General features: G+C 53.0%; 35 protein-coding genes and 5 tRNA genes (1 of these 40 only partly in view). 32 read left to right on the top strand and 8 right to left on the bottom strand.

Translation table 11 applies throughout. The annotated features are described in order from the left end of the window. The first annotated feature begins 226 nt into the window (after nucleotides 1–226). Nucleotides 227–299 (top strand) — tRNA-Lys (locus tag HMPREF2625_RS09760). A gap of 113 nt (nucleotides 300–412) precedes the next feature. Here the strand turns inward: HMPREF2625_RS09760 and HMPREF2625_RS09755 are convergent. Continuing rightward, nucleotides 413–931, bottom strand: coding sequence for a hypothetical protein (locus HMPREF2625_RS09755; protein WP_004004954.1), 519 nt, complete (start codon nucleotides 929–931; stop codon nucleotides 413–415). Between the two features lie 533 nt (nucleotides 932–1,464). Here HMPREF2625_RS09755 and HMPREF2625_RS09750 point away from each other — a divergent pair. From HMPREF2625_RS09750 to metG, 5 genes are all read left to right on the top strand, one after another. Beyond that, nucleotides 1,465–3,285 carry an acetolactate synthase large subunit gene (locus tag HMPREF2625_RS09750; protein ID WP_048755218.1) on the top strand — a complete coding sequence of 607 codons (1,821 nt, stop codon included), beginning with the start codon at nucleotides 1,465–1,467 and terminating at the stop codon, nucleotides 3,283–3,285. Continuing rightward, complete coding sequence (gene ilvN, locus HMPREF2625_RS09745) at nucleotides 3,285–3,785, top strand: acetolactate synthase small subunit (protein ID WP_004004952.1); 501 nt, start codon at nucleotides 3,285–3,287, stop codon at nucleotides 3,783–3,785. Before HMPREF2625_RS09750 ends, ilvN begins: the two co-directional genes overlap by 1 nt. Before the next feature lie 158 nt (nucleotides 3,786–3,943). Next, nucleotides 3,944–4,972, top strand: coding sequence for a ketol-acid reductoisomerase (gene ilvC, locus HMPREF2625_RS09740; RefSeq protein WP_048779010.1), 1,029 nt, complete (start codon nucleotides 3,944–3,946; stop codon nucleotides 4,970–4,972). 307 nt (nucleotides 4,973–5,279) lie between these two features. Next, nucleotides 5,280–6,089, top strand: coding sequence for a YwqG family protein (locus HMPREF2625_RS09735; protein WP_246826780.1), 810 nt, complete (start codon nucleotides 5,280–5,282; stop codon nucleotides 6,087–6,089). 199 nt (nucleotides 6,090–6,288) lie between these two features. Beyond that, nucleotides 6,289–7,836: a methionine--tRNA ligase gene (metG, locus tag HMPREF2625_RS09730; RefSeq protein WP_070524205.1), complete on the top strand. Its 1,548-nt coding sequence runs from the start codon at nucleotides 6,289–6,291 to the stop codon at nucleotides 7,834–7,836. Between the two features lie 173 nt (nucleotides 7,837–8,009). Here metG and HMPREF2625_RS09725 read toward each other — a convergent pair whose 3' ends face one another. From HMPREF2625_RS09725 to HMPREF2625_RS09695, 7 genes are all read right to left on the bottom strand, one after another. Beyond that, nucleotides 8,010–10,736, bottom strand: coding sequence for an ABC transporter permease (locus tag HMPREF2625_RS09725; protein ID WP_070524203.1), 2,727 nt, complete (start codon nucleotides 10,734–10,736; stop codon nucleotides 8,010–8,012). Nucleotides 10,737–10,738: 2 nt separating this feature from the next. Further along, nucleotides 10,739–11,500 (bottom strand): ABC transporter ATP-binding protein, encoded by a 762-nt coding sequence (locus tag HMPREF2625_RS09720; protein ID WP_048755222.1) that lies wholly within the window; start codon nucleotides 11,498–11,500, stop codon nucleotides 10,739–10,741. 396 nt (nucleotides 11,501–11,896) lie between these two features. After that, nucleotides 11,897–14,653: an ABC transporter permease gene (locus tag HMPREF2625_RS09715; RefSeq protein WP_070524201.1), complete on the bottom strand. Its 2,757-nt coding sequence runs from the start codon at nucleotides 14,651–14,653 to the stop codon at nucleotides 11,897–11,899. A 2-nt stretch (nucleotides 14,654–14,655) separates the two neighbouring features. After that, nucleotides 14,656–15,417 carry an ABC transporter ATP-binding protein gene (locus HMPREF2625_RS09710; RefSeq protein ID WP_070524199.1) on the bottom strand — a complete coding sequence of 254 codons (762 nt, stop codon included), beginning with the start codon at nucleotides 15,415–15,417 and terminating at the stop codon, nucleotides 14,656–14,658. Nucleotides 15,418–15,669: 252 nt separating this feature from the next. Next, nucleotides 15,670–18,486 (bottom strand): ABC transporter permease, encoded by a 2,817-nt coding sequence (locus HMPREF2625_RS09705; RefSeq protein WP_048755224.1) that lies wholly within the window; start codon nucleotides 18,484–18,486, stop codon nucleotides 15,670–15,672. 147 nt (nucleotides 18,487–18,633) lie between these two features. After that, on the bottom strand, nucleotides 18,634–19,359 hold the full coding sequence (locus tag HMPREF2625_RS09700; protein ID WP_048755225.1) for a response regulator: 726 nt from the start codon (nucleotides 19,357–19,359) through the stop codon (nucleotides 18,634–18,636). 48 nt (nucleotides 19,360–19,407) lie between these two features. Continuing rightward, nucleotides 19,408–20,604, bottom strand: coding sequence for a sensor histidine kinase (locus HMPREF2625_RS09695; protein WP_239664793.1), 1,197 nt, complete (start codon nucleotides 20,602–20,604; stop codon nucleotides 19,408–19,410). Nucleotides 20,605–20,882: 278 nt separating this feature from the next. Here HMPREF2625_RS09695 and HMPREF2625_RS09690 point away from each other — a divergent pair, with 278 nt between their 5' ends. From HMPREF2625_RS09690 to HMPREF2625_RS09560, 26 genes are all read left to right on the top strand, one after another. Beyond that, nucleotides 20,883–21,938, top strand: a complete 1,056-nt coding sequence (locus HMPREF2625_RS09690) for a 3-isopropylmalate dehydrogenase (protein WP_048755227.1) — start codon at nucleotides 20,883–20,885, stop codon at nucleotides 21,936–21,938. Between the two features lie 249 nt (nucleotides 21,939–22,187). Beyond that, on the top strand, nucleotides 22,188–23,285 hold the full coding sequence (locus HMPREF2625_RS09685) for a branched-chain amino acid aminotransferase (protein ID WP_048755228.1): 1,098 nt from the start codon (nucleotides 22,188–22,190) through the stop codon (nucleotides 23,283–23,285). A gap of 137 nt (nucleotides 23,286–23,422) precedes the next feature. Further along, the gene (locus HMPREF2625_RS09680; protein WP_048755319.1) at nucleotides 23,423–24,178 is read left to right on the top strand and encodes a fumarylacetoacetate hydrolase family protein; all 756 of its coding nucleotides are present in this window, start codon (nucleotides 23,423–23,425) and stop codon (nucleotides 24,176–24,178) included. 100 nt (nucleotides 24,179–24,278) lie between these two features. Further along, a complete protein-coding gene (gene gltX / locus HMPREF2625_RS09675) occupies nucleotides 24,279–25,793 on the top strand; it encodes a glutamate--tRNA ligase (protein WP_070524197.1) in 1,515 nt (504 codons plus the stop codon). Nucleotides 25,794–25,963: 170 nt separating this feature from the next. After that, nucleotides 25,964–26,275, top strand: a complete 312-nt coding sequence (locus HMPREF2625_RS09670) for a hypothetical protein (protein WP_238382419.1) — start codon at nucleotides 25,964–25,966, stop codon at nucleotides 26,273–26,275. Beyond that, entirely contained in the window at nucleotides 26,272–26,637 is a 366-nt protein-coding gene (locus HMPREF2625_RS09665) for a hypothetical protein (RefSeq protein ID WP_070524194.1), read from the top strand. Before HMPREF2625_RS09670 ends, HMPREF2625_RS09665 begins: the two co-directional genes overlap by 4 nt. Nucleotides 26,638–26,892: 255 nt before the next feature. After that, nucleotides 26,893–26,965, top strand: a tRNA-Gly gene (locus HMPREF2625_RS09660). A 282-nt stretch (nucleotides 26,966–27,247) separates the two neighbouring features. Continuing rightward, nucleotides 27,248–29,161, top strand: a complete 1,914-nt coding sequence (locus HMPREF2625_RS09655; RefSeq protein ID WP_070524192.1) for an S-layer homology domain-containing protein — start codon at nucleotides 27,248–27,250, stop codon at nucleotides 29,159–29,161. Nucleotides 29,162–29,422: 261 nt separating this feature from the next. Then, nucleotides 29,423–29,494: transfer RNA gene (locus HMPREF2625_RS09650), tRNA-Gln, on the top strand. A gap of 20 nt (nucleotides 29,495–29,514) precedes the next feature. Further along, nucleotides 29,515–29,587 (top strand) — tRNA-Glu (locus tag HMPREF2625_RS09645). A gap of 147 nt (nucleotides 29,588–29,734) precedes the next feature. Further along, nucleotides 29,735–29,806 (top strand) — tRNA-Val (locus HMPREF2625_RS09640). An 85-nt stretch (nucleotides 29,807–29,891) separates the two neighbouring features. Beyond that, on the top strand, nucleotides 29,892–30,776 hold the full coding sequence (locus tag HMPREF2625_RS09635) for a cytochrome (RefSeq protein ID WP_070524190.1): 885 nt from the start codon (nucleotides 29,892–29,894) through the stop codon (nucleotides 30,774–30,776). A 147-nt stretch (nucleotides 30,777–30,923) separates the two neighbouring features. Then, on the top strand, nucleotides 30,924–31,496 hold the full coding sequence (gene def / locus HMPREF2625_RS09630) for a peptide deformylase (RefSeq protein ID WP_070524188.1): 573 nt from the start codon (nucleotides 30,924–30,926) through the stop codon (nucleotides 31,494–31,496). A gap of 35 nt (nucleotides 31,497–31,531) precedes the next feature. Next, entirely contained in the window at nucleotides 31,532–32,473 is a 942-nt protein-coding gene (fmt, locus tag HMPREF2625_RS09625; protein ID WP_070524186.1) for a methionyl-tRNA formyltransferase, read from the top strand. Then, on the top strand, nucleotides 32,470–34,212 hold the full coding sequence (locus tag HMPREF2625_RS09620) for an RsmB/NOP family class I SAM-dependent RNA methyltransferase (protein ID WP_070524184.1): 1,743 nt from the start codon (nucleotides 32,470–32,472) through the stop codon (nucleotides 34,210–34,212). The genes fmt and HMPREF2625_RS09620 overlap by 4 nt, the downstream gene beginning before the upstream one ends. A gap of 81 nt (nucleotides 34,213–34,293) precedes the next feature. Further along, a complete protein-coding gene (gene rpe / locus HMPREF2625_RS09615; RefSeq protein WP_070524181.1) occupies nucleotides 34,294–35,013 on the top strand; it encodes a ribulose-phosphate 3-epimerase in 720 nt (239 codons plus the stop codon). Between the two features lie 229 nt (nucleotides 35,014–35,242). Continuing rightward, the gene (locus tag HMPREF2625_RS09610; RefSeq protein WP_013399279.1) at nucleotides 35,243–36,316 is read left to right on the top strand and encodes an ABC transporter substrate-binding protein; all 1,074 of its coding nucleotides are present in this window, start codon (nucleotides 35,243–35,245) and stop codon (nucleotides 36,314–36,316) included. 171 nt (nucleotides 36,317–36,487) lie between these two features. Next, on the top strand, nucleotides 36,488–38,911 hold the full coding sequence (locus HMPREF2625_RS09605; protein ID WP_070524179.1) for a hypothetical protein: 2,424 nt from the start codon (nucleotides 36,488–36,490) through the stop codon (nucleotides 38,909–38,911). A 119-nt stretch (nucleotides 38,912–39,030) separates the two neighbouring features. Beyond that, nucleotides 39,031–39,969 (top strand): hypothetical protein, encoded by a 939-nt coding sequence (locus HMPREF2625_RS09600; RefSeq protein ID WP_070524177.1) that lies wholly within the window; start codon nucleotides 39,031–39,033, stop codon nucleotides 39,967–39,969. Nucleotides 39,970–40,172: 203 nt separating this feature from the next. Next, entirely contained in the window at nucleotides 40,173–41,234 is a 1,062-nt protein-coding gene (locus HMPREF2625_RS09590; protein ID WP_246826779.1) for a FecCD family ABC transporter permease, read from the top strand. Further along, complete coding sequence (locus HMPREF2625_RS09585; protein ID WP_070524173.1) at nucleotides 41,234–42,349, top strand: FecCD family ABC transporter permease; 1,116 nt, start codon at nucleotides 41,234–41,236, stop codon at nucleotides 42,347–42,349. Before HMPREF2625_RS09590 ends, HMPREF2625_RS09585 begins: the two co-directional genes overlap by 1 nt. After that, nucleotides 42,349–43,200: an ABC transporter ATP-binding protein gene (locus HMPREF2625_RS09580; RefSeq protein WP_048755241.1), complete on the top strand. Its 852-nt coding sequence runs from the start codon at nucleotides 42,349–42,351 to the stop codon at nucleotides 43,198–43,200. Before HMPREF2625_RS09585 ends, HMPREF2625_RS09580 begins: the two co-directional genes overlap by 1 nt. Nucleotides 43,201–43,210: 10 nt before the next feature. Beyond that, nucleotides 43,211–44,515: an enterochelin esterase domain-containing protein gene (locus HMPREF2625_RS09575; protein ID WP_070524171.1), complete on the top strand. Its 1,305-nt coding sequence runs from the start codon at nucleotides 43,211–43,213 to the stop codon at nucleotides 44,513–44,515. A gap of 30 nt (nucleotides 44,516–44,545) precedes the next feature. Further along, complete coding sequence (locus HMPREF2625_RS09570; protein WP_070524169.1) at nucleotides 44,546–46,261, top strand: (2,3-dihydroxybenzoyl)adenylate synthase; 1,716 nt, start codon at nucleotides 44,546–44,548, stop codon at nucleotides 46,259–46,261. Between the two features lie 273 nt (nucleotides 46,262–46,534). Beyond that, nucleotides 46,535–46,765 carry an acyl carrier protein gene (locus HMPREF2625_RS09565; RefSeq protein WP_246826778.1) on the top strand — a complete coding sequence of 77 codons (231 nt, stop codon included), beginning with the start codon at nucleotides 46,535–46,537 and terminating at the stop codon, nucleotides 46,763–46,765. Between the two features lie 80 nt (nucleotides 46,766–46,845). Then, on the top strand, nucleotides 46,846–50,124 hold the 5' portion of the coding sequence (locus HMPREF2625_RS09560) for a non-ribosomal peptide synthetase (RefSeq protein WP_070524164.1). 954 nt of this gene lie beyond the right edge of the window; only the first 3,279 of its 4,233 coding nucleotides appear in the window; the start codon lies at nucleotides 46,846–46,848; the stop codon falls past the right edge of the window.

Below are 50,124 nucleotides of genomic sequence, written 5' to 3'. Positions count from 1 at the left end.
CTTAATCAATGGGTTCTGGGTTCGAGTCCCAGGGGGCGCACAAAATAAACCCCGTCGGTTATGGCGGGGTTTTGTTGTATACCATGGTGATTTGCAGTCGTGATGCTGGACGTCGATGTTCGCCAAAATCGCTGACTACAGCCGTATTCGTAAGTTGCAAAACGCGCTTGATGCTCGTATAGTATTTATCTGTTGCCGTTGCGAAGCTGCAATATCTGTTACCTAAGCGCCTTTAGCTCAATTGGCAGAGCAATTGACTCTTAATCAATGGGTTCTGGGTTCGAGTCCCAGAGGGCGCACAGAATAAACCCCGTCACTATCTGTGACGGGGTTTGCTTTTTATACAGTCCGGCTGGATTAGTGTATATGCATTATCCGAGACAGCCCTGTATGGTACAGGCCGCTTAAGAGCCTAGAGAACAGGCCAGCGTGAGGTTACAAACTCGCGGAAAGCAGAGACGTCGCGACTCTGGTTGAGAACACCGGTCCCGTGAATGGTGGTAATCTCAGGCGCATCCTCAAAAATAAGCAGGAAAGAGCTGCCGTTCACCGATTCAATAGCCACCGAATGTTCACCTACCCGGTATGCGTGCAGCGCATTTGTGTTATCAATGGTGGATGCGGTGCCAGCAGGCGTAACATCTGGCATGCGGATAGGGGCGATAATAACCTCGTCAGGAACCTCTTGGTAGCCCACCAAAAAATGCTCCTGCATAGGTTCTTGGTGTTGGTCGATATCGGGGTTGCGGTAGATGGCGCTTCCGGTAGCGTAGACCAAGTCGTAGGCCCCATAGTTAATAATCTGCTCATCGAATGCAGGGTGGAGTACCTTGATAAGCTGTCCTCCCGTAAGAGCCTCGGCGCTCTGTGGTTGGTTAGACTGCTCCGGTGTAGGGGAGGGTGAAGCAGCCAGGTTTTGCGAGTCGGTCATGTACTCATTTTACCGGCGAAGGCGTTCTACGTCACTGCATCACGTCACATATTTACCTGGGGGATTTCTGGAGCTCGCAGATTACCGCAAGAATCAATTATTGTCTGTGCCGGTGCTGACCTGAGTTAGGCTCTCTTGGAAGCTGGGAATACAACAGGATGTCCTACAGAGCCGGGTAAGCGCTCGAAAATATATCGAAAGTACACGCAATGCGAAGAAATTAGAGAAACTCTCATAAAAACGGCGTGGAAATTTGACTCACGACATCAAGAGCGAGACTATATAAAGGTGCAAACACGCAAGACACAGCAAATTCTTAGCCTTATCGTCGTCGCCTAGGGCGCTTCACAAGGTAGATTTTCTGTGAATAGAATGTGCGCCCTTCGCAACACCATAGCGAAGGGTATTTTTATAGCTAAAGGCGCCCGACCGGAGCCTACAGCGAGCGAAACAGTGCGTAAGATACCCGAACAGGCGGGTTTCATGCGCATCTGTCGAGAACTAGAAAACAATACAAACGAGGCATCATTATTATGACCACGGGATTTTCGATTAACTCCGCGGGTAGTGGGCAGGCTGAAGAAAAAGCCCCTGCTGCCGAACGCATGACCGGCTCGCAAGCGATTATTCGTACACTCGAACTTTTGGGTGTTACCGATGTCTTCGGTCTGCCAGGTGGCGCAATTCTGCCCACCTACGACCCTCTGATGGATTCTTCCAAAATTAACCACATCCTCGTTCGTCATGAGCAGGGGGCAGGGCATGCAGCTCAAGGGTATGCAACTTCCACCGGCAAAGTCGGCGTGTGTATTGCAACATCAGGGCCGGGCGCCACAAACCTGATCACCGCGATTGCGGACGCCAATATGGACTCCGTTCCGCTGGTAGCTATCACCGGTCAGGTTTCCACCAAACTTCTGGGCACCGACGCCTTCCAAGAAGCGGATGTGGTGGGCATGACCATGCCGATTACCAAGCACTCCTTCATGATTTCTGATCCACAGGATATTCCGCGTGCGCTCTCTGCCGCGTTCCATATCGCCTCCACCGGACGTCCCGGCCCCGTGCTCGTGGACATCACCAAGGATGCGCAGGTCGGTATGATGGAGTTCAACTGGCCTCCCAAGGTTGAGGTGCGTGGGTATACCCCCGTAACCCGTGGTCACTCCAAGCAGATTCGTGAAGCGGCCAAGCTCATCAGTGAATCCAAACGTCCCGTGCTGTACGTTGGCGGCGGTATTATCCGCTCCGGTGCATCCGAGGAGCTGGCAAAGCTCGCCGAAATTACCGGGGCTCCCGTGGTGACCACGTTGAACGCCCGTGGTGCTTTCCCAGACTCCAACCCGCAAAACCTGGGCATGCCTGGTATGCACGGCACCGTTCCCGCCGTGTTCGCTATGCAGAAATCCGATCTGCTGATTACTCTAGGGGCTCGTTTTGACGACCGTGTGACCGGTAAACTCGACTCTTTCGCCCCCGAAGCCAAGGTCATCCATATTGACGTAGACCCGGCAGAAATCTCCAAGATTCGCTTCGCAGACGTGCCGATCGTGGGTGATTTGCGCTATGTGCTCCCCGAACTCAATGAACTGCTCTCCACCGAGTTCGCCAACAAGTTGCCGGATTTGGGGCAGTGGTGGGTTGAACTTGATACCATCAAGAACGACTACCCCCTTGGGTACACCAAGACCGATGATGGTTTGGGATCCCCCCAGCACGTATTGGAGCGCCTGAGCGCCCTCACCGGCCCCGATGCTTTCTACGTGACCGGCGTAGGACAGCATCAAATGTGGGGCGCACATTTCATCGGCCAAGAGAAACCACGGCATTTCCTCAGCTCAGCAGGACTCGGCACTATGGGATACTGCGTTCCCGCCGCTATGGGCGTGAAAGTTGCCAACCCAGACTCCGTTGTGTGGGCTATTGATGGTGACGGTTGTTTTCAGATGACCAACCAGGAACTTGCCACCTGCGCACAGAACAACATTCCCATCAAGGTTGCCGTGGTCAATAACTCCTCGCTGGGTATGGTGCGTCAGTGGCAGGCACTCTTCTACGATGGTCGATACTCCAACACCCACCTGCGCACCGGGCACGGAACCGACCGCATCCCTGACTTTGTGAAGCTTGGCGACGCCTATGGATGCGCCACTTTCCGCTGCGAGAGGGACGAAGATGTGGACGAGGTTATCAAACAAGCGCTCGCTATCAACGACCGTCCCGTGGTGATTGACTTTACCGTGAGCCCCGATGCCATGGTGTGGCCGATGGTGCCCGCCGGTGTATCGAACGACCTCATCCAAATCGCTAAAAACACGTCACCCGATTTCGGTCGAGAAGAGGGAGAAAACTAATGAGCCTGCACACCCTATCCGTTTTAGTTGAAGACAAACCCGGTGTGCTCTCACGCGTGACCGGTTTGTTCTCTCGCCGCATGTTCAATATTCAGTCTTTGGCGGTGGGTCCCACTGAGGTTCCCGACGTTTCGCGCATCACAATTGTTGCTGATGGCGAGCCTGAGACTTTGGAACAGCTCACTAAGCAGCTCAACAAGCTGATCCATGTGCTTAAGGTGGTGGAGCTAGCCCCAGAGACTTCAACACAGCGTGATCACATCATGGTTAAGGTCAAGGCGGATGCCGCCGCTCGCCTGCAGGTTGTGCAGGCCGCTGACCTTTTCCGTGCTTCGGTTATTGATGTCTCTACCGAGTCCGTGGTGATTGAGGCAACCGGTTCTCCCGAAAAGCTCAACGCCTTGCTTGATGTTCTCGAACCCTACGGAGTGCGAGAGATCGTGCGTGCTGGAACCATCGCGCTCTCTCGTGGTCCGCGTTCCATGAGCGAACGTATCTAAGCACCAAAACCCTGTCAGGATGCGGGAAGCGTTGCCCGTGGTTTGATACTTCCCGCATCCTGAGATTTATCACAGAACGCCCATGAGCGGCGCCACGTCTAGTAAACTTAACGCCTGAGCCTGAGTTCGGGCTAAACCTATTATTTTGAGGAGACAAAATGGCAGCAACCATTTTCTACAACGACGATGCAGACCTCGCCCCAGTCCAGGGACGTACCGTTGCGATTATCGGTTATGGTTCTCAGGGACATGCACACGCTCTGAACCTGCGTGATTCTGGAGTCAAGGTTATTGTTGGTCTGGCTGAGGGCTCCAAATCCCGCGCTAAGGCTGAAGCAGAAGGTCTGCGTGTAGCTACCGTTGCTGAAGCTGCAGCTGAAGCGGACCTCATCATGATTCTGACCCCGGACCAGGTACAGGCTCAGGTCTACAAAGAGAGCATTGAACCTAACCTGAAGCCCGGCGATGCTCTGTTCTTCGCACATGGCTTCAACATTCACTTCGGGTACATCACCGTTCCCGAAGGCGTGGATGTAGCTATGGTTGCGCCGAAGGGTCCCGGCCATACCGTACGTCGTGAATATGAAGCAGGTCGTGGTGTGCCCGCTCTCGTTGCCGTTGAGAAGGATCCGTCCGGTAAAGCTCTGGATCTTGCTCTGTCCTACGCTAAGGCACTCGGTGCAACCCGTGCAGGTGTTATTAAGACCACTTTCACCGAAGAGACCGAGTCTGACCTCTTTGGTGAGCAGGCGGTGCTGTGCGGTTCGCTCTCACAGCTGGTTCAGTACGGTTTCGAGGTTCTTACCGAGGCAGGATACCAGCCTGAAATTGCATACTTCGAGGTTCTGCACGAACTCAAGCTCATTGTGGATCTGATGATTGAGGGCGGTATTGCTAAGCAGCGTTGGTCCATTTCCGACACCGCCGAGTACGGCGACTACGTCTCCGGTCCTCGCGTGATTTCTCCTCAGGTCAAGGAGAACATGAAGGAAGTTCTCGCCGATATCCAGAACGGCGCCTTCGCAAAGCGCTTCATGGACGATCAGGCCGCAGGCGCACCCGAGTTCAAGGAACTGCGTGCTAAGGGCGAGTCTCACCCGATTGAAGCTACCGGTCGCAAACTGCGCGAGCTGTTCTCGTGGAACACTGTTGACGATGACTATACCGAAGGTTCGGTGGCTCGCTAAGCACTAAGCTACTAGCGTTTCTGGGGGTGTCTATCATGATGGTAGGCACCCCTTCGTGTGTGCTTGGTCTTTGAGATATTTACGGCGACTAATAGCAATGCTCTGGAATTTCTTTCCTATTGTATATACCACCTACCTGAGTGGCTGGATCTATATGGTGCTGTTCCTGCTACTGGACAAAATAGGTAATGACGAAATCGGTTGTGTATTGGCTCGGGAAGGTGCTCTCATTAAACCAGGGCGCAGGCGGAAACACCTGCACAACCCAGCAATGACCATAGATAGAACCGTTAAAGGAGGGTTCCCCGTGAGCGATATTGTTGAGAAAGCTGCTGCCCTTGTTGAAGAGCTCTATGCCGAGAACCCATTACCCACTATTGGGATTAAGCCATCTGAGGCTGCTGAGCCGCTGCCGGTGACCGTCTCGAAGTTCGGGGGAGTGCCGTATCTTCCCGTCGGCGTGGAGGCACCCACCGATTCAGATGGGGTGCCGATGGGCATGGTTGCGCAGATTAACTGTACTGAGCTGCCTGATAATCCCATTTATCCGCCCACCGGCATGGTGCAGTTCTGGGTGAGCACAAACGCAGGGTGGGGGATAGATAAGGAAGAGAACCACCGTGTGATCTACTATCCTCAGCTGGGTGAAGCGAACCCGGATGCGGTAGCGACTTGTGAAGATCATGAGCGGGAATTCTGGTGGCCTATCAAACATGAGTGTGCACTCGAATTTACGACGCTTGGACGCGAAATATTTGCCCCGAACGATTCGATAAATCACCCGCTGGTTGAGAAATGGAACCAGGCATACCCGGAACAGGCCATTACGAGTCTTGATGACTTTGATGTGTATGATGTGGAAGATATTGAGGATTTTACTGGTTCAGGGGACTACTCAAGGCTTGGTGGGTTACCGCACTTCATGCAGGGCGATCCACGCCGTAAATACCCTGAAAACTCTGATATTCGCAGGCGTACCGTGAACTTGTTAACGATGGATTCGTATGGGAACACGGTGCTCTGGGGTGATGTTGGTACAGCGAACTGGCTGATTGCCCCGGACCGGTTGGCAGCCCGTGACTTCTCGCAGGTCTTCTATGAGTGGTCATGCGGCTAGCGGGCTCGGCGCGCTGCTGTAAACACAGGCGACCCCTTCTCACATGCTGCGTGCTGAGCACCGTCACGGGGTGTAGCGTGCAACATGTGCGAGGGGATCTGCTACTGCAGCTGGGATTGTGCGCGGGTACATGACGGCGGCTTGTCGTATTACTCTTTCGCCGCATCTATGCTGAAAAACTGCGGTAAGATTAATAATTATGAGTGCTACCCCCTTCTACATCACGACTGCGATTTCTTACCCCAATGGAAACCCCCACATCGGTCACGCCTATGAGACCATTGCTGCCGATGTGCTGGCACGTTTCAAGCGACTCGACGGTTTTGACGTGCGCTTTATGACGGGCACCGATGAACACGGGCAGAAGATGCAGACCACCGCTGAGAAACAGGGGAAAACCGCTAAAGAACTCGCCGATGAGAATTCCGCCCGTTTCAAGGCGATGAATGACGCTCTCGGCATTAGTTACGATCGCTTTATTCGCACTACGGATCCGGACCATTATGAGGCATCCCAGGCAATCTGGAAGCGTATGGAAGAGAACGGGGATATCTACCTCGATAAATATGCTGGATGGTACTCCGTGCGCGATGAAGCCTATTACGCCGAGGACGAGACCGAAGAACGCGACGGGCAGCGCTACGCCATTTCTACCGGAACGGAAGTCGAATGGACTGAGGAAGAATCTTATTTCTTCCGCCTCTCAAAGTATGCCGATAAACTTCTGGATCTCTATAAGAATGAAGGGTATGTTTTCCCTGAATCGCGTCGCAATGAGCTGATCTCATTCGTCAAGGGCGGTTTGAACGACCTTTCGATTTCACGCACCACCTTCGATTGGGGCGTTCCTGTGCCTGGCAACGATAAACATGTCATGTACGTGTGGGTGGATGCGCTGACTAACTACCTGACCGGGCTTGGCTACCCCAATACAGGCGGGGAATTATTCACGAAATACTGGCCCGCCGATCTGCACCTGATTGGTAAGGACATTACCCGTTTCCACTCTATCTACTGGCCTGCGTTCCTCTGGTCTGCCGGTCTTGAGCTGCCCAAACGCGTATTTGGGCACGGGTTCCTGCTGGTCAATGGCGAGAAAATGTCGAAATCGGTGGGTAACGTGGTGGACCCCGCAGATCTTGTGGCAGCGTTCGGGCTGGATCAGGTCCGATTCTTCCTATTACGCGAGGTTTCTTTTGGACAAGACGGCTCATACTCCGAAGAATCTATTATCAACCGTATTAATTCTGATTTGGCGAATAACCTGGGCAATCTGGCGCAGCGTTCGCTCTCAATGGTGGCGAAGAACTGCGATGGCAAGGTACCGACCCCCGGAGAGTTTACTGAGGCGGATCGCAAGATTTTGGCTGATGCTGCCGCCCTGTATGAGCCGGTTCGCGCGGACTATGATGAGCAGGCATTCCACCGTGCCTTAGAGCGCATCTGGACGGTTCTTGCCGATACGAATGCTTACTTTGCGGAACAGGAACCGTGGACTCTGCGCAAAAACGGCGAGTTTGAGCGCATGAATACCGTACTCTACGTGACCCTTGAGGTGGTGCGCCAGGTTGCTATCCTCATGCAGCCGGTGATGCCCGCCTCCATGGCGAAGCTGCTGGATCTGCTGGGTGTTGCTGAAGGTGATGCGCGCCAGTTTACCGCGCTGGGTGATGCCCTGGTCGCCGGTGCTGAGCTTCCGGCCCCGTCGCCGGTGTTTCCCCGGTATGAGGAGCCGAAAGAGGCGTAACCGGCACGTATCTTCATACGCTAAAAGTCCCGGAAGCAACGAATACCGTTGCCTCCGGGACTTTCTGTTGCTCGTAATGTTGGCGGGCTACTGCTGTGAGGGCAGGAAGAAGCCCCCGGCTCCAACCGACAAAAGCACCGGGGGCTTTTCCCCTTCCGGGGATCCTTATGAGGTTAGCGGGACCTTAGCCCCTCCACTGGGGATTGCCGTGCCGACCGGAAGGCCGGGATGGCCGATGCCGCGAATGCGGCGAGTAGGCCCACTACCAACACGAGTACCATGCCAGTAATTGGCAGGGCCGGTACCATTTCCATGGATTCACGTATGGACCGCACCAGTACTCGTGAAAGAACTAAACCAATGAGTACGCCTGAGACGATGCCCATCGCCAGCGCTCCGAGGGTGATCATGACGGCTTCGGTTGAGACCATGCGGCGCAGCTGCTTGCGGGACAGGCCCAGTGAGCGGAGCATCGCGTTCTCGCGGCGGCGCTCGTTCACCGACAGGGTCATAGTGTTTGCCACACCAATCACCGCAATAACGACTGCCAGTGTCAGCAGGATCAGGGACGCATTGAGCATAATACTCAGATTCTGATCGTTACTCTTACGAATACTCAGTCCGCCCTGGAACTCGGTTCCGTCATTTGCCTTAGCAAGCTCGCTCTGCAGCTGGCTGTTATCGGAGCTGGTGAGCGGGGTCTTTGCCCGCATGAGCACCATAGTTGCGGTACCGCGTGCCGCAAAGCTGCGTGCCAGGGCCGGGTTTTCCTTGGCAGCCTTCATGAGCGCTTCCTGTGCGGCGGGGTCTTCCGGCATAGCCTGCTCACTAGTGGCTGGCTGCGGGTTGGAGGCATCCTGCACCTTAGCACCGGTTGCCGGGTTCACCACGAAGAACGGCTCTTTGGTCTCTGCCTTAATGGGTTTGGCCTCGACCGTTCCCAGCGGCCCGGTGAGCTTCAGACGGGTGTTGTTATCGAACTTGCCCAAGTCCCAAATATCCTGGGGTACGAGCACCTCGTCGTCCTTCAGGTTAATGTTGGAATCGCCGGTGGATACCTTGTGCAGGTCGTCATTGCTCAGGGACATCACATTGTCTTTGAGGTTAATGGAGTCTGCATTATCGGGTTTTGCGGTGTATTCGATTACGCCCGCAGCCGAGCCAACACTAACGGCTTCAACGTTTTTAAGGCCCTTAATCTTATCGGCCACGTTCTTTGCCTTGGTCACGCTTGCACTGCTATTGGTCACGGTGGACTCACCGAACGGTGCGTACGCTGTTACCGGGTATAGCCTATCCAGCTCTTTGGCGATGGATGTGCTCAAAACCGAGTGGCCAGTTAGCACGATGCCAATCACCAGGGTTCCCACCAGCACGGCGCGCCCGGTTGAAACGGTGCGTTTGGGCGAGCGCAGGGAGTTCGCCAATGCGAGTTTACCGGTCTGCCCGCGCAGTACCGACCCAATAATCCGAACGAGCGGCAGCAGGATCCACGGGGTGAGCAGGAATACCGCCAACGCGTAGAAGAGGCACGCCCACATGATGGTGGTAATGGCAGTGCCGCCGTTATTATCCTTCAGCGCGACGGCGGTGAGAATACCGCCCGCAATGGCGAAGACGACGCCGATGATTCCCCCAATGATGCTGGGCTTCTTCACGGCCTGCTCGGTGTTTGCGCTCATGGCGCTAATGGGGGAGATGCGCAGGGCAGTACGGGCCGGGACGAGTGAGGCGAGCACGGTCACAACGGTGCACATGAGCACACCCACAATAAACGCTACGGGGGAGAAACTGACAATAAACGTGCTGAACATTGCGTTCAAAATCCCGCCGACTGCATACACCGCCGCCGAACCAATAATGGAGAAGAACAGGCCAATCACTAGCGACTCCATAAGCAGCATTCGCACCAGCGAACCACCGCGGGCACCAAGGGTGCGCAGTAAGGCGAGCTCACGAGTCCGTTGGCCCACCAGCACCGCGAAAGTGTTCGAAATGACGAATGAGGAAACCAGCAGAGCCAGAATTGCGAAGGCAATGAGGATAGTACCCAGTGCGTCGAAGAGTGATGAGAGCTGCTTCTTGAGGTGGTCCATCATCTGCGTGTTAGAGAGCACCTTGGGGGTGGTGTTCTTATCGCCGGTGTTCAGCTCTTTCTGCAGGGCATCGCGCGATTCCTGGGTATTATTCTTGAGCTTAATGAAGGCCTGAGGTGCCATGGGTTTGGAGGGGTCTGAGACGATCCCACCCTCTTCATCGGCAAGCTGACGCGCGATATCCGCAAGGCTGGTGCCACCAATGAAAATATTGTCGCTCATCTGCGAATCTGAGATACCGGTGTTGAAAGTAGCCGTGAGGGTATACTCGGTGTCTTTCGCATTGTCCTTATCGGTAGCTGAGGTGACAATATTAGGCATGGTCACCTTATCACCGATTTTCAGATTGTGTTTCTCAGCGAAACTCTTAGCAACCAGGAGTTCTGTATCTTTAGACGGGAGATTCCCCTCAATATTGAAGGGCGAAAGGTCCTTTGACGACGGTGTAGAAGCGTATGTTACCTTCTCTTTATCGGCCCCGTAGGTGCCGGAAAAAGCGTATAGAATCCAGGATGAGCTAACCTCTGGGGACTCCTGAAGCTTCTTAATCGTGTCATTGGACATCGGCAACTTAGCGGTGGAGTTCGCGCCTTGGCTCTCCATACCCGCAGAAATCACCACGTTTTGGGAGTTAGCGTAGATATCGCCAATGGTCGCATCCAGCGTCGCCTGAAGCGAGGAGGTAAGCATTAGCACCGCCGAAATGAAGAACGACGAAATGGCAATACCAATACCCGTGAGAATATATTTCTTCTTGGAGGCGCGCAGGTTCGCCCGCGCCACCGTATTAAGCGTTGCAGCCAATGTTATTCACCTTCCAACTGGCCCATAGCCTGAAGCACCGCGTCGTGGGTGGGATTAAGCATTTCGCCAGCAATCATGCCGTCTTTGAGGAAGACCACGCGGTCTGCGTAGGAGGCAGCGTGCGCATCGTGCGTGACCATGAGGATAGTTTGCTGGTGCTCGGTTGCCGCATCCCGAAGAAGCCGCAGGACCTCAGCTCCGGAGTTTGAATCGAGGTTGCCGGTGGGTTCGTCGGCGAAGACGACGTCCGGACGGGAGAGCAACGCACGCACAATAGCGACGCGTTGCTGTTGACCGCCGGAGAGTTGTTCGGGACGGTGATCCAGACGTTTTTGCAGCCCTAGGGTTTGAACAAGGTAGTCGCGCCACACCGAATCGGGCTTTTTACCGGCCAAGCCGAGCGGCAAATCGATGTTCTGCCCGGCGGTAAGGGTTGGAACTAGGTTGAATGCCTGGAAAATGAACCCGACATGCTCACGGCGGAATTCGGTAAGCTGATTGTCTTTTTGTCCGTAGAGGTCGGTATCGCCGATGCGAATAATCGTCTCTGGATTACGATCTGGAGTATCGAGCGTGGCGAGAGTTTGCATTAGGGTTGATTTACCAGAGCCGGAAGGCCCCATGATGGCGGTGAACTTGCCGTACTCGAAGTCGATGCTCACATTGTTAAGGGCATGAACGATGGCTTCGCCCGTGCCGTAGGTCTTGGACAGATTACGTGTTGCTACCGCAGGTTCGTATGCGGGAATTGTTGATGTGCTCATGATTTAATTGTTTCAAGATTGCAAAAATATATCCCCTGACATTTGTCATCCTTTGAGCTGAAATTCTTGAAGGCAAAATAAATGGCACTCATACTTTTGGATGAGAAATACTAGGGATTGAAAAAAGCAAGCCTCCTTAAGGATGAAAATACCCACGAAGAAGAAAAATAATTAAAATAAAAAATTTAGAGTCTATGCAATAATTATGGACAGTATTTTGATCCCTAGAAAGTAAGAATATATAGACTATTTAGATCTATAAAAGTGGGTTTTCTAAGTTTTATATCCGGGACTTCTACACGTAAAAATAACTCGGGAGCGCGAACCACATAAAAAGGGCAAACTCCCTAATGTGGGGAGTTCGCCCTTTTCGATGCAGGTTATTTCGCCAATCGACTAGCCTCGCATGCCCTCCACAGGGGAGAGACGGGCCGATCGGGCCGCTGGTAATATCGAGGCAACGAACGCCGATACCAGACCTACCAGCAGAACAAAGAACAATCCAAGGTAAGGAAGATCAATGACGACTTCAGTAGAAGAACTGGTACCTGCAATCACAACCTTAGCGGCGGCAATACCAATTCCAACACCCGCGAGGATGCCTAGGATCACGGCTCCTAAGGTAATCAGAATTGCCTCGGCTGAAATCATGCGACGCAGCTGTTTGCGGGAGAGACCCAGTGAGCGAAGCATCGCATTCTCGCGGCGACGCTCGTTCACCGACAAAGTCATCGTATTGGCTACACCGATAATCGAGATGACTACGGCCAGGGCAAGAAGAACTAATGTGAAGATCAGCATGATCATCATAATCTGATCAAATTGCTGGCGTCCCTGCAAACCACCGGTGAATTCGTTACCGTCATTAGCCTTGGTGAGCTGTTCCTGAAGAGTCGAGTTTGCACTTGAGGAAAGCGGTGACTTGGCGTGAACGAGCACCATAGTCTGGGCACCGGTAGCCCCACTTGTCGATGATGCAGCAGAGCTCTGCTCCCCAGCATCCGGGGCAGCTTCTGCAGGAACTTGAGCGTTTTCAGGAGCCTGTGATGAATCCAGCAGAGGCTTTGGATCTGAGGCGTTCTGCAGCTTGGCACCGGTCGTGGGATTCACAATATATAGCGACATATTGTTGCTGGTGGACTTGATGGGTTTTAACTCTACCGTCCCCAGAGGACCACGTGCTTTAAGGCGAGTGGAGTCATTGAAGTGGGCATTATCATAAAGGGCAGCCGAGACAAGCACGGTATCATCTTCGAGCTGATGTGACCCTTCAGTCGGAATGACCTTTGTGAGATCGTCGTGGCTGAGTGCTACCAGATTCTCGGTGCGATTCTGTGCTTCACCACCGTCTTTCGGAGGAACCGTGAAATCAACGGTACCCGCTGCAGAAGCCACAGCAACACTATCGACGTTTTCCAAACCGCGAACTTTATCAGCGACAGAGCGCGCCTTATTGACGCTCTCAGATCCTGCTGTAGGTCCGGTACCGTAGGTGGCTGCCGCAGAGATCGGGTATAGCTTATCCATCGCGTTCGCCACGGTGGATGTCATGATGGAATATCCGGTCAGTACTGTAGTGACGACAAGTGCGCCTACCAGGACCGCACGCCCGGTCGAAACGGTACGTTTCGGGGAACGCAGTGCATTTGCTACCGCCAATTTTCCGGTCTGGTTGCGGAAGACTGAGCCCAGGACACGAACAAGGGGCAGAAGAAGCCACGGGGTCAGCATAAAGACCGCAATGCCCAGCAGAAGCGCGGCAATCATAACGAGAAGAACAGAGGTTCCTGCATTTGAGCTATCGTTATTCTGCGTGATGGTGTTGAACGCAACGATCATGAGTGCACCGCCGCCAGCACCGATAACAAGACCCGCAATAAGGCCTGCGATGTTCGGCTTCTTGACCGCCTGAGCCGTAGTTTCGCCCATCGCGCTGATGGGAGAAATCTTCAAAGCGGTACGCGCCGGAGCAAGCGAGGCAATAACCGTGACCAAGGTGCACAGTACAACACCGACAACAAAAGCCATCGGATCGTAAGAAACCATGAAACTATTATTGGATAGCGCACTCAGCAACGCCGCGATCGGATACACGAGAACCGCGCCGATAGTGGAGAAAATGACGCCCACAACAAGCGATTCAACCACAAGCATACGTACCAAGGACGAGCCCTGTGCCCCTAGAGTACGTAACAACGCCAGTTCGCGGATGCGCTGTCCCACGAGAACCGCAAAGGTATTCGAGATAACGAACGAAGAAACCAACAGCGCTAATGCGGCAAAGGCGCCTAAGATGACACCGAGGAACGTGAATATCGTGGAGAGCTGTTTCTTTACAACCTCCATGTACTCAGGACCGGACATAACAGAAGGCTCAGTTTTTTTGTTACCCGTGTTGAGTTTCTTCTGCAGCTCTGCGCGAGCAGCGGCGTCGTCCGTTCCTTTGAACTTGACGTATGCCATGCTGGCACCGGGAACGGCGTAGTTTGCAGAAGAAGCACCCCCAGCATTTTTGAGCGCCTTGTTAGCTGCCTCCCCATAGGAAGTTCCGCCAATAAACATAGCATTATTCGTATCGGAGCCTGAGAATCCGACATCAAAAATACCGGTGATGGTGTACTCGCGCGTAGTTCCTGTATTTGGGTCAGAGATCGACGCGACTACATCGGGGGAACTGACCTTAGAATTAAGTTGAAGATTATGCTTTTGTGCAAAATCTTTCGAGACCATCAGCTCGGTGTCTGAGGTCGGCAATTTACCTTCAAAGTCGAAGGGAAAAAGATCTGCACTGTTAGGCGCTTGGGTATAAGAAACTTGAGTTTTATCTGGACCAAACTTACCCCGACCCTGGTAGACGATCCACGACTGATCGACTGAATCATCATTCTGAATATTTTTGATGCTCTCTTCATCCAGATAGATATTTGCTTCAGTGTTAGAGTTATCGCGCGCATAGGAAGAGACAACAACGTTATCTGCTTTGGAAAGAATGCCATTTACCGATGCATTTAGAGTTCCCTGCAGAGAGCTGACTAATACAATAACGGCAGCAATAAAAAATGAAGAAATTGCGATACCGATTCCAGTAAGAATATATTTTCCTTTAGACGCGCGTAAATTAGCGCGTCCCACCGTATTAAGCGTTGTAGCCAATGTTATTCACCTTCCAACTGTCCCATGGCGTTTAGAACAGCATCGTGGGTAGGTTTGAGCATTTCGCCAGCTATGGCACCGTCTTTGAGGAAGACTACACGGTCTGCGTAGGATGCTGCGTGTGCATCGTGGGTCACCATGAGGATGGTTTGCTGATGCTCGGTCGCTGCGGTTCGCAGGAGCTTGAGTACTTCGGTGCCAGAGTTTGAATCGAGGTTGCCGGTGGGCTCGTCGGCGAATACGACGTCCGGGCGGGAGAGTAGTGCGCGTACGATGGCGACGCGTTGTTGCTGACCACCGGAGAGCTGTTCGGGACGGTGGCTGAGCCGTTTTGTTAGACCCAAAGTCTCCACAAGATAATCGCGCCAAATAGGATCAGGCTTTTTGCCTGCCAGGCCGAGCGGCAAGTCGATATTCTGTCCGGCGGTGAGGGTTGGTACCAGGTTGAAAGCCTGGAAAATAAAGCCGATATGTTCGCGACGAAACTCGGTTAACTCTTTATCTCGCCGACCGTATAGCTCGGTATCGGCAATTTTGATGCTGGTGTTGGGGTTAACATCCGGGGTATCTAGGGTTGCCAAAGTCTGCATAAGGGTAGATTTACCGGAGCCGGAAGGCCCCATAATAGCGGTAAATTTACCCTGTTCGAAAGAAACTGTTACGTTATTGAGGGCATGTACCGTCGCTTCACCTGTGCCGTAAGTCTTGCTCAGGTTTTGGGCGGTAACAGCTGGTTTAACAGAAGTATCTAATGTAGTAGTCATAACACCAATTATCCCAAACTAGAATGAAAACCTGTGGGAGGTTTTATCATACTTTTGGGTGATTTCTGGAGTTCTGTCTCTAAAATAACCGTAACTATTTTCAAGGTAAAGTTAGTGAAAATACAGGCAATATTATAAGTAGAGTACTTTCTCAGGAATGTATGCGAGAATAATATATTAAGTAGGAATGTGTTCTATTAAATACTTGGTACAGGTAGTAATTTTTATATGCTGCATAGAATCTGCACAGACTCAGTCTTCTCGAAGCGCCTGAACTGGTGAGACTTTTGAGGCGCGTACGGAGGGAACCCACGAAGCTAAGACAGCAAGTCCTAAAGCGCCGAAGAATGCTATACAGTATTCCGTCAGGGGAATTCGGTAGATGATCTCAATGTTCTGTGGCGTGATAGCGCGTGTCAGGATAAACCCGGCAAGCGTGCCGCCGATGAGAGCAACCAGCAGCGCTGAGAGCGTGATAAGAATAGCTTCCATCATGATGGCGGAACGTAATTGCTGACGAGAAAGCCCTAGAGTGCGGAGGAGCGCATTTTCGCGGCTTCGTTCATGGGCTGAGAGCATCAAGGTATTACTTACCCCTAACACCGAAATCAGCACCATAAGAGCAATAATAGCCAGAATGGCGTACATGATAACGATAAGGGAAATTTCGACAGCAGCGCGCATCTCTAGAATGCCCGCGAGATATAACCCGTGTGTTGTACGGGAAATATCCGTTAGATCATTCCGTAATTCTGTACTTTCATCAGAACTCAATCCTTGTTTGGCGCGCACTACCACATAGGACTCTCCAGTGGAAGAAGAACCTTCAAGAAGCTGGGGATGATCAAGATCCTGTACCTTGGCGGCGGTCTCACGTGAGATATAGGGGGTATGGTCATCAGTTTGTGAGTACACCGCAGTAAGTCGTACGTCTCCACGCGGTCCATGAAGTGTAAAACTAGGTGGCTTATGCCCTTGCAAGGCATGTTGTTCTGAGCGAGGCAGAACCACCACATCACCCTGCAATATCGTTTCGGAGGTACCAGGCAATACTATGTCAATATCCTGGGGTGAAACCGCATAGGCAGCGGGAAGATCAGTATGGTCAGGAGTGCCAGCTGCAGCACTGGGATTACTGTTTGCTTCATTCACCGGCCCATCTGAAGTTGTGGGAGTATGAGAATCATCATCGCAGGTGAGGTTTCCCGCATATTGTATAAACGCTTCAGACTGCACGGACGGCAATTCTTGGACCCTGCGCTGCGCATCCTGTGCCTGGTGCATATACCGTTCTGCAGTGGATTCAGAATTCTGAGAATTGCGTGCAGTAGAGGAGTTACCCTCCGTATCCTTGGAGCCATTAAACGTTAGAACCGCTGCCGGATGGTCTGTCTGCTGTATAAAGCTTGTGACAGATGCCTTAAGGGTCACATAACCTGTAAGCACCATAGCTATAAGCATCATTCCTACGAGGAGGGCTCGCCCGGTCGATACCATACGTGCCGGAGAACGCAGTGCATTTTTACACGCGATAGACCCCGTTAGGGTACGCGCTATCAGAGAGGACCAGAACTTCACGAGCGGTGAAAGTATTTTATGGGCTGCCGTCAAAATAGCAAAGCATAAGAGAGCAGCAGCAATAATACCTACAACAAGCACTTGAACGCTATGGGTGCCCTCCATGCCATCAGGTACGTGCTCAGAGGATTTACTCATGAAGACTGCATACGCCGTAATACCCGCCACAAGCAATAACAGAGCGATAACCCCCTGACGCTTACCGTAGGTAGAAACCTGCTGTATTACGCCATCACGAAGCCCTTGCACAGGCGATACTTTTGATGCTGCATAGGCGGGTTTGAGAGCGGCGATCCAGGTGACGGCAACACACACTGGCAGAGTAACTCCCAAAGGGACCAGGGAAAAAGTGAAAACCAATGTATGAGCGGCCCACGACGTGATAACCGCCCAAAGAGCGTAGGCAAGTGTAATACCTAAAGAAGCTGCGAGAACTCCCAAAACCGTAGATTCTGCCAGCACTATAGTGAGAAGATTGGGGCGGCTGGCTCCTAAAGTACGCAGCAGAGCGAGCTCGCGGGTGCGCTGAGAAAGCAACACGCTAAATGTATTGGTGATAACAAAAGCAGAGACCATGAGGGCTAATGCTGCCAGACCTAAAAGGGCTGCGGTGAGCAGATCATTGGCAAAACCTATGTCCGGTTCTAATTTGTGGGCATATTCATGCGCTGGCACTACATACCCATGATCGCCGTGGTGCGCGGTAAATTCCCGCTTAAAATCTTCAACCGAAACACCCTCACGAAGCTTGACCGCAACTATATGTGCATCATGAACAATATTTGTTTTATGCTCGCGATGAGCAATTTTAGATGTCGTTGTCAGCATAGTGCCACCGGCAAAAACTGTTATTGAATCTTCAGATCCCAGGGGCGGAGAGTGGAAAGTACCAGTGATCGTATATTCCTTGGTGGGCAAGGAATCTTCTAAAGATAGTGTGCCGCCCTCAAAATTTGTAATGGATGTGGGAGTGGGCAGCTTTATTGTTGTGACCGGGTCAATGCCGTGAAATTTATCGCCTATATTGAGATGCAAAGACTCACGAAGCGACTCTGGGAGCAGAATTTCATGATCATTCTGTGGCATTCGCCCCTGTACCTGATAAGGAAACAAATCCGGGTCAGTGGGAGCTTGCGAAAGCGCATAGGGCACAGGGTCGCCCGGTGCGTCATGATACATAGATGAAACTACCGAGTCTTCCCGGATACCAGCCACCTGGGGGCTATTACGGATATCTTCAACTTCCTCAACCGAAAGAGCGCCTGACGAGTTCTCCTTGGCTTGCCCCGAGATGTTGGTAGCAACAACCGCATCGCTGTTACGTACCTGATTGCCGTAGTGCTCCACATATGTGGCGGAAATGATTGTATTGAGAAGAAGCACGGCACTCAGGAAAAAAGCTGCAACCGCAATGCCCAGCCCCGTCAAAATATATTTACGCCAAGATGCGCGCAGATTTGCATATATCAACGAGAGCAGAGAGGAGATCATGTAAAAAATCCTGTGGCGTACTACATCATAAATATCAGTCTACTGTATAACCGTAAATGTTGGCTTGACGGATATTCATCATTCTCAAGAATGATTTTTCAGCCTTTTTACAGGTTCTGTCCTCAACGGTAGATGTAGACAAGGAGCCTATGAAACAATCCCGGCCTCATACGCCATAATCACGGCCTGAACCCTATCGCGGGCATCAAGTTTTGCCAGAACATGGGAGACGTGGGTCTTAATCGTGGCCTCTGACAGCACGAGCGCACGGCTGATCTCTACATTGGAAAGACCCTGCGCAATCAGACGAAGTACCTCATGCTCACGCGGAGAAAGAGTCTGCATGAGTTCTTGGTGCAGAAGCTGCGGCTCCTCCTGAGGAGTGGGGGCAACACTGGCAGAATCCTGTTCCGAATGAACCTCCAACACCGGAATCATATGTTCCAGCAGGCGGCGTGTAGCGGAAGGGGCGATCACCGCATCACCGCGGTGTATTGTTCGAATCGCCCCCAGAAGTTCTTCGGGAGGTGCATCCTTCAGCAAAAAACCGCTTGCCCCGGCACGTACCGCCGCATAGACATATTCGTCGACGTCGAAGGTAGTCAGCATAATAACCCTGGAATCAGGAACGTTGAGCTCTAGAATACTTTTTGCAGCCTCCAGCCCATCCATAATAGGCATACGAACATCCATAAGAACCACCTGAGGGGCGGTACCTTCTTCAGCCATACGGGCATAGCTATCAACCGCCGCTGCGCCGTCATCAGCTTCAAGAACAACCTGCAGATCGGGCTGAGAATTGATAAGCATCTTCAAACCGCCGCGCACAAGTTGCTGGTCATCAACCAGCATCACGGTAATCTGTTCGTTCATAGGATTTCCTTCAATATGTTCTGTCACTTTTACAATACTGGCTTCCTGTTACGTTTCGCGGTACGGCAGCCAAGCCTTCACGCTAAAACCACCCTGCAGATCCGGGCCGTAATGCAGGGTTCCGCCATACATTGTGATGCGCTCGCGCATACCCAAGAGACCGTTACCGCTGCCCGGCACAAAGGAATATGGAGCATCCGAGCTGTTGTGATGAGCCGGAGCGCTGTTGTACACGTCCAAATACAGGCCATCTCGTTTCCACGCAGCCGAAAGGGTAACGATCTCAGCATCGCGGGCGTGTTTAACAATATTGGTGAGCGCTTCCTGGATTACACGATATGCCGCTAGATCAGCTCCCTGAGGGAGGGCGCCGTTTATGGTACCGGTAATGCCAGCGAAGTCGATATTAACTCCCGACCTGCGAGCCTGCGCAACCAGAGCGGGAATTTCGTGAATTGTAGGCGCTGGAGCGTACATGGTGTCTTCGTCGGTACGAAGAACCCCCAGAAGGGAACGCATCTGCGTGAGAGAATCGCGTGCGGTGATCGCAATAGTTTCGAGCGTCTGTTCCGCGATAGAGGCGTCATGCTCCTGAAGGTTAGTCGTTTCGGCGGGCTGAGCCGTCGTGGTCCGTATCGCGGCTGCGGCATACCTGGCGCCGTCAGCCTGCGTGATAATGCTGGAAAGTGAATGCGCCACAATATCGTGCATTTCTCGGGCGATGCGGGTGCGCTCGTCCTGTGCCGCAAGACGCCGTTCCTGTTCCTGCTCAAATTCGAGGCGCATCGCTCGCTCTCGAAGCTCATCCTGGCGAATAATGCGAGTACGCCTTGAATCACCGATAAACCAGAGCACGGAATAAATCGCACCGCATAAGGTTGTAATGATAATCGAGCTTATAACAGCGGCAAATTGTTCGCCCCGCGGAAGTAGCATGACGAAAAGCTGAACCCCTACCGCAAAGGCACCAATCCAGCCCGCAATAAACATGCGGACCCGCAGCTTCTTCTTCCAGTGCCTGCCGATATGATAAGCCGCTACGCCTACCGGAAAATACAGATGAACGGGCAAAACATCCGGAATAAATAGAGTGAGAGCGGTGGAGACGAGAACAAACCAGATTGCCCCGTAAGGATGCCGGTACCGAAAATAAAGGGCGGTCGTATTGATGCATGCAATGAAAAAAGTAATGCCGCTATCCCTATAGGACATTGCAAGAGCTATGAGCAGAACAAACATCTGCATGAAAGCAACTACCGTGATATTAAACCAGCGGTAGTTCCTATCTATGTAGTTGTTAATTCGGCTCGTTAGATCCATGGGTTAAGTGTAACGTTCGCCCTCAAAACAGGTAATCACTCGGAAGGATGAATTTTGTACGTACTCGTGTAGGTCATGAGGCTGCAAAATCTGGAATAAGACCTCTCAAAACTGCGAGATTATGCGGGAATATATATGCCCATACTCTGAGAATCATGGCCTAAAATCTGCGCAATTGTTCGTGCCAGCAGTAGGGTAGAGGTATGACTACTGAACGTTCCATCAACCTTGCCGTGATCGCTGGCGACGGCATCGGACCTGAAATTATTACCGAGGCGCAGCGTGTGCTTCAACGCGCCTGCGAGCTTGACTCTATTCGCGTAGATTCCACCGACTATAAACTTGGCGCCGAGCACTGGCTTAAAACCGGCGAGACCCTGCCCGAGAGTACGATGGAGTCTCTCAAACAGCACGATGCGATTCTTTTCGGCGCTATTGGTGCCGATCCGCGCAGCGGCAAGATCCCCTCAGGGCTGATCGAACGTGAAATGCTTTTGAAGCTGCGCTTCTCATTTGACCATTACATTAACCTGCGTCCCGCACGGCTGTACCCGGGGGCAGTGTCGCCGCTGAGCAATCCCGGAGAGATCGACTTCGTGGTGGTACGCGAAGGTACCGAAGGGCCCTACGTGGGTAATGGAGGAACGATTCGCGGCGGTACCGATGCCGAAATCGCAACCGAAGTATCCATCAATACCGCGCACGGTGTTCGTCGGCTAATCCGCTACGCCTTCGAACTGGCACAGTCCCGCCGTAAGAAGCTGACCCTCATCCACAAAACAAATGTGCTCGTACACGCTGGTCGTTTGTACACCCGTCTTTTTGAAGAGATCGGGCGCGAATTCCCCGAAGTGCAAACCGATTACCTGCATGTTGATGCGGCAACAATTTTCATGACCACCGATCCCTCGCGTTTCGACGTGATCGTAACCGATAACCTGTTTGGCGACATCCTGACCGATCAGGCGGGTGCAGTGACCGGAGGTATTGGCTACGCGGCCTCAGGCAATATTAACGCGGTAGGGGAGTTCCCCTCAATGTTTGAGCCCGTGCATGGTTCAGCCCCCGACATCGCGGGGCAGAACAAAGCGAACCCGACCGCCGCAATCCTCGCGGGAGCAATGCTTCTGCGGCACCTAGGCTATGAGTCGACGGCGGTCCGTATTGAGGATGCGGTCGAGGCCGATATGCGTGCCAACGGCGCCCGCACCCGAGGCACCGACGAAGTTGGTAACGATGTCTTAGGGTTCCTAAGCTAGTTAAGGCTGAGGCAGCTTACGCCCCGCCTTCGATTTTCACGATATGGGCGGCGGTGGGTTGCGTGTGCGTTGTGCCTATTCATCAGGTACTCTAAAACATGTGCAACGGGCACATCCGCCCCGTCGTCCGCTGGCGTGGTCACAAGCCGCACTGATGAGCTTCGTAAGCGATGCCGCTTCTGCCTCCCACCTTGAGGTTCGCGCCGCCGATGCTATTGGCAGAGAGAATTGACAGAATAGGATTACACCATGGCACTTGAATTTAGCCGTGAAAAGAACCCCGCCCCCGCGAGTGACGAACGCCGAGCCGAGATTCTTGCCGACCCCGGGTTTGGCGACTATTTTACGGATCATATGGTCAGCATCGACTGGAACGGTGATTATAAAACCGGCGGTGAATGGTCGAACGCGCGGGTGCATGCCTACGGTCCGCTCAGCTTAGATCCCGCCGCTGCGGTTTTTCACTATGGTCAGGAAATCTTCGAGGGTATTAAAGGCTACCGTCATTCGGATGGGTCGGTGTGGACGTTCCGACCCGAGAAGAACGCGGCGCGCTTGAACCGCTCGGCGCATCGTATGGCGCTGCCTCAGTTGCCCGAAGAGACCTTTATCGAGTCCCTGAAGCAGCTGGTACAGGCAGACGAAAAATGGGTTCCCAGCGGTGAGGGAGAGGCGTTTTACTTCCGTCCGTTTATGATTGCAACCGAGGCATATCTGGGGGTTCGCCCTGCTCGTCACGTGGAGTATCACGTGATTGGGTCGCCTGCTGGCAACTACTTCGGTACCCCCGAGCCGGTGGACATTTGGCTGTCCACGAAGTATGCTCGCGCTGGTGAAGGCGGTACTGGCACCGCAAAATGCGGCGGTAACTATGCTGCCGCCATGATCGCCCAGCTTGAAGGTGAAGAAAACGGCTGTAAACAGGTGATCTTCAAAGACTCGCACCGCAACGATGCTCTTGAAGAGCTGGGCGGCATGAACGTATTCTTCATCTACGGTAAAGAGAATAAGTTGGTAACCCCCGAACTTACCGGAACTATTCTAGAGGGCGTTACCCGTTCCTCAATTTTGCAGCTGGCGAAGGATCGCGGAATGACCGTTGAGGAACGCCCCATCACCCTCAGCGAGTGGCGTGACGGTGTGGCTTCTGGCGATATTACAGAGGTGTGTGCCTGCGGTACCGCAGCGGTCATTGCCCCTATTGGAAAGCTCAAGGCTACTGATTTTGAGATTCCCGCGGCTTCCGAAGGATTTGGCGAGATTTCCAAGAGCTTGCGTGAAGAGCTCGTGGGCATTCAGACCGGTACGGTAGAGGACCGTCATGGCTGGCTGACCCGCCTCGTCTAATAACCCCCGGTTACTGCGCCGGGCGCATCCGTGAAACGTGCAGAGAGTGACTTTCCGACGATAAGCTCTACTTTTCAACCGGAAAGTCACTTTTTTGCGTATCGAGAGGGGCATGAATGACTGGTACTCTAGAAGGTATGCGTATTGCACGATTTACCGTAGATAACGATCTTCATTATGGTGTGGTTGAAGGAGAGGACGGCAGCGAAGTTTTGCATGTTCTCGCGGGCGATCCGTTTTACTCCGGTGTTGAAACCACCTCGAAGACTTATCAGCTTGAGGACGTTCGCCTGCTTGCCCCCATCATTCCACGCTCCAAGGTGATTGGTGCTCTTGCTAATTGGGCGGGTACCCCGGCTCCTGCTGCCCCACAGTTCTTCATCAAGCCAAATACGACGGTAGTCGGCCCTGGTGATCCAGTGATTCTCCCCGAGTATTCTGAGGCGGTCAGCGTTGAAGGCGAGCTGGCGGTTATTATCGGTCGTATTGCAAAGTCGGTGCCGCTGGAACGTGTGCATGAGGTCGTTTTTGGGTACACCGTAGCCAACGATCTGACGGCACGTGACGTTATGGAGACGGACACGCAGTGGACTCGTGCGAAAAGCTTTGACGGCTCAACCCCACTGGGACCCTGGATCGAAACGGAGCTTGATACCGACTCGCTGAATATCACGAGCTGGGTTGATGGTGACGTAGTGCAGGAAGGCAATACCTCTGATATGCACTACTCGGTGGCGGAACTCGTGTCCGCTGCATCTGAGATCTTTACGCTTCTTCCAGGAGATATTATCTTGACCGGAACCCCTGCGGGTACCAGCGTCCTTCGTGATGGTCAGGAGGTCGAGGTTGAGGTCGAAGGCATTGGGGCCCTGGTAACCCGCATCCGCAGTTAGAGCCCAGTTTAGGCTGAGAGAGCTAAACATAGATTCCTCAGCGCTATAGAACGCACAGCAGCATGATTTTGAGATACACAAGTTCAGGAGAAAACTTACTATGACCGAATATCCCGGTCCTAATCTGCACGATCCACGCGAAACTCGCGTACGCTTTTGTCCTTCACCGACCGGAACCCCGCACGTGGGCATGGTACGTACAGCCCTGTTTAACTGGGCTTATGCGCGCCATACCGGCGGTAAGCTCATTTTCCGTATTGAGGATACCGATGCGGCACGCGATTCGGAAGAATCGTTCAATCAAGTGCTCGACAGTCTGCACTGGCTGGGCATTAACTGGGACGAAGGTGTGGGCGTAGGCGGCCCCCATGAACCGTATCGTCAGTCTGAACGCAAACGTGAGGACATTTACCAGAAGGTTTTCGAGAAGCTCATTGAGGGCGGGTATGTCTATGAGGATTTCTCGACCCCCGATGAGGTGCGGGAACGCCGTAAAGCAGCGGGGCAGGATCCTCAGCTCGGCTACGATAACTATGATCGTCACCTGAGTGACGAGCAGAAAGAGGCTTTCCGCGCCGAAGGTCGTAAGCCCGTATGGCGTTTGCGTATGCCCGATGAGGATATTACGTTCAACGACCTTGTGCGTGGTGAGATTACCTTCAAAGCCGGGTCTGTCCCGGACTACGTCGTAGTGCGTTCTAGCGGTGACCCCCTGTATACTTTCGTGAACCCTGTGGACGATGCTTTGATGGGCGTAACCCACGTGCTTCGCGGCGAAGATCTATTGTCTTCAACTCCGCGCCAAATTGCACTGTACCGGGCACTGATTGATACGGGCGTTACCACATTTATCCCCGAGTTTGGGCATCTTCCCTATGTGATGGGGCAGGGGAATAAGAAACTGTCGAAGCGCGATCCCGAATCGAATCTCTTCCTGCTGCGCGATGCCGGTTTTATTAAAGAAGGTCTGCTGAACTACCTGTCTCTGCTGGGCTGGTCACTATCCGCAGATCAGGACGTTTTCTCAGTTGATGACCTAGTGGCTCACTTCGACATTCACGATGTGGTAGGCAATCCGGCACGTTTTGACGTCAAGAAGGCAGAGGCTATTAACGGCGATCATATTCGTCGTTTGGAGGCGGACGATTTCCGAAACCGCCTGGTGCCCTATCTACAGGCCGCTGGTGTTGTTGGTGAGGAACTTTCAGCACGTGAAGAGCAGATTCTGACGGAGGCTGCTCCCTTGGTACAGGAACGTATGCAGCTCTTGGGGGAAGCCCCGAAGCTTCTGGCATTCCTCTTCAAAGCTGATGAAGAGATCACGATTGCCGATGACGCCCGTAAACAGCTTAAAGAATCTGCGCCTCAGGTTCTTGCTGCCGCTTTAGAGGCACTTGAACCCCTCGAAGTCTGGGATGCAGCAAGTATCGAATCTGCCCTGCGCTCCGCTATCGTGGAGGGGCTTGAGATCAAACCGCGTTTGGCATTCGGACCGGTACGTATCGCCGTTTCGGGTGAGCGTATTTCGCCCCCGCTCTTTGAATCCATGGAGATTCTGGGGAAGGAATCTTCTCTCAACCGTGTGCGGGCTTTGGCTGCTGAGCTCGGGGCGTAGCCCGAACGCATAGCCGTATCTTTTTTGAAAAGAAGAACTCGGTGGTTCACGAGTTTGCGCGAGCCACCGGGTTTTTCTGCGCGCAAGAGACGCCTACACATTGTGCGCTAGAGGAATGTAGGGCTCTCGGCTTATGCTGGTTATACGGTCGTGCATCGTGGGAGGTGAAGGTGAACCATAACAAATACATTGTGCGTGCTTTGCGCAAAGGAACCGTGATGGCGTTTGCGAATGCATCAATTGTGTTGCTTATTGCCACTATTGCGGATGCAGTGAGATCTATCTGGACCATTGTGATAATTGTGTTAGCCAGCGCCTTAGCGTATTTCGCGGCGTATCATGAAGCTAAGTTTGATGATGAACAGATTGCACGTGAACGTGAAGCAGGCGGACACCAGCCGGGAGGCGAAGCCCTGGTGGGGGATAGCCCCCTAGAAAACACCCAAGAGCGGCTGGAAATTGGTGAGGAGGATAAAGCATGACTCGACGCGATGTAACATTTGCCGCCATCATGTCTGCCGTAGCATTGGCAGTTTACATAGGCGTGAAGGTTTGGTTGGGCGGTCACTGGGACTGGGTAACCTTCGTCATTTGGGTTCTGGCCGCGCTTCTCTTTGGGTTTGGCATTATTTATGCGAAGTCGTTCTTGATCCGCATGGTAGATGAGATGACTGAGGATGGAGTAACGCCCAGCGAAGGGGAGCGCCGCACTGGGGTCGGTACGGGTTCCGAACGTAATTCTCATGCGGAATCCATCGCGGATGCTGCCGTTGAGTCTTCTGCTGAGCACGCGCATCACCTGGGACATCAGCATCATCGCCGGCAGGAATCCTCGAACTTGTAACATCCTGCAGCGTATTGGCGTGCTCTAAACGCCTGTAAAGGGCATCATATAGAAAATATACGTGCTTGCTCTCATGTCTATAAGCCCTAGTCAGCATGATGTAGGTCTGAGGAAAATAGTGAGCTGGAGAATATCATGAAAAGATTTATGCGTGTAAGAGTTGCGGGTTATCAAACGGTACAGTATAGTATTTACCTGTGAGCGCGTCGGAATGAATGAAGGTTCCGGCTCGTTATTTTGTGAAAACAGAATATTGCGGTTGTAGCTCAGTTGGTAGAGCACCACCTTGCCAAGGTGGATGTCGCGAGTTCAAGTCTCGTCAACCGCTCTGAGAAAGCCCTGAAGTAATCTTCAGGGCTTTTTTGTGCGCATGTCGTAAGGAACCGTAAATGTTGGTTTATCTTCCGTGGAAATTCGGGGATTCTGCCGTGCTCCAAGATTTTGATGACGATAAGTCTCTAAGAAAATAAACGTCATAGATGATATTTCTATTGCTTTTTGGGAGGAAAGACGTGAGTATAGGGGGTACACCTTCTTAGGTACTCCTACCCTAAGTTTTAACTATAGGGTAACTAATTTTTGTTACTCGTCATCCTCTCAAGGAGTTCATATGGTTCTTTTATCAGCTACAGCTCAGCATAGGTCTTTCAAGGTTGCTACCGTTGGGGTACTATTGATGTCGCTCATGGGGGTATCTCTTACGGTGCCCGCGTCCTTTGCGGTAGAGTCTCCTGCCCCGCAGCAGATTACTGCTGCTCAGGCTCAACAGGTGCAGGGGATTCCAGGGCAGTATCAGATTCGCCATTCAAAAAACGGCAAAATCTTCATTGCTGGCTCTAACCGCGATATGTCCGTATCGACTATTGCGCGTCTGGATGAGAAGACTCTCCAGATAGAAGCAATAGCCACCTTACCTATCACCCGAGCCGGTACCGGATACAACGCTGGGTATAAGAATTTGGGTGCCTTTGGTATTGACGTGGATGATGAGAATGGCACCATTTGGGTGACGAATACTCGTGATAACGCTGTGTCTGTGTACGATCAGAATAATCTCAATCTCTTGTGGACCAACTACGGAGCTCAAGAGGGAGATGAAAACTGGATCGAGCATCCGCGTGAGGTGAAGGTAGATACTGCCTCCGGCAAAGCATTCGTAACGGGCCGTTTCTTTGTATCTGCCATTGATCTGAAGACCCATAAGGTCGAGAAGATCAAAGTGGGTGGAGACGAAGAAGGTAAGCGCTACATCAGCATGAATACCACTATTCATGATGGTAAACTCTATGTTCCCGAGCGCACCACCGGCAAAATCTATGTGATTGACACGAGCACTTTTAAGGTTTTGCAGGAAATCCAGACCCACGCTGATGTCGAAGGCGTTGATGTTCTTCCTTCCGATATTGCCATTGATATTTCTGAACAGGAGATCTACGTTTCTGCACAAGGCAGTTATGACCGTCAGAGCGGCGAGTCTAAGGGTAATTCCGGGGTGACTGTGTATGACCTCAAGACTGGGGAATATAAGAAGTCTATTCCTTTCGGTAAGCAGGCACTTGCACTCGTCAATGATGAAGATCGTGACCTCGTATACGTTACGGATTTTGCTACCGGTAAGGTTGGCGTGATTGATGGTCGCGCTGATCGTCTTATTGGAGAAGTGCAGTCAGCATCTAAGGGTGCCAACGATATTACCTTGGGTGCTGATGGTGAGGTCTATATCGCTAATAAGGATGGTTTTGCTCCCGATACGACCATTCCCTTCGGCATGGATTACGCCCAGGGAACGCTAACTTCCAAAGAAGAAACTGCTGATTCTATTACCAAGATGATGGTTACCCCGGAGAATGTGACAGCGGAAAATCCAGGGGTAGAGATTAAGCGGATCACCCCGCAGCAGGAAACTTTCGCGGGCTATCCCATTCCTCTGACAGGCGGCGACAACAGGGCTCTAACCAACGTGTCGTATAACGATATTGCCGGTAACCTCTTTGAGAACGACATCATCAAGCTCGGGGAGAAGAGCATTACAACCGGTTACCCTGATGGCGGATTCCACCCCTTGGAGAGCATCGAACGTGGAGCAATGGCAGCGTACCTATATCGCCTGGCGGGTTCTCCTGAATTTGAGGCACCCGTGGAATCTCCTTTCAGTGATGTTCCTACAACCCACCCCTTCTATAAGGAAATTGCGTGGCTGAAGGCAACCGGTATTACGACAGGTTGGGAAGACGGTACCTTCCGTCCTGAAGACTCAATAAACCGCGAGGCTATGGCGGCCTTCTTCTATCGTGCCGCAGGATCCCCGGAAGTTCAGCAGAAAGCGACCTTTATGGATGTTTCGGGAAGCCCCTTTGTCAAGGAGATTTCGTGGTTCCAGTTCTCGAAGCTCTCCACTGGTTGGCCCGATAGTACGTTCCGTCCGCATGACTCAGTCAAGCGCGATGCTATGGCAGCCTATATGATGCGTTACATGGGTAATTTTGATTCCGTGAAGGTTTCAGCGCCCGAACCCGCAAAATAGCGCATAGCAGGTGAGATGACTATCATTGCTTAGCCGGTAAGTTTATATTGCTGCTTGAATAACATGTATGAGTCGGGTGAAGGCATCTCTTGGGTGCCTTCACCCGACTGGCGTGCATTCGGAGGTTCTGGAAGCGGGGTATAACTTTTGTGACGACCATCTCAAGGTACGAAGTTGCATGATGCAACAAAGCACCGGTATAGTTATTACTCGTTGCGGTGAAAATCGTTGAGGTTTTACCGGAACAACATAGTGAAATAGTGGGGTATGGTGTAATTGGCAACACAACGGTTTCTGGTACCGTCATTCTAGGTTCGAGTCCTGGTACCCCAGCGGGCATCACTCGATGCTATGGCCCCATCGTATAGCGGCCTAGTACTCCGCCCTCTCACGGCGGCAACACCGGTTCAAATCCGGTTGGGGTCACACTAGGAATAATCCTCAGATCACGGAGATCTGGGGATTTTTTGTTGCTTCTGGCCGGACCCCAAATGCCCTTCTGATGCCTCAAATAAGGGCAACAACCCATATTTGACGCGCTATCTTCCCACTCGGTATAGTGTTTACCTGTAGGCGTGATTGGCGCAGTGGTAGCGCGCTTCGTTCACACCGAAGAGGTCACTGGTTCGAACCCAGTATCACGCACGAGCCACCCCCCCCGTTTGTACATCCGCAACGGGGGTTTTTGTATACAGCCCCAATCGCTATCCGCAGATCAAGAAGGTACTCGGTGACAGCACCAGAACTAGCAAATCCAACCGATTACGGTCGCATGTACTCTCGTAAACGCGGCGGAGAGCTGCTAGTTCCTTCCATCACGACCGTTATCGGTCAGCACGCTACCGATATGAGCGGGTGGCACGGCTATATGGCTGCAAAAGCTGCTCTCGAAGACCAGAGAGCTTATCGTGCTGCCGGATCCTCGGGGCTCAAGTACGCTATTATTCGTGATGCGGCGGCCGCATCCGAACGGTACCGAGATGCTGCAGCCGAGCGCGGTGACAGGGTACATAATTACGCCGAGAATATTGCGTTACGCACCATGGGAGCGGAACACAATGTCGAAGAATGTCGAGAACAGCTTATCCTCAACGGCGAACAAGCCTATGCGGATAGGTTCGATGAATGGTGGGACGCTTTTCGCCCTCAACCACTCGCCGCAGAAATTACTATCTGGAATAAGTCCGTAGGTTACGCCGGAACGCTGGACCTTGTCGCTCAGATCGCCGGACGAACCTGCATTATTGACTATAAAACTAAAGGCACCGACCGGCGAGGGCGTGTTAAACCCCTTGACGACAAGGTGGTTATGCAGCTGGTTGCTGGGCTCAAAGCCGAAGAATCGCTGGTAGACCCTGTCGCGGGAACCTGGGAACCCTGGAAATACGGCGATGCCCCCATCCTGATGGGCGTGGCACTGGGCGAAACGCAGGTGGTGCCGCATCAGGCAAATCCAAAGATTCTTGAACAGAACTGGTATAAATTCTGTGCATTGCGGAGGGTCTGGGAGCATAACCGTACAGTTCACGAATTCCCGGACGACGCGCTCATGCCGGTAGTTCCGCCTCCTGTGGCAGGTCAACCACCTTCGGGAGATCACACACAGGTAGCCTAGTAAACCCGGTAGAAGAAAAACAAAATAATCACGAGTGTTCTATTTGGACGGATACCTCAGCCGGTACAATAGAATGCTGGTATTTGACAGCTCTTCACCCTATTCGGAGCATATCTGCGTACCATAACAAACGCGTCAGGGAGATATATGACAATTCTGAGTATCCGTACCGTAGGCGACCCCGTTCTTCGCAGCGAATGTGAGCCTATCGCCGTTTTTGATCGGGAGCTTGCCAAACTGATCGACGATATGCTTGACACCATGTACGACGTTGAGGGAGTCGGGCTGGCTGGGCCTCAGATTGGTATCTCCAAACAAATTTTTACCTTTGGCGGTATTGACGACCGCGAAGGATATATTATCAACCCCGTACTTGAGACCGGAACGGAGCCTCAAGAGGGAGGGGAAGGATGCCTGTCGGTACCCGGTATGAAATCGGATACTCCGCGCATGAACTGGGCCCGGGTGAGAGGCGTAGACAAGATGGGAAAGCCCCTGGTGCTTGAAGGGGAAGGACTATTCGCGCGTATGCTCCAACACGAAACCGATCATCTTCACGGCAAACTCTTTATCGATCGCCTTGTCGGCGAAGATCGTAAACGGGTTATGCGCGCCATCCGAGCCGCAGATTACAACAAGGTGACAGCGCAGACCTCTGCCGAACGAGCAATGCGGGTTGGAGGAAGCTTCGGCGCCTCCCTAGGCAGCTTCAGAGCATAGACATACCGTATTCCACCAGGTTTAAGGAGGCACCCATGACCCTCAAAATTCTCTACGCGGGAACCCCCGAGATCGCTGTGTACCCTCTCGATACGCTTGTCCAGTCCCCGCGGGTTCAGGTGGTTGGAGTGCTCACGCGCGAGGACGCGCCGGTAGGTCGAAAGCGCATCCTTACCCCCTCGCCCGTAGCACAACGTGCTGAAGAGCTCGGGCTGCCTATCGTTAAAGCGAACCGGTGGTCGCCAGAAACTCAACAGCAGATAGCCCCGCTGGGAGCCGAAGCTGCCGCCGTGGTCGCATATGGCACAATTCTGCCCCAGCAAGCACTAGATATGCTTCCCTACGGCTGGGTTAATCTGCACTTTTCGAAGTTGCCTGCGTGGCGAGGTGCCGCACCTGTACAGCGTGCCCTCATGGCGGGAGAAAGCGAGATTTTCTCGAACACCTTCCTTCTAGAAGCCGGGTTGGATACTGGCGCGGTTTTCGAAGAAGAATCCACGTTGGTGACGGAAGACGATACTGCCGGGAGCATTCTTACACGTCTAGCGCAAAGCGGGGGAGAGCTGTTAGCGAATACCTTTGTACGGCTTGAGGCAGGCGAGCACGGAACCGCGCAGCGCGAGGACGAATCCGTCAGCTATGCGGCAAAGGTGACCAACGCCGATGCGCGCATAGATTTCACCCAAAGCGCCCACAAAATTCTTGCTCAAGTTCGCGCAGTAACCCCGGAACCTGGAGCCTGGTGTGAATTTTCGGGGAACCGACTCAAGATCGGCGGTGTGCGTCTGAGCGATCAGGCCGGTACCCTGGCTCCTGGACAGCTTGAACTCCGTGGTAAAAAACTCTATGTGGGTACGGCGGACGGTGCTTTAGAACTGGTGCGTGTACAACCTGCCGGTAAAAAAATGATGGACGCGCTCGCCTGGGCACGCGGTCTCGGTAGCGGCCTCGCCGAAGGAAAGGTAGTGCTCTCATGACGGAACGACGTTATAACGACAAAAATGGCTCACGGAATCCGCGAAATCGCGGTGCATCATCAAAACGATTTGACGGTAAGACTAGTGAACAACGCCGAAACGAACGTGCCCAGCGCTCCCACGATGGCATGAAACGCGGCGGAGGCGGTGCTTCCAAACGCAATAAGAGCGGACATGAGCGCAACCGTAAGCAGCTTTCATCCCGCGAGTTCTCTGCGACTGCGCCCTCACAGCGCTCACGCTCTGCAGACCCCGCGCGCCTCGTCGCATTTGAGGTTCTCAACGCGGTAGCGCAAAACGACTCCTACGCAAACCTCGTGCTGCCCGGCACGATTCGTACCCATCATCTTGACCATCGGGATGCGGGTTTTGCCACCGAACTCACCTACGGAACCCTGCGCAGCCAGGGTACCTACGACGCCATTTTGGCGCATTGTGCGGATCGTCCGCTAGAGAAAATCGGTACAACCACGTTGATCGTACTTCGGATGGGCGTTCATCAGCTCTTGAGCATGCGCGTGCCCGCCCATGCAGCCCTTAACCAAAGCGTCGCATTAGCCCGTGCACAGATCGGCGGTGGTCCCGCAAACTTTGTGAACGCGGTGCTGCGCCGTGTGAGTGAACGCAGCCGTGAGGACTGGTACGCTCGTCTGGAAGCTGATGCTAAGGACGACACCGAAAAACTTGCGCTCGCAAAATCGCATCCGACCTGGATTGTGCGTTCCATGCGTCAAGCGCTTGCGGCTCATGGCAGGTCTCCGGCCGAAATCCAGGAGCTTCTTGAGGCCGATAACCAGGCACCTGTGGTAAACCTTATAGCACTTCCAGGAATAGGCGACCTGCAGGAAGCCTTCGAGAAAGGTGCGGTAGAGGGTGAACTGGTAGAGGACTCCGCTTTATATTCTGCTGGCGATTTGGGCAGGTTGGAAAGTGTTCGCGAGGGTACCGTGCGTGCACAGGATGTAGGTTCGCAGCTGGTTACTCGCGCGCTTGTTGCAGCTCCTCTTGAAGGGCAAGACTCTGCGTGGCTTGATTTGTGTGCCGGTCCGGGCGGTAAGGCTGCACTGTTGGCGGCTTTGGGCGCGCAGCGTGGTGCTCGGGTGGTGGCGAATGAGTCGGCAGCGCATCGTGCAAAACTGGTTTCACAATCTTTACGGCCGCTTTCTCACGACGAGTATGTTGTTCTCACCGGAGATGGGCGTGAGATATCCCAAACGCTTGCACAAAATGCTGAGCGGTTACCCGCGGGCATCGAGCCGGAACAGAAATTTGACCGTGTTCTGGTTGATGTTCCCTGCTCGGGGCTAGGCGCCCTTCGCAGGCGTCCGGAGGCACGCTGGCGTAAATCCCCGCGTGATATTGCCGATTTGCTGCCTCTGCAGCGTCAGCTTCTGGAGGCTGCGTGTGAAGTTACGCGGCCTGGCGGTGTGATCGCGTACGTAACCTGCTCACCGCATGCTGCTGAGACTCAAAATATTGTTGCGGAGATACTGGAGACTGGAAAAGTGTGTCTGCTGGATACACAGTCGATACTTCAAAGCGTTGCCCTGCCGAGTGCTGAAGGACGAAGCGCTCTTGCGGGCGATAAGGCTCCCGGGTATCGTCCACAGGTACGCCTTAAAAAATCCTCCTCGGTTCGTCAGGAAGATATTCTGGGTGAAGCATCAACGACTGCACAGCTGTGGCCGCATATTCATGGTACTGATGCTATGTTCCTTGCACTTTTCCGTAAGAATTAGAATCGCCCAATGCAACCGTATTTTTAGTGTGGCGATTATTGTTATCCGAATATCCGTATGTCATGTTGAGGAGGTTTTCTCATGTCTGTTGCTATTAATCCGTCTATACTCTCTGCCGACTTTGCAAATTTACAGCACGAGTTAGAACGCATTTCGACTGCGGATGCGGCACACATTGACGTGATGGATAACCACTTTGTACCAAATCTGACGTGGGGGCCTCCGGTTGTTAAGCGTCTGCGCGAAGTTTCGCCCGTGCCTTTTGATGTGCATTTGATGATTGATGATCCTGATCGTTGGGCTCCCCAGTATGCCGACGTAGGCAGCGAATCGGTAACCTTCCACGCGGAGGCGGCTACCGCACCTATTAAGCTGGCGCGTACTCTGCGAGAATCCGGGGCAAAAGCTGGGTTGGCGTTACGCCCGGCAACTGCCGTAGAACCATACCTCGATCTGCTTACAGAAATAGATATGCTCCTGATTATGACGGTAGAACCAGGCTTCGGCGGGCAGAAATTCCTTGATGTCACTTTGCCTAAAATTCGTCGTGCCGCATCGGCGCTTGAAGGGTCCGGTATCCCGGTGCGGCTTCAGGTTGATGGCGGGATTACGGAGGAAACGATTGTGCGAGCTGCGGAAGCCGGAGCAGACTGTTTCGTCGCAGGCAGTTCGGTGTATGGGGCAGAAGATCCTCAGGCCGCGATTGCTGCTTTGCGTTCTCTAGGGGAGAGGGTGCGAAAGACGTGGAGGTCACATCCTCACACCGGGATAAATCTGTCTGATGGATGCAGTTGTTCTTAAAAATGTGCGCGTATTATGACGATGTAAACGATTAAAGCGTGAAATATTTTTGATGACATAACGTCTTTATAGCTTTATGTAATGACTATAAAAACCTGTATTTCCAATGAAAAAACCACATATCGGTAAAAAGATTGACGATTCTTAACGTTAACCATGAGAGTTTTTCCTTGAAGTAGGGCATATATGACGGTAAGGTTAGGTAGAGTTTATTTGTCTTAGGAGAAATATGTCTTTTGAACACCCAGCGTCACTAGCTCAATTCATGGTAAATCGCCGTAACTTTCTAGGTATGGCGCTTGCTTCAGGCACTGCATTCACACTTGCAGCATGCAGCCAGGAATCTACGACTTCTGACTCTTCGGAATCTCCCGAAAGTGAGACTCGCGTTGTTAAGAATGTAGATGAGGAAGAAATTACGGTACCTACTAAACCGCAGCGCGTTGTAGTTCTCTCAGAACCTACTTTGGATGCGGTACTCGCACTTGGCGTTAAGCCTGTAGGCGCTATTTCTGGTCGCGGTCAGCAGACTGTGCCTAACTACCTCAAAGATAAGGTAGGAGACGACGTTACACTTGTCGGTTCTGTGTCTGAGGTTAACTACGATAAGGTTGCCTCCCTCACACCAGACCTTATTCTGGCTGATTCTACAGGCGTGGATAAACGTTCAGAGGCATACAAGACTCTGCAGGATATTGCTCCCGTGGTGTACACCGGATATGCCGGCGGTGATTGGACCATCAACTTTGAGCGGGTAGCGGATGCTCTTAACCTGGTAGACCAGGGTAAGAAGGTTGAGGAAGACTACGAAAAACTTACTGAGCAGCTCAAGAAGGAGCTAGAACCTCTGTACGGTGATAAGACCTTCTCGATCGTGCGTTGGGCGGGTAACGGTCCTGCACTGATCTTGAAGGAACTCCCAGCCGGTCAGGTGCTTTCAGATTTGGGGCTGCAGCGTCCCCCGGCACAGGATCGTGAAGGGCAGGGTCACTCAGAGCCGGTCTCTTTGGAGAACCTCTCGGATATTGACGCCGACTACATGTTTATTGGTACTTTGGGCGGCGCAAGCCAGAAGAACCCGAATGTTCAAGGTGATGCTAGTGCCAATGGTGCATCAGAAGTTTTGAAGAAGGCAGAGGCCACATCTGGCTTCACGAATTTGAAAGCCTACCAGAACGAACATATTATTACGGTTGAGGGTTCTAAATGGACCTCAACCGGTGGTCCCCTGTTGATGAACGGTATTGTTGCGGATGTTCGCAGCAAACTACTCGAAAATCAAAACAATAATCAGGGACAGTAGGATTAGATTTTAGACGCGGCACCTCACTTGAGGAGGTGCCGCATCTAGACTCTTGAATACTCAACGACGAATACGCTGAAGATACACAAAATGCTTTTGAAAGACAGCAACATGCCCCTGGGGCTGTCTTGAAAGAGTTTGAAAACCTTATACACGAAACGGAACATAACGATGACACAGCACGCACATCATGCCGCCCGCTACAGTGCCGTGGTAGCGCTTGCGGGTGCTTTGCTTGCACCCGGCGTAACAACCCCCGCAACCGCTCTTGAAGATCCGGGCCAAACTCCGGATGCTACCCCCGCCCAAGCCGGTAATAATGTGCAGGCACAGGATCCTGCTGTGAAGGTTCCGGGTGAAGGCAACGAGAGAATGCCTCAAGGTAAGGTAGAACAACCCGCCGCGAAAGCAAACGATACTGCTACCGTTGCAGGCTCTACGGTTATTAAGAACGGTCAGGGCCTTGAGATTAGTGGCTCGGGGTGGGGTGCCAACGCCGTTATCGCTGTGAAATATGATGACGGTAAGGTTAAACCCACAGAACCGGTGACGCACGATGGTAAGGATCTGTCGGCACGCGGTGTTATAGCGGTTATTAAGGCAGACGAGAACGGTAACTTCACCACAACCATCCCTTTCCCTACTAATGCTAACTGGACCGTCGGTTCAGAACACAAGATTAACTTCCTGAGCGGCAGTTTGCAGAAGGGCGATGAGCAGCACTCAGCAACTCATACAGTAACCGTGGGCGAAGAAGCTCCGGCAGTCGAAACCCCGAAAGCGGAAGAGACTCCAAAGGCGGAGACTCCCGAGCAGCCTCAGGTGAAAGAAACCCCCAAGAATGAGGCCCCTGCAGAAGCTCCAAAGGCTGAAGAAACGCCTGCACAGCAGCCTCAGACTGATGAGGCAGCTAAGAATGAGACTCCTGCTGATACTCCGAAGGTAGAAGAGACTCCTAAAGCTGAGGAAACTCCGGTACAGCCCAAAGCTGACGACGCTGCTAAGAACGAAGCAGAGCAGCAGCCTAAGGCAGATGAGAAACCAGCTCCTCAACCGGCAGAAAATAATCCTGCTCCTGCCGCTTTTGAGAACTCGCAGACTGTTGAGTCCGACGGCGTTACTGTGACCGGTGTGAAATACGCGAAAAACGGTCAGGAAATCGAGGTTAGCGGTACCGGCTGGAAGAATGCCGACGGTACCGGTTCTGTGATCGCCGTGAAGTACGACGGCGGTGAAGTCAAGTCTACGAATCCCGTAACGTATGACGGTAAGGATTTGGCTGGACGCGGTGTTGTAGCCGTCGTTACGGCTAATCCTGATGGTACGTTCACCGCAAAGCTGCCGTTCCCGAACGCTGAGAATTCAACCGGGTTTGAGAAGTGGACGGACGGTTCACAGCACGAGATTACTTTCCTAAGCGGCAGTTTGCAAAAGGGCGACGCTGCGAAGCATTCGGTAACTCTCAACGTGACCATAGGTGATGCTCCTGCCACTGCCGAGGATCCAAAGGATAATGGTCAGCAGCCAGGTAACCCTTCAGCTAATGACACCAAAAAACCAGAGCCTCAGCAGCCTGCAGATCCTCCTGCACAGGATCATCAAAATGACGGTAACATCGATGTTCAGCCTAGCCCAGCAGATAATCAGGGCGGTACTGCGAACCAGGGTGCACAAAATAATGCACCTGCACCTACTGCACCTGCTCCTGTCGTTGAGACTCAGACTGCGTCCGACGGTGATGCTACCGTAACCGGTCCTAAGACTGTGACCCACGGTCAGGGAATCGTCGTTAACGGTTCTGGATGGAGCCCTTATAGCGTTATCGCCGTTAAATACGATGGTGGAGACATTAAACTTGACCGTGCCGTGGTTTATAACGGTAAAGACTATGCGTCTCGTGGTGTTGTGGCCATTATTCAGGCTGATGCTGATGGCAAGTTTACCTATACTTTGCCGTTCCCAAATAGCGATAAATGGGGCGTGGGCACCGTTCACGATATCACGTTCCTGACCGGTAGTTTACAGAAGGGCGACGAGCAGCATTCGGTGACGTTGTCCGTTACGATTGCTGGCGCTGATGGCTCCACGTTAGCCCCTGTAAGTAGTAATCATGCCTCTAACAATGGTTCAATCGCAGGCGGCTATGATGCCGGGTCGGGTAACAACGGATCAGGATATGGCTCTGTGGCACCTATTCCCCCCCAGAGCTCCGGAATCAACTTTACAGCCCGTCAAGGCACCATTACGAAGCAGGCTTCTCTTGGGGCTGCTGCTGAACTGGAAAACGATACGCTCATCAACCGTGTGCAGGCACGCGCTAAAGCTGCCGCAAAGAACGGTAGTAACAGCGGTGCCCATGCCAAGAGCTCACCCAAGAAAACCCGCACGGCCAAGGCCGCGCCCGGTAAAAACGGTACCCAAGGCAATGCAACTACCGCGGCAACACAGTCCGACAGCAATAGTGCCCCCAATATCATTGGCGCTGAGCTTAGCGGCTTCTCGCGTTGGTTCGCGAACAATGCAAATAACGTGTTGCTCTCTATCGCGGGTCTGATTATCTTGGTGCTTGCACTAACCTTCCGCAAGAGGGCGTAATCACCTCTCACACCTGAGGAAATATACACAATATCTCAAACATCAGGGTTCCCTCCCACACCGTCGGTGGGGGAGGGAACCGGTATAAATTACCACTAGTCGCACAGAAGAGGAAACTCATGCGAACCACAAAGACAGTATCAAAGGCGCTCACTGCCTGCGCGGCAATATCCCTTAGTCTTGGCCTGGGGATGGGAGCTGCGAATGCGATCCCACCTGGAGGAGCATCAGAGAACACCCCAGGAACCAGCTCAACTGTAAGTCCTCATGTGACTCCTGGAGGCGTAGTTAACTTCACTTTGACAGGTTTCCCTGAAAACACGCAGGTTACCGTCAAACTAGATGATGACGGCGTCGTGCATAGGCAAACAACGGATAGCAAGGGGAACCTAAACGGTTCATTTGTGCTCTCTAACGCAGGCTCCGGCGACCATACGCTTCGCTTCCTTGCAACGGGAGGAGGCGGAGGTAAAGACGCCAACGGTCGTAATAAAGGTAATACGGGAGGGCGGTATACCAATAAGAGCCCTGTATTTACCGTTGGAGAACCCGATAACGGGGGCGGCAATAATGGCGGCTCGTCGAATAACGGAGGGTCCTCTAAGGGCGGCTCCGATTCTTCGTCCAACAATAACGCCGGATCTGCAGGTTCGGATAATAATGGTTCCGAAGATAACGGCGGTAACTCGGCACAGGACGGTGGTTCATCTGAGCAAGAGACCGTCTATCTTGATGCTGATGGCAACCCTATCTCTAAAGAAGAGTATGATCGTTTAAACGCTGAGGCTGACGAGGGCGGGAATAAAGATTCCTCCGATCAGAAAAACGACCAGAACGCTAACAAGGGCGAGCAGAAGAAGACCGCCAGCGCCTCTGCATCCAGCAGTGCGAAGAGCAGCGCGTCGGCCTCTAGCTCCGCAAAGACACAGGCAGATAGCCATAAAACCAGCAACACAACGGTAACGTATGGGCAGGAATTCCCATGGCTGGGCGTATCTGTGCTTGGCGTTGCTATTATCGGTGCTATTGCCGTACTGATTATTCGGAAGCGTCCATAGACAATGGTGATAAGCGCGCGCCGCAGGGGGGATAACGCTCCTTTGTGGCGCGCGTTTGGCACTCTTGCTCAGGAGAAGAACCAAAGGTACCCTAACGCCATAGGGATCAAGACACGGTATCGAGATAAGGCGGTCTTAGCTATCTTTACGGTAGCGTTGTTGGTAGCACTGTATCTTAGACCACATATAATAAAGGAGTCTCGTTGAGCGTAATCTTGGAACGCACAGGAGCCTCACGAACCATGAAAAGTGGGCGCAACGAAAAAAACGGCCGACGAATAACCTGGCTTATTATTTTTGCGGTTCTGCTCGGCGTGAGTATTCTTGCCTCGCTAACTATTGGGCTAAAATCACTCTCCCCCGAAACCATCGTAGAAACCTTAGCGGGGCAATCAACCCCCGAAAGTCATGCCATTATCTTTGAGCAGCGCATTCCGCGGACACTCATCGGGATAGCCTGCGGGGCGGCCCTCGCAGTTGCCGGATCACTCATGCAGTCACTCACCCGTAACCCACTCGCCGAACCTGGTCTGATGGGTGTCAACGCCGGTGCCGCCGTTGCAGTCATCCTCACTGTTGTACTTTTCGGTGTTCTCGGTATTTGGCAGTATATGATTGCCGCCGCTGTTGGGGGCGCTATAGCCGCCACTGTCGTTTATACCCTCGGGCGTGGTCGAGACGGCTCAATTGTTAAATTAGCTCTCGCCGGTGTGGCCATCTCTGCCGCTCTTGCCGCTGTAGCACAGGGACTTATGCTCTCGAACCAAGATGCTTTTGACGAATTTCGTGTGTGGGTTACCGGGTCTTTAGAAGGGCGCGATATATCAGTTGCACAGGCCGTTGCCCCCGTGATCCTCGTGGGTCTGCTTGTAGCGTTTTTTGTAGCACCCTCGATCAACGCGCTAAGTATGGGTGAAGAAGCCGCTATCTCCTTGGGCGTACGAGTGTATCAAACTCAAAACCTCACACTTCTTGCCGTAACGCTTCTTGCAGGTGCAGCAACCGCTGCTATCGGACCAATCTCCTTCGTCGGTTTGGCAGTTCCCTTTGTAGTGCGTGCCATAATGGGCAATGATGTGCGCTGGGTTAACTATGGCTCCGCACTCTTAGGCCCCGTCTGGCTGCTCATGTCCGATGTCTTAGCCCGTGTTATTATGGCGACCCCGGAGCACCCGCAGGAAACTCAGGTAGGAATTATCGCTACCCTTGCAGGGGCACCCCTCTTCCTATTCCTGATGACTCGTCGTAAGGTGGAAGCTCTCTGATGACAGATACACAGACTAAGGCGACGAACCTCAAGACTCAGAAACAGGAATCTTCGCTCCCTCGAGGCGCACGGCGCGGTCACGATTTGGCTGGCAGGCTTGTTCTTAACTCACGCGGACTCATTCAGGCGCAGGTTCCCTGGCGGGTTTTGACGCTGTACATTGTGCTGATCGCTCTCATCGTGGCACTTAGCCTGTGGGGGCTGCAACAGGGCGACTACAAAGTGACGACGATGGACGTCATCAATGCTCTCGTTGGGCGGGGTAAACGCATCACAGTGGTCTTAGTACAGAAGCGTGAAGCGCGCATCGTGGCAGCTCTGCTTGTGGGCGCAGCTCTAGGACTTTCAGGGGCGCTGTTCCAGGTAATCTCGGGTAATCCGCTGGGCTCACCAGATATTATCGGCTTTACACACGGTGCCGCAACTGGTGCACTCCTGCAGATTATCGTCTTCGACTCTGGTCCAATAGAAGTTGCTATCGGTGCCCTCATTGGCGGTATCGCAACATCCATTACGGTGTGGTTACTGACTCGACATACAGGTTTACGCGGATTCCGCCTAGTGCTTGTGGGTATTGGTGTAGGATCGACTCTTGCGGCGTTCAACTCGTTGTTGGTAGTTCGGGCATCACTGACTCAGGCGCAGACAGCAGCATCCTGGCTTGCCGGTTCTCTCGATGATATGTCGTGGCCGCGTACGATTACACTGATGATTTTTCTGATCGTCACAGTTCCCGCGCTTCTAGCCCTAGTACGCCCTCTCGGGGCCATTCGGTTTGGCGATAGCGTGGCGTCAGGACTAGGCGTGAATGTCAACGCTTATCGGGTGTGTGCGCTCTTCCTCGGTGTGCTTCTCGTATCCCTAGCCACCGCGACTACCGGTCCCATAGCATTCGTGGCACTTGCTGCCCCGCATATCGTGAAAACCCTGGGGCGAAGCGGCGGCGTTACCCTTTTCGGATCTGCCCTCATGGGCGCGTTGATGGTGCTGGCCTCAGACCTTATTGGAAGGTTTGCAATTCCCGGCCGTACCCTACAGGTCGGTGTGGTTACCGGAGCCCTAGGCGGTTTATATCTGATTTACCTGATTTACCTTGAAAGGAAGAAGAGCTAGTGAAGGCTCGTGCAGAGATTAGCGAAAGCCGACTCGCAGGCGAAGACATGGTCGTAGCCTATGGCGACCACACAGTGCTCAGCGGTATAGACTTCAAGGTGCTTGAGGGTGAGCTTACCGTTATTTTGGGTCCTAACGCCTGCGGTAAATCTACCTTACTCAAAGCTCTGGCGCGTGTGAATCCTCTCAAAGGCGGAAAGGTCTTTCTTGATGGTCTGCCGCTTTCAAAGATGAAATCCCGCTCCATCGCGCAGATTCTCGCCATGCTTCCTCAAACGCCGGAGGCGCCCACCGGGTTGACCGTGGCGGATGTTGTGGCACGCGGCCGGTACCCGCATCAATCCCTTCTGCGTTCCTGGTCTGAGAAGGATGAGGCGGCCTGCGTTGAGGCTATGGAAGCCGCGAACGTGTTGGAACTGGCCGAACGTCCTATTGAGGCGCTTTCCGGCGGTCAGCGTCAGCGCGTGTGGATTGCCATGACCCTTGCCCAGCAGACGCCTTTGATTCTGTTGGACGAGCCAACCACTTACCTGGATATTACCCACCAGATTGAGGTGCTAAACCTTACCAAGAAGCTCCACTCTGAGGGGCATACCGTTGCGGTTGTGCTGCACGATCTGAACCTAGCTTTCCGATACGCCACTCATGCGGTGCTCATGAAGGAAGGCAGGATTATCGCTCAGGGTGATCCTCAAGAAATTGTCACTGCCGAGCTAATTCAGGAAGTTTTCGACCTAGAATCTGTTATATGCGATGACCCCTGTACCGGAACACCACTGGTAGTTCCGGCAGCTCACCAAGAGATTACTATTGCCGCGGACGCAATTGCCGCCGCCCGCGAAGGTCACTAAGGAGCCTTTTATGGGTGATTTTGAGACCCTTCCACATAAAACCACACAGAATCTCAAGTCAAAGATCATGGCGCGTCCTATGCCGCCTAAAACCCCGCGCCCAACACCTGCCCCGCGCGTACCCAGCCCGCTTATGACGCGCATCGTAAGCGAAGCCGTGGACGCGCAAGAACTTAACGCCCGCATCACAGAGATCGTAGCGGATGGGACTCCACTTATCGAGCAGGCTTACTATGACGACGGAACAGCGAATGAGAACGAACGCATTGTCACATTCCTGTATCAGCATGCCACGGCAGAGCAGGTTCTCATTTTTGTCAATAGACTGACAGATGAGAAAAACCTGCCGTTGTCTCTGATGGAACGTATTCCAGGCACCGATTGGTGGGAGCTGAGCTTCCAGATGCGCACCGACTGGCGGGCTTCCTATAACTTTATTCCCACACTGCCAGGGGAACGCCCGATCTGGCTGGGGGAGGACGATCAGGTGACATTGCGCACCGCTCTCGATTCTGGTGAAGGCGACCCGCTTAACCCGAAGACCGTCTGCAACCGTATTGGCCGTTGTATGGGTGTGGTTGAACTTGCCGATGCGCCGGTTCATGAGTTTCTGCTCACCCAGCAGGAACTCGACAACCTTCCTGAACCGCGCTGGATGAGTACTGCGGACGGGCATGAATATTTGTTGGGACGGGTAGGAAACCCAAGCCCCGATTCTCCACTTTTTATCCTTTTCGACGGTGAAGTCTGGTACGGGCACGGTATGGAGCATATGCTCAACCGAGCCTGTGCCGCCGGGCGTATTCCGGATATGAATGTCTTCTTTCTGCACTCGGGCGGCCGAGAACGCCGCTGGCAAGAGCTCAATGGAGACAGCCCCATAGCCGACTATATTGTAGAAGAAGCGCTTCCGCATTTGAGGCGTCATCACGGGCTGCGGCCAGAGCCACAGGATATTATCATCAACGGACAATCCTTAGGCGGGCTGTCTTCTCTGCTGGCGGTTTTCTCGCGCCCAGAGTCTTTCGGAGCGGCAATCGCTCAGTCGTCTTCGCTGTGGCAGCCTCAGGTTTTCGACAAACTCTCACAGCTGCGTGAAGCCAATGAACTGCACCGTTTGTCCCACCTTCGCCTTGAGGTTGAGGTAGGCGAGCAGGAATGGATTCTGCTGCCACCGCATCAGCGTTTTGTTCAGGAACTCGAATCCGTGGACACACACCTGAACTACACTGTGTTCAACGGCGGCCACGACTACGCCTGCTGGCGTGGAGCTATCATACCCGCGCTGAATCGCATTCTTATGCCCAACCCCTAAAATCTTATAGCCGAGAAAGACATAAACAACATGACCGAACAGATTGTGGAACGCTCCGAACTGCTCGAAACCCCACTGATTCCTGAGGATTTCGCACGGCGTTACCGTGAAGAAGGGTACTGGATCGATCAGACCATACCCGAGTTTCTGCTTGATGCCTGCCGTGCTAAGCCACATTTTCCGGCGTTAGTGGCACTTTCGCATGCACAGAGCGACGCAGAGGGCAAACCGCAGCAGATTCGACTGAGCTATGGAGAGCTGGAGGCGGCTGCTCGTGCCGCAGCACGTCGCCTAGAGAATGCCGGGGTGCAACCCGGCGATCGTGTGCTTTTACAGTTAGGAAATATCGCCGAATACCTGATATATCTCATGGGTATTTTTTGGACAGGGGCCTTACCGGTCTTTTGTCTGCCACAGCACCGCACGAGTGAGCTTGTTCATTTTGCAACCCGCACTGATGCCGCTGCGCATATATTTTCCTCGAAAACTCCGGGGGCAGATTTTGCAGCGCTCGCCGACGATGTGGCAAAGACGATGCGCGCTGATGGTCTAGAACCGCCTACTGCCCTTGATGCTGCGCTTCCGGTAACTCCGTTGAGCGAGGCGGAGCTGGCGGAGCCGTTCCATCCCGGTGTTGTGCAGAATACCCAAAATACTCTGGCAAGCGAGCAGATCGCATTTTTGCAGCTTTCCGGCGGTACAACCGGTATGTCAAAGCTAATTCCGCGCACTCACGCAGCCTACTTGTACTCGGTGCGTGGTTCCGCCGATATCTGCAAGCTAAATAACAACACAACCATGTTGGTGGTGCTTCCTGCGGCACATAATTTCACGATGAGTTCGCCTGGAATCCTGGGCGTAATGTGTGTGCAAGGTAAGCTCGTATTTGCTGCCGATCCTAGCCCTCAGACGGCGCTTAATCTGATTCAGATGGAAGGCGTTACCTTCACCTCACTCGTACCGCCCTTGGCGCAGGCCTGGCTGGCGTCTGTAAAGAAACGTGACGTGCAGCTGCCTTCGCTCCGCGTGCTTCAGGTGGGCGGATCGAAACTTGCTCCGACGGTGGCGGGGGAGCTCGAAACAACCCTAGGTGTGAGAATCCAACAGGTTTTCGGCATGGCGGAAGGCTTGGTGAATTACACTCGTCTGCGTGATGAACCCTATATATGCATGAATACTCAGGGATACCCTATCAGCCCGGCTGATGAAATCCGCGTGGTGGATGAACAGGATAACCCGGTCAAGCCAGGGCAGAGCGGTCATCTCCTCACGCGCGGGCCCTATACGATTCGCGGGTATTATCGCGAAGAAAACGCTAATCAGCTCAGCTTTACTGAAGACGGTTTTTACCGTACGGGCGATATCGTGCGTATAGTCGCGGGAAAGTATCTTGAAGTTACTGGACGCGCTAAAGACCAAATTAACCGTAACGGTGAGAAGATTTCGGTGGATGAAATTGAGGAGTTGGCGTTAGAGCATCCGGATATTTTGGATGCGGTAGCCCTCGGTCTGCCTGATGAAGCCGTGGGCGAGCGCGTCTGCTTGATAGTTGTACCTCAGGCCGGGAAATCGCTCGGTGAGAATCCGCGCCGTACCATGTATGAGTATTTCACCGAAAAGAAGCTGGCTGATTTTAAGATCCCCGAACGTGTACAGGTATTGAGCTCTCTGCCAACCACAAACGTGGGTAAGATCTCACGCCGTGAACTTCGCGTTAAACTAGTTGAGATGCTGGCTCAGGAGTAAGAGTAACTAAGGTAAGCATTAGCGCGGGCTAAATAAGCGTGCGGATACCATAATACCGGGGTAAGAATCTTGAGGTTCTTACCCCGGAAGTTTAACTCAAAAGCAGGTGCTCTGTGAGGCATGCGCAGAGAATAATAGTCACGTATAGGTGGTCAACACCCTCTATATGACGGTGATGTAAAGGTTTACATAGTTTTCATATAGGGTAACCTCATTTACAATTTACATGTATCTAAATTTTGGCATACATAAGACATGATGCCAGAGAGGAACATGATGTCCGCAGAGACTACTCTTCGCCCCCTGCTTGCTCAGTACATCCACGAGGCGGATTCGCTGGATACCGCCTTTTCTGAGTCTACGACCGACCTTTTTTCTCTGGGGATGGACTCAATGGGCGCTTTTGCCCTGCTTGATGACCTCGCGGGCAAGGGGATTACTATCGAATTCACCGAATTGGTAGAAAACCCGACCGTCGAATTTTTGCTCAATCGCATCAGCTAACTTTGACGAAATCGGTACCTGTATAAGGCCGATACTCACCCAACCAGCACACGACACCGCCTGAAAGAATAGACCGGACTATGAGCATCACCGAGCATAGTGGGTCCAAGCATGACTGGATTCCCCTGACCAAAAGCGCTCAAGGTATTTATCTTGCCGCTAGTATCGATCCCAAAAATCCCTGCTATAACACGGCGGAGATCATGGAATGCCCACCCGAGACAAATCTTGATTACCTGCGTGAGGCTTTTATTCAGCTCTATCGTGAAAATGAAGGTTTCCGGGTGCAGACGCGCGTGCAGACTGGGCGTCCAGAGCAACGAGTCGTGCCACTTAATGAGTTTTTGACTAATCTTGAGGTACTTCCGGTAATTTCCCTCCCGACTCAGGAAGAAACGGAAGAACAGAATCCCGTTCCGGCAACGGTACGTGATTGGGCATCCGAGCTGATTCGCGAACCGCTGATCACCGATGCGGGTGTTACGGTACGCTCCGCTGTCACATACTACGGGGGTAAACTCTGGGTTTACCACAGCTTTAGCCATGTGGTGGCAGACGGTTTTGCGGTGTTTAACGCTCTGTCTCGCGTAGCAGCTATCTATCGTGCTTTGAGCGCCGGAAAACCTCTGCCTACCGTTAAACGCGCCTCTCTAATGGAGCTTCTTCAGGCTGACCACGCAGCCGAACATGCCCGAGAAGAGGACCTGGCCCTGTGGACTTCTGAGCAAGCGGAAGTACTTAGCCAGCCTGATACATCGCTGGCGGCACGGAGTGCATCACCGGCACCACAAACCTTGCGTGAGGTACTGACCCTGCCTGATAAATTACAGCGAGATATGCTGGAAATTGGCAAAATGTACGGAACCTCCTGGCCCGTTACTGTAACCGGTGCCGTAGGGTCTTATCTGGCCCGTATTGGTGGGCATAGAAGCGCTGCTTTTGGTATACCCCAGATGAACCGTATATTTGGGGCCCAGGTTCCCGCAGAAACCCGTGCTCTCGGCAAGACCAGCGCTCAGACTGGAACCACCGCCGTGAACGTGCTTCCTGTACAGGTTTCAGGTATGGGAAGTATTGCACAGGCACTCGATAGCGTAAAGAACCAGTATGCACGAAACGCCTCACATCCGCTTGCTCGACAAGAAGACCTAGAACGTTTAGCGCAGTCCAATAACAGCCGCCTCTTTGGCGCCCAGATCAATGTTATACCGTTTGATGCCGCTTTACCGCTAGGTGCACCTACCGAAAACACGCCTGCTTCTGTGGGATATATTCATAACATATCTGCGGGACCAGTTGCGGATATGACCATTACCCTGCGAGGCATACCCGGGCGCGGTCACACAATTTCTGTAGAGTTCGATGCCAACCCGAACCTCTATACCCGCGAGCGCGTAGAATTTCACGCCCGGCACCTGCAAAATTGGTTGGAATCTTGGGCTCAGGCTGCCCTTGAGGAGCGGTCGATGGATACCCTGACGACTGCGTTATCGCATGAAGTAGAGCTGCTGGAATCGTTTAACGCTACCGCGCATCCGATAGAGTATAAAACTTTGCTTCAGCGTTTTCAGGATGCGCTCACACGCTACCCGAACGAACCCGCACTCTACGCCTGCGTGCCAGATGAGGACGGTACGCTGTCCCCGCAATCTTCGCAGGCCTATGAGTTTTCGCAGGTGCTCACGTATCACGAGCTGGATGTGCGAGCCCGCGCCCTAGCAAAGGCGATGCTGGAAGCTGGCGTGTGCCCTGGAACTGCTGTAGGCCTACGTTTTCATCGAGGACTTGAACAATATATCGCCTTATATGCGGCGCTCTATGCAGGGTTTGTCTATGTGCCGATTTTGCCGGATCTGCCCGCCGAACGTGTGAGCTCCATGATAGAAGATGCGCAGTGTTCGGCGCTTGTGTATGGTTCCGGGCTGAGCCCTATTGCAGAGGCGGAGCTAAAACCAGCGAATACAGGGAGCTCGCGCGGGCTGCAGCAACTTGAATTTACTTCCTTAACTGCTCCTGTCGGAGAACCTCTAAACCTTGTAGATGTTCCCGAGGCAAAAACATTCCCGGGTATCGGCACAGCACTGGATGATACCGCGTATATCTTGTTTACCTCGGGTTCGACAGGGCGACCCAAAGGTGTTGCGATTAGTCATCGTTCCATTGATAACCGGTTACGTTGGCAGCAGTCACAGATTCCGGTCGGCGCATCCACACAAGACCGTGCGGGGGACCGCATCTTACATAAAACGCCTATATCGTTTGATGTTCATGTGTGGGAGCTTTATTGGCCGCTTCAGGAAGGGGCCGCCGTCGTTATTGCCGCTCCTGATGGGCACCGGGATCCGGCCTACCTGGCGCGTGTTATCGCCGAACAGAACGTTACCTGTCTGCATTTCGTACCCACGATGCTTACCGCCTTCTTGGAGGCCCCTTCCGCAAAACGTACTTTAGCCGAAGCAGGTTTTGGATCGGGTGAGCAGCAACGCCATGTGCGCTATCTTATCTGCTCGGGCGAGGCACTTCAGAAGGATCAGATTCTCAGCGCGCATAATATTATGGGTGTTTACCCTTTAAATCTTTATGGACCTACGGAAGCCGCCGTCGATGTTACCTTCTGGGATAGCTCCCAAAACCCAGAGTGCAGTACTGTTCCTATCGGCCAGCCCGTTTGGAACACCCAAACCCGTATTCTCGACCAGGCTTTACAGCCGATACCGCCTGGATTCGTAGGGGAACTCTACCTTTCGGGTGCACAGCTTGCTGCGGGGTATCAGAACAATCCCGAGGCAACTGCACAAGGCTTTATCCTGGACAACGCTACGGGGGAGCGGCTTTACCGCACTGGCGATCTTGCGGAGTGGAACCTCACCGCCACAAACCAGGAACCCGGCACCTTGGCCAAAAACCCTCGCGGAGTCATCCTCTACCGTGGTCGTGCCGATCACCAAGTAAAATTACATGGGCAACGTCTAGAGCTTGGCGATATCGAAACTACACTCTCCCACGTTGAGGGAGTCCATAGCGCCGTCGTTTTGCTCTACACGAAGATGCCCGAACCTGCTCTCGCGGCGTTCCTAGAGATAGGTAACGTTTCTGAAACAGAACGCAACCGTATCGTTGCTCAAGCTCGCCAACATTGTGAGAACACCTTGCCGGACTATATGGTACCGCGCCTATGGCACACCATGGCTGAGTTCCCGGTTAGCCCCTCAGGCAAGACAGATCGCAAAAACCTGGCACAGATCGAGTTTACCTTTGATACCAACACCGCAGACGGCCCCCATGGACTTTTAGAACAGCAAATTAGCGAGATTATCGCGGGTGTGCTGGGACGCTCACAATTCGGCGTAACCGAAGAC

Source organism: Rothia sp. HMSC064D08, from assembly GCF_001809525.1.
Lineage (GTDB): Bacteria > Actinomycetota > Actinomycetes > Actinomycetales > Micrococcaceae > Rothia > Rothia dentocariosa.
This window is presented reverse-complemented; position numbering and strand designations above follow the sequence as displayed.

Coding starts and splice junctions, on each gene's coding strand:
- fmt (WP_070524186.1), top strand. CDS start 31,532: ATGACCCTCAAAATTCTCTACGCGGGAACCCCCGAGATCGCTGTGTAC.
- HMPREF2625_RS09620 (WP_070524184.1), top strand. CDS start 32,470: ATGACGGAACGACGTTATAACGACAAAAATGGCTCACGGAATCCGCGA.
- HMPREF2625_RS09605 (WP_070524179.1), top strand. CDS start 36,488: ATGACACAGCACGCACATCATGCCGCCCGCTACAGTGCCGTGGTAGCG.
- HMPREF2625_RS09695 (WP_239664793.1), bottom strand. CDS start 20,604: ATGCAGATGTTTGTTCTGCTCATAGCTCTTGCAATGTCCTATAGGGAT.
- HMPREF2625_RS09700 (WP_048755225.1), bottom strand. CDS start 19,359: ATGAACGAACAGATTACCGTGATGCTGGTTGATGACCAGCAACTTGTG.
- ilvC (WP_048779010.1), top strand. CDS start 3,944: ATGGCAGCAACCATTTTCTACAACGACGATGCAGACCTCGCCCCAGTC.
- ilvN (WP_004004952.1), top strand. CDS start 3,285: ATGAGCCTGCACACCCTATCCGTTTTAGTTGAAGACAAACCCGGTGTG.
- def (WP_070524188.1), top strand. CDS start 30,924: ATGACAATTCTGAGTATCCGTACCGTAGGCGACCCCGTTCTTCGCAGC.
- gltX (WP_070524197.1), top strand. CDS start 24,279: ATGACCGAATATCCCGGTCCTAATCTGCACGATCCACGCGAAACTCGC.
- HMPREF2625_RS09705 (WP_048755224.1), bottom strand. CDS start 18,486: ATGATCTCCTCTCTGCTCTCGTTGATATATGCAAATCTGCGCGCATCT.
- HMPREF2625_RS09665 (WP_070524194.1), top strand. CDS start 26,272: ATGACTCGACGCGATGTAACATTTGCCGCCATCATGTCTGCCGTAGCA.
- HMPREF2625_RS09755 (WP_004004954.1), bottom strand. CDS start 931: ATGACCGACTCGCAAAACCTGGCTGCTTCACCCTCCCCTACACCGGAG.
- HMPREF2625_RS09710 (WP_070524199.1), bottom strand. CDS start 15,417: ATGACTACTACATTAGATACTTCTGTTAAACCAGCTGTTACCGCCCAA.
- HMPREF2625_RS09570 (WP_070524169.1), top strand. CDS start 44,546: ATGACCGAACAGATTGTGGAACGCTCCGAACTGCTCGAAACCCCACTG.
- HMPREF2625_RS09720 (WP_048755222.1), bottom strand. CDS start 11,500: ATGAGCACATCAACAATTCCCGCATACGAACCTGCGGTAGCAACACGT.
- HMPREF2625_RS09685 (WP_048755228.1), top strand. CDS start 22,188: ATGGCACTTGAATTTAGCCGTGAAAAGAACCCCGCCCCCGCGAGTGAC.
- HMPREF2625_RS09680 (WP_048755319.1), top strand. CDS start 23,423: ATGCGTATTGCACGATTTACCGTAGATAACGATCTTCATTATGGTGTG.
- HMPREF2625_RS09690 (WP_048755227.1), top strand. CDS start 20,883: ATGACTACTGAACGTTCCATCAACCTTGCCGTGATCGCTGGCGACGGC.
- HMPREF2625_RS09585 (WP_070524173.1), top strand. CDS start 41,234: ATGACAGATACACAGACTAAGGCGACGAACCTCAAGACTCAGAAACAG.
- HMPREF2625_RS09565 (WP_246826778.1), top strand. CDS start 46,535: ATGATGTCCGCAGAGACTACTCTTCGCCCCCTGCTTGCTCAGTACATC.
- metG (WP_070524205.1), top strand. CDS start 6,289: ATGAGTGCTACCCCCTTCTACATCACGACTGCGATTTCTTACCCCAAT.
- HMPREF2625_RS09575 (WP_070524171.1), top strand. CDS start 43,211: ATGGGTGATTTTGAGACCCTTCCACATAAAACCACACAGAATCTCAAG.
- HMPREF2625_RS09610 (WP_013399279.1), top strand. CDS start 35,243: ATGTCTTTTGAACACCCAGCGTCACTAGCTCAATTCATGGTAAATCGC.
- HMPREF2625_RS09750 (WP_048755218.1), top strand. CDS start 1,465: ATGACCACGGGATTTTCGATTAACTCCGCGGGTAGTGGGCAGGCTGAA.
- HMPREF2625_RS09600 (WP_070524177.1), top strand. CDS start 39,031: ATGCGAACCACAAAGACAGTATCAAAGGCGCTCACTGCCTGCGCGGCA.
- HMPREF2625_RS09655 (WP_070524192.1), top strand. CDS start 27,248: ATGGTTCTTTTATCAGCTACAGCTCAGCATAGGTCTTTCAAGGTTGCT.
- rpe (WP_070524181.1), top strand. CDS start 34,294: ATGTCTGTTGCTATTAATCCGTCTATACTCTCTGCCGACTTTGCAAAT.